Raw genomic sequence first — 56,023 nt, 5'->3', positions numbered from 1 at the left:
TCCGAACGGGCTAACCGGGCCGTAATGTTTCTCAAGGAACTTTTCCTTTCCGGAGAGTTGAAGCTCGAGCCCCAGGCCGAACTGGCCGAGGATCACGTGGTCATCAATCTCACCGGAGAGGATCGGGAAATCTTTACCCAAAACGGGGGTCTGGCCCTGGAGGCCTTGGAATTTCTGGTAAACAAAGTGGTAGCCCGGCGCCTGGGGATCGGCCCCAAGATTGTCATAGATGTCAACGGTTTTCGGGAGGAAAAGGAAAAAGAGATCCGGGAGATGGCCCTTAAGGCCGCCGAAAAGGCTAAAAAGACGGGCAAACCGGTAAGTCTTCCCCCGATGAGCGCCCGGGAACGCCGTCTGGTGCACATGGCCCTCAGGGGGCGCAAGGACGTGGAAACCCGTAGTGCCGGGCAGGGGGAGCGCCGGCATGTGGTGATCCATCCCGCTCGCCGCAAATGATCCCGGCCCACCTCCGGACCGAGGACACCATTGCGGCCATCGCTACTCCCCCGGGGCCGGGGGCCATCGGAGTCATCAAGATCAGCGGGCCGGAGGCCGAAGGCATCCTCCGCCGGGTCTTTCGCCCGGCCCGGCCCCGGGAACACTTTGAATCCCACCGGCTTTACTACGGACATATCGTGGACCCTGAAAGCGGGGAGCCGGTGGACGAAGTCCTGGTGGCCCTTATGCGGGCCCCCCGCAGCTACACCCGGGAGGATGTGCTCGAGATTTACGCCCATTCCGGCTACCGGGTCCTCACCCGCATCCTGGAGTTGGTGTTGCGGGCCGGGGCCCGGCCGGCCGAACCCGGAGAGTTCACCCGGCGGGCCTTCCTCAACGGCCGCCTCGACCTGGCCCAGGCCGAGGCCGTAGAAGAGATCATCCATGCTCGCTCCGATCAGGCCCTGCGCCTGGCCTTAAGACACCTTTCCGGAGGGCTTTCGGAACGCATCCAGGCCCTGCGGGACCGGATCCTGGATCTCTTAGCGGTTACCGAGGTGGCTGTTGACTTTCCGGAAGAAGACGTGGAGATCCTCTCCCCGGAAGAAATGCGCCGTAGGCTCTCCGAGGAAGTCCTTCCGGAGATCCGGCGTCTCCTAGCCTCGGCCGAAGAGGGGCGGGTCTTCCGAGAGGGAATCGCCGTAGTGCTGGCCGGGCGGCCCAATGTGGGCAAATCCAGCCTCCTTAACGCCCTCCTGCGAGAAGAACGGGCCATCGTGACCCCTGTCCCCGGGACCACCAGGGACGTGATCGAGGAGACGGCCCAGATTGCCGGACTTCCGGTGCGGCTCATCGATACGGCGGGGCTCCGGGAGGCCGCCGACGAGGTGGAGTCCATCGGGGTGCGCAAGGCCCGGGAGAAACTGGCCGCCGCAGACGTGGTGGTCTTTCTGGTGGACGGAAGCCAGAGCCCGACCGAAGAAGACCAGCGTCTTTACGAAGAGGTACGCTCCCGGCCGCACGTGGTAGCGGTAAACAAGATCGATATCGCTCCGGCGGAAAATCTCTCCCTCTGGCGCCGCCAGTTCCACCAAACCCCGGTCTTCATCTCCGCCAAGGAGGGCCGGGGACTTGAGGAACTTTCCCGGAGGATCTTCGAAGTGGCGGTAGGTCACGGTCCGGCCGAGCCCCCGGAAATCGCCCCCAATCTACGTCAAAAGGCCGCCCTCGAACGGGCGAAAAAGGCCCTGGAAAGGGCTCTGAGGCTTCTTGATCAACCCGCGCCCCTTCCGGAACTTCTGGCCGTGGAACTGCGAGAGGCCCTTTCAGCCCTTTCGGAGATCACCGGGGAGGTGACCACCGAAGATCTCTTAGATAGAATCTTCTCCAGTTTTTGTATAGGAAAGTAAGGGGGAGGCCTTGGAAGTCCTGGTCGTAGCCGGCTCAGATCCCTCGGGATGGGCCGGGTTTCAGATGGACCTGCGGGTGCTGGCCCTCCTTGGGGTTTCGGCCACCGCGGTTCCTTCGGCCTTCACCGTCCAGACCGCGGAGGAGGCCTTCTTCTGGGAACCCGTCCCCGAGGCCCTTTTTGAAAAGGCCCTGGTTGCAGCCCTTCCCGGGGTACGGGTGGTCAAGGTGGGGATGCTGGGGAAGGCCTCCCTGGTCCGGACCCTGGCCCGGGTGCTTGCGGACTTCCCCGGTCCTGTGGTCCTGGATCCGGTGCTTTCGGCCTCAAGTGGCCTTCCTCTGGCCGAGCCGGCCCTCGGGGAAGTGCTGAAGAAGGAACTCCTTCCCCGGGTGACCCTTCTTACCCCCAATCTCCCTGAGGCCGAGGCCCTTCTCGGACGAAGGATAGAACCCGGAGGAGAGGCCGAGGCCGCCAAGGCTCTGGGCGCCCTGGGGCCCCGAGCGGTCCTTCTCAAAGGAGGACATGGAGAGGGGCCGGAGGTGCGAGACTTCTTCTGGGACGGAAGGGAAACTAAGGTCTTCCGGCGGCCCCGTCTTTTGCGGAACTTCCGCGGCACCGGCTGCTTTTTGGCCAGCACCGTAGCCGGGCTCCTTTCCCAGGAGAAACCCCTCCCTCAAGCCGTAGCCCAGGCCGAAGATCTGCTTTCTCTAGCCCTGCAGGCCGCCTCCTACAGGGATCGTCCGGGGGCGGAGGCCGGAATCCTCTGGGAACGGCTTTCCGAAGGCCGCCAGGTGCTAGAGGCCCTCGCCGAGGCCGCCGAAGAGTTCTGTACGCATCCGGTGCGCCCCCTGATCCCGGAGGTCCAGACCAATCTGGCCTATGCCCTGCCCCTGGCCCGGGGCCCGGAGGAAGTGGCCGCCTTTCCCGGACGCATCGTGGGGTACGGAAAAACCGCCCGACCGGTAGGCTGTCCCGCCTTCGGGGCCTCCAGTCATGTAGCCCGCATCGTCCTGGCCGCCCTGCGTTTCGATCCCGAAAAACGGGCCGCCATGAATATCCGTTATGAAGAAGAGTTCCTAAAACGGGCCGAAGCTCTGGGCCTGCGGGTGGCCCACTTTTCCCGCACCGAGGAACCCGAGGAAATCAAGCGTCGCGAAGGGGGGACCCTCTCCTGGGCGGTGACCGCGGTCTGCCAGCGTCTGGGCTATGTCCCGGACCTCATCGCCGACCCGGGCGACCTGGGCAAGGAGCCCATGATCCGCATCCTGGCCCGCAGCCCCCAGGAGGCGGTCCGCCTGGCCCTGAAACTTCTGCCTTGATTCCTTGTTCCCTCCGCGGCTTTGTGTTAATTAAAAGGTAGAAAAAGATCTTTAAGAGAGGGGATTTTCTTATGGCCATCTCCAAAGAGGAAGTGCAACACGTAGCTCATCTAGCCCGTTTGGAATTTTCCGAAGAGGATCTGGAACGCTTCACCCGGGAACTCTCCAGCATCCTGGACTATGTAGCCAAGCTCTCGGAGGTGGACACCTCCGGAGTGGAGCCCACCTATAATGCCCTGCGGCTCACGAACCGCTTCCGGGAGGACCAGACCCGTTCTTCTTTCCCCCCGGAAGAAATTTTGGCCAATGCCCCGGAGCGGGAAGGGACTTCCTTCGTAGTCCCCCGGGTTATTCGGAGCTGAGGAGGAGCGGAAAGATGTCCTTTGAGTCCCTTCTGACCCTAAGAGAGCGCCTGAGAAGGCGTGAGATAAGTGCCGAAGAGCTTACGCGCTATTACCTGGAAAGGATTGAACGCCTGGATCCCCGCCTGCGGGCCTATATTACCGTTACCCCTGACCAAGCCCTTTCTGCAGCCCGAGAGGCTGATCGCCGGCTGGCCGCCGGAGAAGATCTTCCCCTTCTGGGTCTTCCGGTGGCCATAAAAGACAACATCTGCACCCGAGGGATCCGTACCACCTGTGCCTCGAAGATCCTCGAGAATTTTGTCCCCCCTTATGACGCCACGGTGGTGGAAAGGCTCAAAGCCGCGGGGGCGGTCCTCCTAGGGAAGACCAATCTCGACGAATTCGCCATGGGTTCTTCCACGGAAAATTCGACCTTCTTTCCCACCCGCAATCCCTGGGATCTCGAGCGGGTTCCAGGAGGGTCCTCCGGGGGTTCGGCTGCCGCCGTGGCCGCAGACCTCTGCGCGGCCTCTCTGGGCTCAGATACCGGAGGGTCCATCCGGCAGCCCGCCTCTTTCTGTGGGGTAGTAGGGTTTAAGCCCACCTACGGGCGGGTTTCCCGGTACGGGCTGGTGGCCTTCGCCTCTTCTTTGGATCAGATTGGTCCCCTTACCCGGACGGTGGCGGATGCGGCCCTTGTCCTTCAGGTGATCGGAGGCCCGGACGAAAGGGATTCCACCTCCTGGCCCGAACCCCAGCCCGACTACCTGGAGGCCCTGAAGGCCCCGGTGGAGGGAATGAAGCTGGGGCTGGTCCGGGAGGCCTTCGGAGAGGGTCTTTCCGAGGAGGTACGCTCCGTGGTGGAGGAGGCCTTCAGGGCCTTAAAAGATTTGGGTTGTGAGCTCCGGGAGGTCTCCCTTCCCCATATGGAATACGCCCTGGCGGCCTATTACATCATCGCCCCGGCGGAGGCCAGTTCCAATCTGGCCCGCTACGACGGAGTGAAATACGGCTTTCGGGCCGAAGGGCGAGACCTTCTGGAGATGTACAAAAAGACCCGCTCCGAGGGTTTTGGCCCGGAGGTCAAACGGCGGATCATGCTGGGGACCTATGCCCTTTCGGCCGGCTATTACGAGGCCTTTTACCGCAAGGCCTCCCAGGTGCGGACCCTTATCCGGCGCGATTTCGAGGTGGCCTTCCGGGAGGTGGACCTCCTTCTTCTTCCCGCAAGCCCAACCCCCGCCTTCCGTCTGGGAGAAAAGACCGACGATCCCCTTCAAATGTACCTTTCGGATATTTATACCATCCCGGTGAATCTAGCCGGGCTTCCGGGGCTGAGTCTCCCGGTGGGCTTGGCCGAAGGAAAGCTTCCGGTGGGTCTCCAAGTGATCGGCCCTCAGCTGGCCGACGATCGGGTCCTGGCCCTGGCCCATCATCTGGAAAGGGCCCTGGCCCTGGAGCTCAAACCTCCGCTGGAGTGAAATTTTGCAGAGGCTGCCCCTAAAGTATCTCAAGCCAGGGATGCGCACCGCCCAGGAGGTGCGGGACGAAAAGGGTCGGGTACTCTGTCCTGCGGGCACCACTCTTAGCCCCGAAATCCTCGAACGCTTTGCCAAGATGGGGGTAAGTTATGTCACCGTGGAGGGACATCCAGTAAACTTCCCCTGGGAAAAGACCCTGGCCGAAGAACTGGCCGCCCTAGAGAAGCGCTTTTCTCAGGCCCTCCATCCCTTCCTCCTGGAACTCAAGGAGGTCCTGCGCGAGGTCCTGGGAGAGCTTCATCGGGAGAGCGAGGATGCCTGACGACAAGCGCCGGGAGATCAAGAAAAAGCTGCGCACCCTTCAGGGGCTTCCCACCCTTCCGCCTATTGTCTCTCAACTCACCCGCATGATTGGGGACGAGACCGTCTCCGCCCCCCAGATTGCCGCGGTAATCGAAAAAGACCAGGTGCTCACCGGTAAAGTGTTGCGCCTGGTCAACTCTGCCTTTTACGGCTTTCCCCGGCGGATTTCCACCGTCTCTAACGCCATCGTCCTTCTGGGCTTCAACGTCATTCGCACTCTGGTCCTTACGGCCTCCATCTTCGAGATGATGCAGAGTCAGGATGTGGCCCTCTGGGAGCATTCTCTAGGGGTTGCGGTCACCAGCGGCCTTTTGGCCAAGCGATTTGAATTAGAAAACCCGGAGGAGGTGGCCACGGCCGGGCTCCTCCACGATCTGGGCAAGGTGGTTATCCGGGCCTCGCTTACCGAGGACTGGCCGGCCATCAAGGAAAAGATTGCCCAGGGGAAACCCCCTCGCGAGGCCGAACTTGAGGCCCTCCATATGGACCACGCAGAGATTGGGGGATATCTCCTTGACCGCTGGAATCTTCCGGAAAGGCTGGTGGAGCCCGTGGCCCACCATCATGAACCGAAAAAGGCCCGAAAATTTCCTAAAGAGACGGCCCTCGTGCATCTGGCGGATATTCTGGTCCGGGCCCGAGGATTTGGAGTAGAGGGAGACTGGTGGTTGCCGGAACCCTCCAAAAAGGCCCTGGCCGAAATCCCCCTCTCCCGGGAAGATTTAAAGGAAATTTTCCGAGAGATGGAAGAGAAATTTTATGAACTAAAATTTTTTACTGAGGATTTGCGGGAGGCCCTGAGTGCGGAAAATCCTTCTGGTAAGTGAAGAGAACCCTCCCTTTAAGGAATGGACCAGAGCCCTGCGCCAGAAGGGATACTGGACGGAGATCTTCCCCGAGATTCGAGAGGCTGCCGAAAGGGTCCTCTTCGACCTTCCAGACATGCTGATTCTTCAGGAGAGCCTTAGTCCGCATCTGGCCCGGGATCTGGTCTTCGCCCTAAAAGAGGATCTCAGCCTTTCCTCCCTTCCCATTCTCCTGGTGCTCAAGTCGGAAAGAATTTCCGAAATTGAGTGGGAAGATTACTTCATAGATGATTTTTTGACTGAAAATTCCCCGAAAGAGGAGGTCCTTTCCCGAGTACAGCTGGCCTTCATCCGCTCGCAGCGCTTGGCAGACAATAACCCCCTTACCGGCCTTCCGGGGAATACTTCCATTTTGCGAAAGATCGAAGAGGTGCTGGAAAGCCCCGGCCGCTGGGCCGTGGCCTATGTGGACCTGGACCACTTTAAACCCTATAACGACACCTACGGCTTTTCCCGGGGAGACGAGGTCATCCGCATGGTGGCCCGTCTCTTAGTAAACACGGTGGAAGCCCATGCCGGCCCCAAGGGTTTTGTAGGGCACATCGGAGGAGACGATTTCGTCTTCATTGTGCCTCTTGAAGTGGCTGAAGAGGTGGCCCGGGAGATCATCCAGAATTTCGACGAGCTCATCCTCAACTTCGTAAATGAAGAAGATCGTCGTCGAGGATGCCTGATCACCACCGACCGGCAGGGGGTCCTCTGTCGGCTTCCCTGGCCTTCGGTCTCCATTGCCATCGTACCGGTCTGGCCGGGACGCTTTCACCATTACGGGGAAGTGGCTGCGGTAGCCGCCCAGATCAAACACTATCTCAAGAAGATGCCCGGGAGCGCCTTTTTAATAGACCGTCGGAAAGAGAAAAAAAAGCGCGCCCCGGGGAAGAAAGAGCGTCGCCAGGGCTCCCAGGGCCAGAAAGGGCCCGAAGGGGAGGGCGGATCCTCCTGAAAGCCGCCGGCGGCCCAACAGAAAAAGAAAGAGGGCTGCCCCCAGCCCGCTTGCCGCAGCCAGAAAGACCACCGGAAAAAGGCGCCAGGGCCCGAGGAAGGCCCCTATGAGGGCCAGAAGCTTGTGGTCTCCCCCGCCCAGGCCCTCCCGGCCCCGCAACCAGGCGTAGAACTCTCCCAAGAGATAGAAGGCCCCGGCCCCGCAGAGGGCTCCCACCAGGGCCCTAAAAGGGGTCACCAGGGGGTTCCAGGGGGAAAGGGCCAGCCCCAGGAGGAGCCCTCCCAGGGTAATCTCGTCCGGAATGATGCGGTGTTCCAGATCGATAAAGGTGGCGGCCAAAAGGAGGAGGGAAAAGAGATAAAAAATGGCCCCGGCCGGCCAACCAAACCGCTCAAAAGTGAAAAGGATCAGAAGACCACTGGTCAGTTCCACCAGAGGATAACGCCAAGAGATAATCCCCCCACAGCTTCGACAGCGCCCCTTTTGTAAAAGATAAGAAAGCAAAGGTAGATTTTCGTACCAGCGCAGGCGATGCCCACAGTGGGGGCAAAAAGAGCCGGGAGTAGCCAGGGAAAGCCCGCGGGGTAAGCGGTAGATCACCACGTTGAGAAAACTCCCCAAAGCCAGACCCAGAAGAAAGAGAAAGAAGAGCTGGGGAGGATTCATCGTGAAGACATGATCTTGTCGTAAAGTTGCCGGGCTTCGTGGATAATCTGAAGAGCCTTGAGAAACTTGGCGTAGACGTGGTGAAGTTCTCCTTCAATTTCCAGAATGAGGACTCCCGCTCCTCGGGGCTCAAGCCCTCCCTGATGCATCACCAGGGCCCGTACGGGAATACGTCCTACCCCGGGAAGCTCCAACTCTAGGGGCAGAATAGTCCCCGGCGGAGGAGGATCCTCCATAGCGATAAAACAACCTTTGAGGGAGATATCCAACACATCGTAAGGTTTTTCCTTCCCCGGCAGATAGGCCCGAATGCAATCAAAATGTAAACGGGGATAGCGCCTCTTTTCTTTCACCTCGGGTTCCTTTAGAAATCGCTCTGTTTCTATGATATAGTAAATCTATATAAAAAGTCAAACTCGGAGGTAGATTTTGGAAAGGGAACGGACCATTGTAGAAGAGGCCATTTTCCGGCCTTCGGAGGCCGCGGAAAAGGCCCCGCCCCTTGAGGGGGTCCCTACAGGAGTGCCCGGTCTAGACGAACTCTTTTTCCGGGTGGAGTGGGAAAAGGGCCGTCCGGTGCGCCGACCGCTGGGAGGGATTCCTTTAGGGGCGGTGGTCAACCTCACCGGGATGCCGGATACCGGAAAAAGCCTCATGGCCGAACAATTTACCGTGCGCCAAGCGGCGGAGGGCCACCGGGTCTGTCTGGTGACCGTGGAGACCCCGGCCCCCTTTGTGGCCCGAGGGTTGGAAGAGCGGGCTCGGGCCATGGGGTTTGATTTTTCCAGCCTTGAAGAGAACATCGTTCTTCTTGATGCGGCAAGCCACCACCGGTTGCGGGAGGATCTACCCACCCTGCTCGACACCCTGGCCCATATCTATCGCACCTACAAGGTCACCCGCACGGTGGTGGACTCGGTAACCGGCCTTTACGAGGCCCGGGAGATGATGGCCCGTAGCGTGGTGCGGGCCCTTTATACCTTTTGTAAGAAATGGCACCAGACCGCGGTCTTTGTCTCCCAGAAAAGAAGTGCCCATGAAGAACTTTCGGCCGAAGCCGCCGGAGGTTACGCCGTGGGCCATATCGTAGACTGCACCATGGTGCTTTCCAAAGAACTCCTTCTTTCAGCCCGGGCGGCCTCGGCCTACGGTCTTTCCCCGGGGACCATCCTCCGGCTTTTCCGGATAGACGGCTGCCGCCTCTGCGGGCACGACACCTCGGTGCGCCTACTTGAAATTACCGAACTCGGTCTGGTAAAAGTGGGAAAACCCCTGGCGGAAATTCTCAAAAAATGAGTTTGAGCCCGCAAGACTATTTCGATCTTACCGCCCTTACTCGACACCGGATCCTCTTTGAAGACTGTGTCTACGTGTGGGAGGTCCTGAAAAGACTGGCCGAGTATCTTCGGGACCATATCCGTCCCCTTCCCCCGGAGGTTCCTCTCGCCGAACCCCTGAGGGAGGGTCTGGTCTTCTGGGGAGAAGAAATCTTCCCCTTCTCTGAAGTAAAGCTTTTTCGGGAACGGAAAGGATTCCGGGTCCTGCGCAAAGGGGAGGAACTCCCGGGAGCCGCTCTGGTCTTCCCGGGGGCGGTCTTTATGGATCGGGAGGTGGGGCTCTCTCCGGGGGTGCTGGTGGAACCCGGGGCTTTGATCTATGGCCCCACCCTTCTCGGCCCCAGGACCGAAGTTCGGCAGGGGGCCTACCTCCGGGGAGAGGTCCTTACCGGAGAGGGTTGCATCATTGGACACACCACGGAGGTCAAAAAGGCCGTATTCCTCGACGGAGCCAAGGCCGGCCATTTCGCTTATGTAGGCGATAGCCTCCTGGGCCGGGAGGTCAATCTGGGGGCGGGAACCAAGCTGGCCAATCTAAGGCTTGCCCGGGGGACCATTAGGGTGCGGAAGGAAGGTCAGGTGGTGGATACCGGGCTTCGTAAATTGGGAGCCGTATTGGGAGACGGGGTGCAGACTGGCTGTAACAGTGTGACCAATCCCGGGACCCTTCTCGGCCCCGGCTCCCTGGTTCTTCCCAACGTGACCGCCGGCCCCGGGATCTTTCCGGCCCGGAGTATCATTAAAAAGTAAAAAGGAGGGAGGCCATGCCCTGCGGAAGAAAGCGCTGCAAGAATTTCGGCCCGGAAGACATCAAAGGTTCCATTGTGGCCATCGTCACCCCCTTTAAAGAGGACGGGACCCTGGACGAGGAGGGCTTCCGGGAGCTGGTGCGCTGGCACCTCAAGGAAAAGACTCACGGCCTGGTGGTGGTGGGAACCACCGGGGAGTCAGCCACCCTTTCCAAGGAGGAAAAGGCCCGGGTCTTTGAGATCGCCCTGGAGGAGGCCAAGGGCAAGGTCCCGGTCATTCTGGGGACCGGCACCAACAATACTGCGGCCTCCATCGAGCTCACCAAGATGGCCCAGGAGATGGGGGCCGATGCCGTCCTCATGGTCACCCCTTACTACAATAAGCCCACCCAGGAAGGGCTTTTCCGGCATTACGAGGCGGTGGCCCGGGAGGTGAAGGTGCCCATTATCCTTTATAACGTGCCCGGGCGCACCTCGGTCAATCTGGCTCCGGAAACCGTGGCCCGGCTCTCTAAGATCCGCAACATTATTGGTATCAAAGAGGCCACGGGCTGCATGAAACAGGCTACGGAGATCTTTCGCCTCTGCGGGAACAAGTTTCGGGTCTTTTCCGGAGACGACTTTACGGCCTTCGGTCTCATGGCCCTGGGAGGACACGGAGTAATCTCGGTGGCCGCCAATGTGGTCCCCCGGGAGATGGCCCGTTTCATGGAGGCCTGCCTCAAGGGCAAGTGGGACCAGGCCCGGCGGATGCATTTCAAGCTCTACCCCTTGTTTAAGGCCCTTTTTCTGGAGACCAATCCTGTGCCGGCCAAGGCCGCCCTGGCCCTTATGGGAAAGATAGCCAGCCCCACGGTACGCCTTCCCCTGGCCCCCATGAGCGAGGCCAATCTCGAAAAGCTCCGGGAGGTCCTTAAGGACTACGGGTTAATCTAGCTTTGATTTTTGAAGATCCACGTTATCGAAACCGGATTCATGTATTTCGCGACCGGACGGAGGCCGGCCGCCGGTTGGCGGAAATGTTACGGCCGGCCTATGAAAAAGGCCCGCCGGGCTGGATCCTGGCCATTCCGGCCGGCGGGGTCCCGGTGGCGGTGGAGGTGGCCCGGGCCCTGAAGTGGCCCCTGGATCTCCTTCTGGTCAAAAAGCTCCCCCTCCCCTGGAATCCGGAGGCCGGCTTCGGGGCTTTGACTATAGAGGGAGATCTCCTGGTGAACCGGGAGGCCATGCGCTATTTCCGCCTCACGGAGGAGGATCTCGCCTGGGCCCGGGAGAGGGCCAGGGAGGAACTCCAAAAACGCAATCGGCTACTTCGCGGGGGGCGTCCTTATCCGGACCTTTCAGGGAAGACCGTCCTTCTCGTAGACGACGGGCTGGCCTCGGGTTTTACCATGCTGGCCGGGGTCCAGATGGTGCGCCGCAAGGGGGTCTCCAAAGTCATCGTGGCGGTCCCCACGGCCTCGGAAAGGAGTCTAGAGCTCCTAGAGCCCCAGGTGGACGAAATCTACTGTCCCAATGTCCGCTCCGGTCCCTATTTCGCGGTGGCCGACGCCTACCAGAACTGGTACGACTTAGATTATGAAGAGGTCCTGGACTTCCTGAAAAGTCTGGAAAAAAGCTCCACCCCTTGAGTCCCCTTAAATGCATTAGCTCAGACTTAATCTGACAGGTAGGCCTTCCCAAAGGGGGGTCTAACTCAACTTTGACACCCCGGGCAAAAAAATTCGCTTGTATCAACGGTTTCCGGGCATACTACCCCCGCGTTCCACAACATCCTCTCCTCCCACCTCAAGAACCCTCCCTGGTACCCTTATCCCCACCGCCTTGAATACCTCATAGGCCTTCCCCTCAAGTTCCGTCCTCACCAAGTAATTCCTCCCATCCACCGTAACCTCCACCGCCTTAAGCCGCTCAAGATCCGTCATCACCTCCTGATAACTTCCCTCGTAGCCAACCTCCCTCAGCCTCCTCATCAGCACCACCTCCAGCACAAAGGCCAAAAAACATACCATGATGTGCCCCCGAATCCGCTTCTCCGTCCAGTGATACACCGGCCTAAGATCCAGACCGCTTTTCATCTCCCGAAAGGCCCTCTCTACCTGCCAAAGTCCCCTATACGCCAAAGCCGCCTCCTCCACACTTAACCCCGCATTCGTCTCAAGCACATACTTCCCATCATATCTAGCCTCCTCCTCCAAAACCTCCCGATCAACAACCGCCGAACTCCCCTCCACCTTCAAATACCGACGATAACCCCGGTTCCCTATAAGCCCCTTAAGACCCCCGGCCTTGAGCTTCTCCTCAAGCTTCCCTACCATCTCCTCACGGGAAAGCCTCTCCCTCTCCGCCTCCTCCGGATTGAAACAAATCAGATAACGCCTCCCCTCATGCCAGACTTCCTTCACCTTAAGGTTACCCTTCACCTCCCGAAAACGCCCCCCTCTGCCCAGCACTTCCTTCATGGCCCTGAGCCTCCGCATCCTCACCCCCACCAAGTACTCAAGCCCCATAGCCTCTATCTCCTTTAACACCTCCCGACTCACCATCCCCCGGTCCGCCACAAGAATGACCCGCCTTATCCTGAACCGATTCTGTAAGTCTTTTAGCACCACCCGAAAGGTCTCTACGTCCGCCGTAGCCCCCGGAAATACCTCGTGGGCTATCGGTATCCCCTCCCGCGTCATAAGAAACCCCAATATCACCTGCACCCTGTCCGGACGATGATCCTTCGAAAATCCATACTCGCAAAACCCCTCCGCCCCTCTCCCCTCAAAATACACGCTCGCCGTGTCCCAAAACACCAAATCAAGCTCCAAATGAAATAGATCCCTTATCCTCTCAAAAAGCTTCTCCTCTATTTCCTCCTTATGATCGGCCAGAAAATCAAGAGCCCGGTAGAAATGGTGTAGCTTAAGCCTTTCAAACTCCGGCCGATAGACTGTCTCCTTCCATCCATAGGTTCCAGGTTCGAGTCCTGGGCGGCCCACCAAGCTTTCCCTTTGCGCTTATCCGCTTTCCTCGAGTTTGCCTCTCCTTAGAATGGGCCTAAGGAGGTCCTTGCATCGAAGGCTTTCCTCAAAGAGGGTAGAGGATTTCAAGAAATCCTTGGGGAAAACTTACAGAGGATTGGTGGAGATGGGGGGATTCGAACCCCCGACCTCCAGATTGCGATTCTGGCGCTCTCCCAACTGAGCTACATCCCCACCAGATTAAGCCTGACCGGAAAGAGCGGCCCGGCGCGCATTGAGCTTGGCCGCCAAACGCGAAATCTTACGGGCGGCCGTACGCCAGTGAAGGGTCCCTTTAGAGGCCGCCCGCTGAATAATGCTCTGGGCCTCCCGAAAGGCCTCTTCAGCCCGGGCCAGGTCTCCTTCCTCCAAAACCCGCAAAAACTTCTTGGTGGCCGTCTTTACCCTGGTCTTAATAGCCTTGTTACGCAGGCGCCTCTTTTCGCTCTGACGTAAAGCCTTGGCAGCGGATTTGTGCAGCGGCAAGACTAATCCCTCCTTCTGGTTTCTTGGTGCATAAAATCTATAATTTCCTTTGGGGAAGGTGTCAATATGGAGATCCGTATCGGGACTTCCGGTTGGAATTACCGGCACTGGCGGGGGGTCTTCTATCCCCGAGATCTTCTCCCCCGGCGCTGGCTGAGCTATTACGCACAATATTTTGATACCGTGGAAGTAAACGCCACCTTTTACGGCACCCTCAAACCTCAGACCTTAGCCCGTTGGGTGTCTGAAACCCCGGACGATTTTCTTTTTGCGGTTAAGGCCCACCGTTACCTCACCCACGTGAAAAGGCTGCGGGGGGTGGAGGAGGCCCTTGAGCGGTTTTACGAGACCTTGGCCCCCTTGCGGCCCAAGCTGGGCCCTATTCTTTTTCAGCTTCCCCCATCACTTTCCTATCAGCCGGAGGTGCTTGAGGCCTTTTTGGCGGCTCTTCCCCGGGATCTCCCGGTGGCTTTGGAGATCCGGCATGCCAGTTTTCATCAGGAGGACTTCTTGAAGAGATTGCGGCGCCACGGGGTGGCCCTTTGCCTTTCAGACACCGCCGGTCGTTATCCCTCCCTGCTTCTGGCCCTGACCGCCGACTGGACCTATATCCGTCTCCACGGCTCTCGGCGTCTTTATCGATCCTGTTACACTCCCGAAGAACTTAAGGCCTGGGCCGAAAGGATTCGCGCCTTTCCGGTTCAACGGGTGTATGTTTATTTTGATAACGATGCCCTGGGCTGGGCCCCGGAAAATGCCCTACGGCTTAAGGCCCTGTTGGGCCTTCCCGTGCGGCCGCTTCCGGAGGAGGCCTGGGCGGAACTCGCTAGGAGGCCGCTTGACTGATGGCACGGGTCTATCGTTTTATGGAGGTCTGTGGAACCCACACGGTTAATTTTTTCCGTTTTGGGCTCCGGAAGCTTCTCCCTCCGGAAGTCGAATTGGTTTCTGGTCCGGGATGTCCGGTGTGTGTCATGCCTCCCGAAGAGGTGGATTTTCTGGTAGAGGTGGCCCGCAAACCCGGGGTGGTGGTCTGCGCCTTTGGAGATCTTCTCAAAGTGCCAGGGAGCAAGGGCTCTCTGCGAGAAGTCCGGGCCCAAGGCGGTGGAGTGCGCCTGATCTATTCTCCTATGGAAGCCGTACACCTTGCGGCCTCCGAGCCCGAAAAGAAGATCGTTCTGGCCGGAGTGGGCTTCGAAACCACGGCTCCGGCTCATGCAGTGGCCCTACTGGAGGCCCGCAAGCGGAGGCTTAGGAACTTCTTTTTCTTTTCGGCCTTGAGGATCATGCCCCCGCCTTTGCGGGCCCTCCTTTCCGATCCGGAATTGGCTCTCGACGGGCTACTTCTTCCCGGACATGTAAGCGCAGTCATTGGCTCCCGTCCCTATACTTTCATCGCGGAGGAGTTCGGTCTCCCCGGGGTTATTACGGGCTTCGAGCCCCGGGACATGCTGGAAGGCCTGGCTCGGCTTCTGGAGTTGGCTCGATCCGGCCGGCCGACCATAGAGATCCAGTATCGGCGGGTGGTGACGCCGGAGGGCAATCCCTGGGGAAAACGCCTCCTTAAAGAGGTCTTTCGGCCGGTGGATGGTCGCTGGCGGGGTCTAGGCCTTATCCCCGGAAGCAAACTAGCCCTGGCCCCGGATTTTGAGGAATTTTCCGCAGAAAAGACCTTTTCCCTGGAACCTAAACCCCTTCCCGAGCCCCCGGGTTGTGCCTGTGGAAAGATCCTACGGGGACAAAAGCGTCCTCCGGAATGCCCCCTTTTCGGCAAACGTTGCACTCCAGAAACCCCCTATGGTCCCTGTATGGTTTCAAGTGAGGGGGCCTGTGCGGCCTACTTCCGGTTCGCGGAAAGCGAGAATCCTTGAGATCTCTCGCAGAAAGACCTCTGGAGGGATTTCCTGGAAAGGCTCGAGAGGAAGCAGCCCCTTCTGATCCAGATGGGCAAAAAGGGGTTTGGCAGGCGGGAGAAGGGGAAGAAGAGTTAGCCATTCTTCTGCAGGAAGCCCCAGGTCTATCCCCAAGGTCTCGGCCTCGAGAGGGCTTTCGAGAGGCTCTATCCCCAAGGCTTTGACCAGACGCCGGGCTTTTCTTAGAAGATGGGGTCTTCTGGCAAGAAAAATGCTGGACGGCCGCATCTCGAGAAGCTCTAAATAGCTCTGGAGGAGCCTTCTTACCCCCGGAAAAGAAAGAGGGGCTAGGGAAAGAAAGTTGGCTCCCAGGGCTAGAGAAATCCGGCCTTCAGAGCTGGCCCGATAAAAGAGTACAGGAAGTCTCAAAGAGGAGACTTTTCTGAGAAAGGTTGAGGCGGCAGGACCGGCTTCCCAAGGATCTAGGGCGAGGAGCTTTTCGTAAGGATCTTGGTGGAGATGTTGGTAAAGGAGGGCCAGCCCCGGGATTACTATGGGGCGTAGCCCTTCGGTGGCGAAAAGAAAAGCCACTCGCCAGGCCACTTCTGGCCGGTTTTCGGAAACAAGAATTTCTGGAGCAGGCCTTCTTTGAAGAAGAGTTTCCGAGAGGAAGACCACCAGGCGGGCCCCTTTAGTGGAGGGTAAGGAGAGAAGGGCCCCTCCGTGGGCTTCAATGAGATCTCGGGCTAAGGGAAGGCCCAGCCCCAGCCCTTGGGGTTTAGCGGTGTAAAGGCTTTTCCCCTGGAAAAAGGGCTCGAAGATCCGAAAGGTTAGTTCTGGAGGGATTCCCGGTCCTTCTTCCCGGACCTCTACCGAGATCCATTTCCGGCCTCGGAGATCCTCAAGGGGTTGTACCTGGAGATAAATATTTCCTCCGGGAGGGGAAAATTTTACCGCGTTGGAAAGAAGTTGATGGAAGGCTTCTTTGAGACGGACCGGATCTCCCCGCCCCTCCAGATTCTCGGGGGCTTCTACCACCACCTTGAGCCCTTTTTCCTGGATACGGGAACGAAAGCGGGCCAGGAGGCTTTCTAGCAAGGCTTTGAAGGAAAAAGGACTCTCCAGGAATTTTTCTCTGGTATAAGAAGCGGTCTTGCGCAGTTCTTCTATTATTAATCCGAGCAATTAATGTGTGACATTACATGGCATATCTGACTGCCGGAGCACGGAAGTAACTCTTCACTATCTCTGGCTGCCTTTGCGTGCTCATCAAATAGCTCCTCACGTTGCCCATCAATTCTTCTTTCGTCCGGGACCTCCTCCTTCCCACTGCGTTTGTCTTCACGTCTTGATTCAGATATTCATCCGGATTCAGCTCCGGACTGTATTTCGGTAAAAAGAAAATCTCTATCTCTTCTTTATGTCTACTCACCCACTTTGACACCTTCTTCGCATGATGTACCCTATGATTGTCAACTATCAGAAATATCTTTCTTTTTTCGTTGGATCTTATGAGTCTTCGTAAAAATTCGATAAATATCTCCGCATTAAACCGCTCCCCAAAAATCATGAATTTCATCTTCCCTCGGTTGCTTATGGCCGATATCATGTTGAACTGAAATCGCTTGCCGCTTACTTCCACCACCGGTGTTTCCCCCTTAGGGGCCCAACTCCTTCCTGCCTGATGGTCAGACCTGATCCCTGTCTCGTCTCCCCAGTAAATCTCCGCTCCTTCCTCTCGGGCCTTCTGCTTGATCCGTGGATATTCCTCCTCAAGCCACGCCTTTACTTCCTTAGGATTCTGCTCATAGGCCCGCTTCAAAGGCTTCTGCGGCGTAAAGCCCCACCGCCTCAAATACCGCCCTACCGTCCATACCGATAGCTTGATCCCAAACTTCCTCTCTATGAGCTGCCCCACAGCCTCTCTAGTCCAAAGAGCAAAGGGAAGCTTCATCTGGTCTGGACATCTGTCCCTTATGAGATTGCAAATCAGCGCCGCCTGCCAACCCTTAAGCTTTCCTCCCTTAGGTCGTCCGCGAGGTTTGGCCAAAAGGGCTTCTTCGCCTTTTTCCCGATAGATTTTGAGCCATCTTGAAATGGTCCCTCTGGCCACACCAAAAGTTTGAGCCACCTGGGTTTGAGACTGGCCATTGAGGACAGCTCGGACGGCTCTAAGTCTTATGGCTTCTTGAGCTTTTGGGGATAAATAGCGAGCGTCTTTCATAGGGGAAGACTACCACAAAAATTCTTTCATGTCATACATTTTCTGCACCTCTTAATATTTCCAGGAGCTGTCCCGAGCCTTCTGGATGTGGAGGAGCTTTTCTCGCTGTCGAGAATTCAGGGGTCCGGGGAGTTCTTCTAAGAGAAATTCGGTAAAACCAGCTATAGTAGCAAGGGGAGTGCGCAATTCATGGGCCAAAACAGCTAGCCAGCGTTGATGAAACTCTTCCAAGTAACGTATGCGGCTTTCCCGGAGATACAGACACTCTTCAAGACGCAGGCACTTTCTTTGGAGTTTTTCCAGGGCCAGCCGCTTTTTCTGTAAGGCTTCGAAGGTTTTTACGGCACAGCCCAGGACCTGAAGATAGGGGGTGAGTTGACGGAGGGTCCGGGAGGAAAAATGTTTGGGGCGAGTAGAATAAAGGTTGAGGGTCCCGCAGGGTTCTTCCCGAAAAATAGGGGAAGACAGGTCGTGGAACGAAATCCGTAAGCCAAGGCCTTCTGGCGCCAGGGAGCAAACCGAGGGGACCGGAGGATGTCACTTTCGGTCATTATATTTTTCTTGAGAAGGGCCTGGCCGGTAGGGCCTTGGGAGAGGAGGGGATCCCGAATATTAATCTGTAAACCCCTGAGGTAGCCGGCCTCTTTTCCGGAAAAGGCCCGGGGCTTCACCTCTCCCTGGGCATCCACTGTCCCAAACCATACCAAATCGGCCTCAAAGAGCTGGCGTATCCTCTCGCAGAGATGGTTATAGAAGATCCCCGGAGAGGCCTCTAAGCGCTGAAACAACTCTCCCAAGATTTCGCCTATTTGGGAGGCCCAAGAGGGTCTACCTTTGGTCACGGAGGCTTTTTACCAGCTGATAGAGTTTCGGGGGTTCCCGATCCTGGAACCTTTCCTGAATTAAGAGGATTTCTTCTCGGCTTTTGAGAAAGACCCGGGCCACCCGGGGGTCAAAATGGCTACCGGCACCTTCCTCGATGATGCGAAAGGCTTCCTCGTTGCTCATGGCCTTGCGGTAAGGACGGTCACTGGTTACGGCATCAAAGACATCGGCTACCGCTACAATCCTCGCCGCAAGGGGGATCTCGGGGCCCTTGAGGCCTTGGGGATAGCCGGTGCCGTCCCACCTTTCGTGATGATAGAGGGCCACCACCTCGCCCACCCTTACAAAACCGCTTCGGGTCCCCTTGAGGATCTCGGCCCCGATCTTGGTATGCTTTTTCATGATCTCCCATTCTTCCGGGGTGAGGGGGCCGGGCTTGAGGAGGATCTGGTCCGGGATACCGATCTTTCCGATATCGTGAAGGGGAGCGGCATAGAGGATGCTTTCCACCGCCTCTTCGTTGAGCCCCAATTTGCGGGCGATCATGGCCGAATAATGGGCTATCCGCAAGATGTGCTCTCCGGTATGCTCGTCGCGATATTCCGCGGCCCGAGAAAGCCGCACAATGACCTCTAGCGAAAGCTCCTTGATGCGGCGGTGGGCCTCCCGCAGGGCCTCGAAGGCCCGCTGGAGTTCCCGGGTCTTGCGGTCTACTTCTCTTTCTAGGGCGGCCTTGTGTTGTTTGAGGTGGTCCCGGTAGGCCTTAACCTCAAGGAGGGACTTTACCCGGGCCTTGAGCTCCGGGAGGGCCACCGGTTTGGTAAGGAAGTCGTCGGCCCCGGCCTCCAGCGCCCGGACCCGGTCTTCCACCTCGCCCAGGGCGGTGACCATGACTACCGGAATATCTGTGGTCTCCGGATCCCGTTTCAGTTCCCGACAGACCTCAAAACCCGACATCTCGGGCATCATTACATCCAGCAGGATGAGATCCGGAAGATGCTTCCGGGCCAACTCCAGCCCTTCGCGTCCGTTTCCGGCTCGAAGGACCCGGTAGCCCAGGGCTTCAAGATAATCCCCCAGGAGCTCTAAAATGGTGATATCGTCATCTACGCAGAGGATAAGGGGGGCCTTTTTTCCCGAAGCAGTGCTTCTATCCGTTTCAGATCCTCCTGGTAGTTTATGTTTAAGAAACTCCATCCTTCCGGATCCCAAGCATACCATTTTTCCGGAGGGATTCCAAGCAATTTTTCGGGAGAGAGCCCGGAGAGCCACTTTCGCACCGAACGCCCTCCGGCCTCAAGATAATTTTCAAGATCCTTCACTAAGTCCCCGCAATAAATCCCGGGAAAGGGCTCGTAGCCCTTAGTTCCCAGGAAGACCACCGCCGGAGCAGGGTCTTTTTCGAAGGTGGCCCGAAGTCCTTGGAGGAGGGTCGGCTGAATCAGGGGCTGATCGCAGGGGGCCACCAGCAGGGCCGCCTCCGGAGAAAGCCCCTTTAGGGCCGCAAGGAGTCCGGCCAGAGGGCCCGCTCCGGGCAGAGGGTCAAAGAAAATCCTCTTAAAATGGGGACCAAGAAGGGCTTCAGGCTGGTCCGGTTCTCTCAAGGAAAGCCAGATTTCCTCACAGAAGGGCTCTAAGGCCTCTTTTACCCAGAGGGCCAGGGGCCTTCCTTCAAGATGGGCCAAGGCCTTTTTTCCTCCGAAACGTCGGGCTTGTCCTCCTGCCAGAATAAGTCCAATCAAGTTTCTGCGCATGCAAAATTTTTAACCTATTTCTAAAAAATTGTCATAAGACCTTTTTTTCCGGACTTGACAGGAAAGGGCGCCCTGTTCTATAACTTCTCATGTCCTGTAGAGGGGCTATAGATTCTATTAAATTCTATTAAAAGTCTTGGAGAAGGAGGTGTGTGATGTCGCGTCTTTTGATCGAACGGCCTTTGCCGCACGGTGGGCGTCTGGTAGAAAGGGTTATTGAGGACAAAAGGGTAGCCCGCAAGCTCTGGAAGAGTTGTAACGCCACTTACGAGATCAAGCCCACCCTCCATTACGAGACCGGGGTGCCGGTGCGCAACGTGTACCGGGAGATTATGTCCATCTGCTACGGATTCTTTAGCCCGGTCGAAGGCTCCATGAAGCAGGCCGAGGTGGAGCGGGTCCTCAAGGAGCGCCGGCTTCTCAACGAGTGGATCTTTCCCTATCCCCTGGTCTTCGACATTAGCAAGGACGACCTCAACAAGCTGGGAGTAGAAGTTGGGGATCGGTTGGGATTGACTCTGAAGGGGAAGCCTTTTGCCATTCTGGACATCGAGGAGATCTACGAGATCGATCCCGAGGAGCTGGCCTACAAGACCTTTGGGGATCCGGAGGCCAATCCCGAGGTGGTGCGGGAAAAGTTTGACAAAAAGCACCCGGGATGGGTGATCTATCGCAGTCACCAGCCCTGGGTCCTTGCCGGAAAGTACACCATTATCAATCCGCCCAAGCTTAAGCCGCCTTTTGATCGGTTCTGGTTCCCGCCGCGCAAGAGCCGGGAGGAGTTTGAGAAGCGCGGCTGGCGTACGGTCATTAACCACCAGACCCGGAACGTGCCCCACGTAGGCCACGAGTTTCTGATGAAATGTGCGGCCTTTACCGGGGATGTGGAGCCCTGCCACGGCATTTTGGTCAACGCCGTGATCGGGGTGAAGCGCCGGGGGGACTATCCGGACGAGGCCATTGTGGAGGCCCATGAGGCGGTCAACAAGTATGGTTATATCAAGCCGGAGCGGCACCTGGTGAGCATCGTTCTCTGGGATATGCGCTACGGGAACCCCTTGGAGTCTCTGCTTCACGGAATCATTCGTCAGAACATGGGGTGCACCCACCACATGTTCGGGCGTGACCACGCGGCTGTGGGTGAGTACTACGATAAGTTTGCCACTCAGATCCTCTGGACCAAGGGTATTCCCAGCTTTGGCTTTCCCGCCCCGCCCACGGATGTGCCCTACGGGCTTCTCATTCGGCCGCAGAACATGCGCGAGTTCTCCTACTGCCCCACCTGTAAGGAGATGGCCTACTCGGAGACCTGCGGCCACAAACGGGAGAAGCTTTCGGGAAGCTTCCTGCGGGGCATGGTGGCCGAGGGGGTGCAGCCTCCGGCGATCATTATGCGTCCCGAAGTCTATAAAGTGGTGGTCAAGTGGTGGAAGAAGTTCGGGTATCCCTTCTGCAACGAAAAGTATGTGATCAATAAAGAGAAGGAGCTCGAGGTCGATCTGGAGGACCTCTAAACCGCAAAAATTTGGAAGGAGGGAGAAAAAATGGCCTACTTTATGGTGGTACTTTTGGACGATATGCGGATGAGCAAACTGCGGGGAACCGGTCTGGAGGAACACATCAAATATATGTTCGGAGGGGAGCTGCGGCTCCTGGAGGTGGAGGTAAATGAAGAGCTTAAGGACCGGATCCTCAAAGAGTTTGAGACTGCGCGTATCGACTCCCGGGGAGCCATTACCGATGTGCCGGTGGCCTTCATGCGCGAACTTTTCAATCAGGTGGTAGAAAAGAAGTCTCTGGGTCCGGAGGTGGTGGAGGGAGTGCTGGCCAAGATCGACGAGATCAAGGAGATGGCGGCCAAGGAGTCTGAATACCTTCCTCCCCCGGACATTGAAACCGAATAAAAGGGTGCGATTGGGGATGCTAGAAAAGAGGAAAATAGAAAGACTGGGTTTTAGGAAGGTAGATTTGCCTAAATCCTGTTTGATCTTCATGGGCGAATAAGATAAAGGAGGAAATAGCCCCGAAGAGGGGAGGCTAAAAATACGCAAAGGAGGTAGGGAGTATGCCGAGCTATGTAAATCCTGAAAAGTGTGACGGATGTAAGGGTGGTGACCGGACGGTTTGCATGTACATCTGCCCCAACGACCTCATGATCCTGGACACCGAGAACATGAAGGCCTACAACCAGGAGCCGGATCAGTGCTGGGAGTGCTATAGCTGTGTGAAGAGCTGTCCGCAGGGGGCCATTTCTGTACGGCACTATGCGGACTTCTCGCCGCTGGGGGCCTCCTGTCAGCCCATGCGGGGCACCACGGACATCATGTGGACCATCAAGTTCCGCAATGGGGTGGTCAAGCGCTTCAAGTTCCCCATCCGGACCACGCCCGAAGGTTCGGCTGATCCCACGGTGGGCAAGCCGGATCCGGACCTGAGCGCTCTGGGAGACAACCGGCTCTTTACCGAGATGGCCGACGGGGTAACCCCGGCCGTGCCGCAGAATCCGGTGGCCATCAAGTTTGCGGGGTAAGCAGAATTGATAACTTTTTCCAAAATTAAGAAAAAGGAGGGGTAATATGGGTAGGATTTGGGCTTACAATCCGGGCTTGGAGTGTGCCGAACCGGAAATCGTGGAGATGGAGACCGACATTCTTATTGTCGGTGGGGGTATGGCCGCCTGTGGGGCGGCGGTAGAGGCCGTGCGTTGGGCTAAGCAGGCCGGTCTCAAGATTGTGCTCTGCGACAAGGCGGCCCTCGAGCGTTCCGGGGCTGTGGCCATGGGTCTTTCGGCCATCAACACCTACATCGGCGAAAACACCCCGGACGACTACGTGCGCATGGTTCGTTGCGACCTCATGGGGATCATCCGGGAGGACCTTTCCTTCGATGTGGGCCGTCACGTAGACGACACCGTGCACTGCTTTGAGGAGTGGGGTCTTCCCATCTGGAAGAAGACCGAAGACGGCAAGACCCTGGACGGGGCCGAGGCCAAGGCCAAGGGGCTGACCTTAAAGGGTGGGGCCAAGCCGGTGCGTTCCGGACGCTGGCAGATCATGATCAACGGTGAGTCCTACAAGGTGATTGTGGCCGAGGCGGCCAAGAACGCCATGGACCAGATGGGCGAAAACGGAAAGATCCTGGAGCGGGTCTTTATTGTGCGGCCGCTTATGGACGCCAACGAGCCCAACCGCTGCTGCGGTGGGGTGGGCTTTTCCGTGCGGGAAAATAAGGTCTATGTCATTAAGGCCAACGCCACCTTAATCGCCACTGGGGGAGCGGTGAACATCTTCCGTCCCCGCTCTCAGGGTGAGGGTATGGGCCGGACCTGGTATCCGGTCTGGAACCCTGGCTCCGGTTACGCCATGGTCCTCATGAGCGGTGGCAAGTTGGTCCTTATGGAGAACCGTTTCGTTCCCGCCCGCTTCAAGGATGGTTATGGTCCGGTGGGGGCCTGGTTCCTCCTCTTCAAGGCCCGGGCCACCAACGCCTTCGATGAGGACTATATCGCCAAGCACAAGGGTGAGCTCGAGAAGTTCAAGCCCTACAGCGAGGCCTCGGTGGTGGGAACCTGTTTGCGGAACCACGCCATGCTCATCGAGATGAAAGAGGGCCGGGGGCCTATTTTCATGCACACCGAGTGGGCCCTGCAGGAGGCCATGAAGACCATGGACAAGAAGGAGTTCAAGAAGCTCGAGGCCGAGGCCTGGGAAGACTTCCTGGACATGTGTGTGACCCAGGCTGGACTCTGGGCCTGCCTGAACATCGAGCCGGAGAAGAAGCCTTCGGAGATCATGCCCACCGAGCCCTACTTCCTGGGTTCGCACGCCGGTTGTGCCGGGGCCTGGTGCTGCGGTCCGGACGAGGACTGGGTACCCGAGGAATACAAGAAACCCTGGGATGAGATCGGCCGTTACAACCGCATGACCACCGTAAAGGGCATGTTCTGCGCCGGAGACACGGTGGGGGCCTGCGGACACAAGTTCTCCTCCGGTTCGCACGTGGAGGGCCGGATTGCGGCCAAGGCCATGGTGAAGTTCTGTCTGGACCACAAGGACTTTAAGCCCACCCCGAGGCGCAGCCCCGAGGAGTATAAGAAGGAGATCTATGCTCCCTGGTACCGCTTCCAGGAGTTCAAGAACGCCACCACGGTCTACGAGATCAACCCCAACTACCTCCTGCCGCGGCAGATCCAGAACCGGCTCATGAAACTCATGGACGAGTATGTGGCCGGGACCTCCACCTACTATCAGACCAACAAGATCATGCTCGAGACCGGACTGGAGTTGCTCACTATGCTCAAGGAGGACATGCAGAAGGCTGCGGCCCGGGATCTGCACGAGCTCATGCGGGCCTGGGAGAACATCCACCGGGTATGGACCGCGGAGGCCCACCTGCGGCACATCCTCTTCCGTGAGGAGACCCGTTATCCCGGTTACTACTACCGGACCGACTTCCCCAATCTCGACGATGCCAGCTGGCGCTGCTTCACCCTCTCCAGCGTGGATCCGGAGACCGGCGAGTGGAAGATGGAGAAGTTCCCCTACATCCAGATCATCCCGGATCCGCTGGGACCGTAAGGTTGTAGTCTGTGAGGGGGGCCGGAAGGCCCCCCTCTTTTTTCCTTGGCTTGGACGAGGGGTTGGAAGGGCCCTTCGTCCAAGCCAAGGGTTTATCAAAACCTGGAGGAGGCGGTTATGGCTCAGGATAAGATTTTGGTGGTAGGAGGAGGGATAAGTGGCATTACGGCGGCCGTGGAAGCGGCCGAGATGGAATACGATGTCTATCTGGTGGAGAAGGAGCCCACTTTGGGAGGCCGGGTCCTTCAGTTGCGCTACTATTTCCCCAAGCTCTGTCCTCCCACCTGCGGTCTGGAGATGAACTATCGGCGTATCAAGACCAACCCCCGCATCACCGTTTACACCATGGCCACGGTGAAGGAGATCTCCGGGGGGCCGGGAAATTACAAGGTAAAGGTGGAGATCGCCCCCCGGTATGTGAACGAAAATTGCACGGCCTGTGGGGAATGTGAAAAGGTCTGCCAGGGGGAGCGGGTAAACGATTTCGATTTCGGGCTCTCCAAGACCAAGGCCATCTATCTTCCCCATCCCATGGCCTTTCCGGCCCGCTATGTGCTGGACAAGTCGGCCCTGGCCGAAGGGGATCTGGACCGGATTATGGCGGCCTGCAAGTACAACGCCATCGAGCCGGATATGCAGCCCCAGACGGTGGAATTGGAGGTGGGGGCCATTATCTGGGCCACGGGCTGGAAGCCTTATGATGCTTCCAAGCTCGACAACCTGGGCTGGGGGCGGTTTGCCAATGTGATTACCAATATGCAGATGGAGCGCTTGGCTTCGCCCACCGGACCTACCGGAGGCAAGATCCTCCGGCCCTCGGACCAGACCGAACCCAAGACGGTGGCCTTTGTCCAGTGTGCGGGCTCCCGAGATGAGAACCATCTTCCTTACTGTTCCTATATTTGCTGCCTGGCTTCCCTTAAGCAGAGTCTCTATCTGGCCGAGCAGAATCCGGAGACCGAAAGTTATATCTTTTACATTGATATCCGGACCCCGGGTCGTTATGAGAAGTTCCTCCGGCGGGCCCAGGAAGAGGCCCGGATCAACTTCATCAAGGGCAAGGTGGCCAAGATCGAGGAGGATCCGGAGACCAAGGATCTGATTGTGACCGCCGAGGATACGCTTTCCGGAAAGAAGGTCCAGCAGCGGGTAAATATGGTGGTGCTGGCGGTGGGTATGCAGCCTTCCCTGGCCGAGGGGGCGGTACCCGGGGTCTCGGTGGACGAAAACGGATTTGTGCGGGTCTCGGAGGGGATGTACGCCTGCGGGTGTGCGCGGCTTCCCTTGGATGTGATGACCTCGAATGAGACGGCTACGGCCGCGGCCCTTAAGGCCATTCAGACCATTGTAAGGGGGTAATTCCATGAAGATAGGAGCCTTCATCTGCACCTCTTGTAATATTGGGGAGAGGCTGGAGATCTCGGAACTGGAGGCGGCGGCCCAGGACCAGGGGGCCCAGTTCGTCGCCTCCCGGGAATTCCTCTGTAGCAAGGAAGGGGTTCAGGCCATCAATGAGGCCATTAAGAACGAGGGCCTGGAGGCGGTGGCCATCTGTGCCTGTTCTCCACGGGTAAACTGGGAGGTCTTTGACTTCGGCAAGGTGGCGGTAGAGCGGGTAAACCTCCGGGAGGGGGTGGTCTGGAGCCGCTTCCCGGTGCCCGGGGAGGGGGAGGAATCCGTGGACGACACCAAGGAGGTGGCCGAGGGGGTTACCTTCAAGGATGAACTCATGTCCCTGGCTAAGGATTATGTGCGTATGGGGGTGGCCAAGCTCCAGGCTTATAAATTCCCTGAACCGTATAAACCGGAAGAGGAGATTTCTAAGACCGTGCTGGTGATCGGGGGCGGAGTGGCCGGAATGACCGCGGCCCTTGAGGTGGCCAAGGCGGGGCATCCGGCCATCCTGGTGGAGAAGGAGAAGGAACTCGGGGGCTTTGCGGCCAAAATGAAGGCCCAGGTCAAGGCCGAGCCTCCCTTCGACGGGATCACCGAGCCCATTGTGGGAAGGCTCATCTCCGAGGTGCAGGGGAATGAAAAGATCACCGTATATACCGGGGCTCAGGTGACCAGCATCAAGGGGGCTCCGGGGCTCTTTACGGTGACCATCAAAAAGGGTGGAAGCGAGGAAGAGGTCAAGGTGGGAGCCATTGTGGTGGCTGCGGGCTGGAAGCCCTACGACGCCTCCAAGCTTGAGGAATTGGGCTACGGAAAGTTGGCCAATGTGGTCACCAATGTGGAATTCGAGGAAATGGCCGCCAAGGGGGAGATCAAGAAAAAGGACGGCTCCCCGGTCAAAAGCGTCCTTTTTGTCCAGTGTGCCGGACAGCGGGACGAGAATCACCTCCCTTACTGCTCCTCGGTCTGCTGTCTGGTCTCTCTCAAGCAGGCCAAGTATGTGCGGGAGCTCGATCCCGAGGCCAAGGCCTACATTATTTATAAAGACATGCGTACGGTGGGGATCTACGAGAACTTCTATCGGAATATGCAGGATGACCCCGGGATCTTTCTTACCAAGGGAGAGATCCAAGGGATTGCCGAAGAGGATGGGAAGCTAGTGGTCAAGGTGGATCAGACCCTTTTCGGGGAGGAGATGGAGATTCCTGTGGACATGGTGGTTCTGGCCACGGGTATGGTCCCGGCTACGGCCGAAGATCCCATCATTCCCCTCGAGTACCGCCAGGGGGCAGGCTTTCCGGAGTTGGAACTCTTTTATGGTTTTGCGGACTCTAATTACATCTGTTTCCCTTATGAGACCCGGCGTACCGGTATTTATGCCGCAGGGGCGGTGCATCAGCCCATGACCATCTTTCAGGCCATGGAGGATGCTACCGGGGCGGCCCTTAAGGCCCTGCAGTGTCTCAAGGCCATCGAGATGGGCCATGCCGTGCATCCCCGGACCTGGGACTTTGCCTATCCCGAATGGGACCTCAAGATGTGCACCCAGTGTAAGCGGTGTACGGAGGAGTGCCCCTTCGGGGCCCTGGACGAGACCGAGGATGGGACCCCCATGCCCAATCCCACGCGGTGCCGTCGGTGTGGGACCTGCTTCGGGGCCTGTCCGCAGCGGATCATCAATTTCAAGGACTACAGCATTGACATGGTCACCCAGATGATCAAGGCCTGCGAGATGCCGGAGCCGGACTATGGGCTCTACCGGGTGCTGGCCCTGGTCTGCGAAAATGACGCCTATCCCGCGCTGGACATGGCGGCCTATCGGCGGATCAATCTTCCGGTGGCCTTCCGGGTGATCCCGGTGCGCTGTCTGGGAGCGGTGAACGTCTCCTTCGTGAAGGACGCCATGAGCAAAGGTTTTGACGGGGTGCTCCTTCTGGGTTGCAAGTTCGGGGAGAATTATCAGTGCCATTTCATCAAAGGAAGTGAGCTGGCCAACCGGCGGATGGAAAACGTGGCCGAGACCCTGCAGCAGCTGGCCCTGGAGACCGAGCGGGTCACGATGGAGATTGTGGCCATCGATGAGGTGGAAAAACTCCCGCAGATCATGGGTAAATTTGTAGAGTTCCTCCAGGAATACGGAGAAAGTCCCTTTAAGGGATGGTAAGGAGGTAAGATATGGCCCGTATAGAGCCCGATGTCCAGACGGTAAAGGAGATCCAGGCCGCCGGAGGGGATACGGTCAAGAAGTGCTATCAGTGTGCCACCTGTACCTCGGTCTGTCCTCTGGCCACGGAGGAGGTGCCCTTTCCGCGGAAACAGATGCTCCTTGGGCAGTGGGGATTCAAGGAAAAGCTCCTTTCGGACCCGGCCCTCTGGCTCTGTCATCAGTGCGGGGACTGCACCCTTTATTGTCCCCGGGGGGCCCGGCCGGGGGACGTGTTGGGGGCCTTGCGGAACATGGCGGTCCGGGAGCTTACCGAATTCAAGTTCTTGTGGACCTTTTACAACAAACCCTGGGGGCTTCCCATCCTCATAGCTTTGTCCCTGATCACGGTCTGGCTTTCCCTTTCCATCTTTGCTGGAGGTGTTCCGGGATTTCCCACGCTACCTTATCTGCCGCACATGAGTGCCGAAGAAGTGCACATCCTCTTCCTTAAGTTAAGCCCTAGGGTGGTGGCGGTGGACGCGGTTTTCTTGCCCCTTGCCGCCTTTGTAGTCCTCATGGTGGCCATCGGGATCAACCGCATGTGGAACGGACTGGTGGAAAATGCCGGGATACCGGCGGCGTATCGTCTGGGTTTTTGGGCCTTGGTGACCACTTATCTGGGGGCGGCCCTTCGCGAGATCCTGGCACATAGCCGCTTTCTGGAGTGCGGGGCCAATCGCTGGCGTTTCAACGGCCACCGGATGCTCCTTTGGTCTTTCATTATTTTGGCCTTTGTCACTGCCGTGGTCTTCATCGCTGCGGATGTCTTCGGATTCCACACCCCGTGGCCCCTCTATAACCCCATTAAGATCTTGGCCAACATCGGGGCTATTCTTCTCCTCTACGGAGTGATCAGTGTCATCGTGAATCGCAGCCGCGCTGCAGCGGAGGGTAAACTGGCCAGCAGCTATCAGGATTGGTTCCTCATCTATCTTATCCTGGCGGTAGGATTGACCGGGGTGCTCACGGAGCTTCTGCGGATTGCCGGAAGCACCATCTATCCTGGAATGTACGCCCTGCATCTGGCCTCGGTCTTTATGCTCTTTTTGAGTGTGCCCTATTCCAAGTTTGCCCACCTGGTTTACCGCACTACGGCCTATGTCTTTGATCTATACAGCCGGGATGTGCGGGCCAGGATGGCCGCTCTGGAGGCCGCAAGCGCTCCGGCCTCCACCGAGGCTGCGGAAGAGGCTTCTTCCGGGGAGGGCGAAGGGTCCTCTGAGGAGGCCCAGGCCTAAATTCTTGACACGCCTCAAGCCTTGGTTATAATTCCAAAGCAGGTCTGAGGGACTCAGGCCTGCTTTTTTGATGGAGTTGGAGGGGTTCCCGAGCGGTCAAAGGGGTCGGGCTGTAAACCCGATGGCTCAGCCTTCGGAGGTTCGAATCCTCCCCCCTCCACCATTTTAGAATTTAAGGAGCGGGAGTAGCTCAAGTGGTAGAGCATCAGCCTTCCAAGCTGAGGGTTGCGGGTTCGAGTCCCGTCTCCCGCTCTAAAAAGATGAAGGAGCCCACGTAGCTCAGGAGGTAGAGCACTTCCTTGGTAAGGAAGAGGTCACCGGTTCGAATCCGGTCGTGGGCTCCATAAGGTTTGATCAAAAAGAGGAGGTAGGAGATGTCGAAGCCGAAGTTTGAGCGGAAGAAGCCGCATTTGAATGTAGGGACGATAGGGCATATTGACCATGGGAAGTCGACGTTGACGAGTGCGATTACCAAGGTGTTATCCACGAAGGGTTTGGCGGAGTATATTCCGTTTGAGAACATAGACAAGGCGCCGGAGGAGAGGCAGAGGGGGATCACGATTCAGCTGGCGCATGTGGAGTATGAGACGGAGAAGAGGCATTATGCGCATGTAGACTGTCCGGGTCATGCGGACTACATCAAGAACATGATTACGGGGGCGGCGCAGATGGACGGGGCGATATTGGTGGTGGCGGCCACGGATGGGCCGATGCCGCAGACCCGGGAGCACATATTGTTGGCGCGGCAGGTGAACGTGCCGGCGATTGTGGTGTTTATGAACAAGGTGGACATGGTGGACGATGAGGAGTTATTGGACTTGGTGGAGTTAGAGGTGAGGGAGTTGCTTTCGAAGTATGGGTATGATGGGGACAACACGCCGGTGATTAGGGGGAGTGCGTTGAAGGCGTTGGAGTGTGGGTGTGGGAAGGAGGATTGTCAGTGGTGTGGTCCGATATGGGAGTTGATGAGGGCGGTGGATGAGTACATACCGGAGCCGGTGAGGGAGGTAGACAAGCCGTTTTTGATGCCGATAGAGGATGTTTTTTCGATAAGTGGGCGAGGGACGGTGGTGACGGGGAAGGTAGAGAGGGGGGTGTTGAGGCCTGGGGATGAGGTAGAGATTGTGGGTTTGAGGCCGACGGTAAAGACGGTGGCCACCAGCGTGGAGATGTTTCGGAAGATCTTGGATGAGGCGTTACCTGGGGACAACATTGGGGTGTTGTTGAGGGGTATAGGCAAGGATGAGGTAGAGAGGGGGCAGGTGTTGGCGAAGCCTGGGAGCATAACGCCGCACAGGAAGTTCAAGGCGGAGGTATATGTATTGAAGAAGGAGGAGGGGGGGAGGCACACGCCGTTTTTCAATGGGTATAGGCCGCAGTTTTATTTTCGGACGACGGATGTGACGGGGGTGGTGAAGTTACCGGAGGGGGTGGAGATGGTGATGCCTGGGGACAATGTGGAGTTGGAGGTGGAGTTGATCAAGCCGGTGGCCATGGAGGAGGGATTGAGGTTTGCGATACGGGAGGGAGGCCGGACGGTAGGAGCCGGTGTGGTGACCAAGATCCTGGAATAAGGGGTGAGGAGAGATGGCCAAGAAGGGCGAGGCGCGGGTGATTATTCATCTTCAGTGTACGGAGTGTAAGCGGCGCAATTACACCACTACCAAGAATCGGCGTAACACTCCGGATCGTCTGGAGCTCCGGAAGTATTGTCCCTGGGACCGGAAACACACCCTCCACAGGGAGGTCAAGGGGAAGTAAAATTAATATAAGGCAGGCCAGTAGCTCGAACTGGTAGAGCACCGGACTCCAAATCCGGGGGTTGGGGGTTCGAATCCTCCCTGGCCTGCCATTTTTTTATAGGAGAGGGAGATGGCCAAGGCGGCGGGGGCGAAAAGGAAAGTGGCAAAGCCGGCTGAGGGAAAGGTGGCTTCGCTTAAAGAGTTGCGGGAGAGGGGGAAGCTGGCTCAGGCCGTGCAGTTCCTCAAGGAAGTGCGGGTGGAATTCAAGAAGATCACCTGGGCCAGCCGGAGGCAGACCCTGGCGACTACGGCCGCGGTCCTTTCCTTTACGCTCTTCGTGGCCTTTTATTTGGGACTGGTGGATCTAATCCTTTCCAAGATTGTGCAGTGGCTGGTGTATTGAGATGAGCTGGTATGTAGTTTACGTGTGGGCCGGAAGGGAGCGGGAGGTGGCCGAGGCCTTAAAGGCCCGGTTTGCGGAAGAGGGGCTGGCGGAGGTCCTGGAGCAGGTGGTGGTGCCTCCGGAGAAGATCATCGAGGTGGTCTTCAGTCCGGAAAAACACGTCTCCAGGCGCTTTTATTCCGGCTATATTCTGGTGAAGCTTCAGGACGGAGAGGGGGCCTTCGAGCTCTTGCGAAACGTGGAAGGTGTGGTAGGGATAATGGGCGATGGCAAGCCCCGGCCTCTTACGGAAGAGGAGGCCCGGAAGCTCTTGGAGCAGATTGCGGTAGAGGAGATCAAGCCCAAGCCCCGGTATCAGTTTATGCCCGGGGATCGGGTGCGGATTACCGAGGGGCCTTTTGCCAACTTTCACGGAGTGGTGGACGAGGTGAAACCCGACAAGGGCAAGGTCCGGGTGCTGGTGAGTATTTTTGGGCGAGAGACCCCGGTAGAAATTGAATTTGCCCACGTGCAGAAGATCTAAAGGGGTGAGGTGCGATGGCCAAGAAGGTAATCGGGATCATTAAGCTCCAGCTTCCAGCCGGTCAGGCTTCTCCGGCACCGCCGGTAGGGCCGGCTTTAGGACAGTACGGGGTAAATATCATGGAGTTCTGTAAGGCCTTCAATGCCAAGACCAAAGGGCAGGAAGGCCTGGTTATTCCGGCGGTCATTACGGTCTATGCCGACCGTTCCTTTACCTTCGAGCTCAAGACTCCACCGGCTTCGGTCCTTCTCAAAAAGGCCGCAGGGGTGGAAAAGGGGGCCCATAATCCCAAAAAGGAAATTGTAGGGCGGGTCACCCGCAAGCAGGTGGAAGAGATCGCCCGCACGAAGATGAAGGATCTTAATACTTTAGATCTTGAGGCCGCCATGCGCATGATCCAGGGGACGGCCAAGAGCATGGGGATCGAGATTGTGGACTGAGGTGAGGCGCTATGGCTAAAAGAGGCAAGAAGTATCGGGAGGCGCTTTCCAAGATCGATCGCACCAAGCGCTATACCTTCGAAGAAGCGGTGAAGCTCGCCCTGGAGAACGCCTACGCCAACTTTGACGAGACGGTGGATGTGGCGGTGGTGCTGGGGGTGGATCCCCGGCATGCGGACCAGATGGTGCGGGGCTCGGTAGTCCTTCCCCACGGCACGGGAAAGACCGCGCGGGTGGTGGTTTTTGCCAAGGGAGACAAGGCCAAAGAGGCGGAGGCCGCGGGGGCGGACTATGTAGGGGCGGAGGACCTCATCCAGAAGATCCAGGAGGGCTGGCTCGAGTTTGACAAGGCGGTAGCCACTCCGGATATGATGCCTCTGGTGGGGCGGATCGGAAAGATCCTGGGGCCGCGGGGGCTTATGCCCAGTGCCAAGACCGGGACGGTGACCTTTGATGTGGCCCGGGCGGTAAAGGAGATCAAGGCCGGAAAGGTGGACTTCAAGGTAGACCGGGCCGGGGTGGTGCATGCCCCGGTGGGTAAGGTCTCCTTCGGGCCGCAGAAGATTTTGGAGAATCTGGCGGCCTTTTTTGAGGCCCTTTTGCGGGCCAAACCCTCGGCGGCCAAAGGCCAGTATATAAAGAGTGTGACCATTTCCACCACTATGGGGCCGGGCATCAAGGTGGAGCCGGCGGATGTGCGCAACCTGGTGAAAGAGTACCAGGCGGAGTAAAGTCTCAGGACCCCTCCCCTTTGGGGGCGGCCCTGAGTCGGAGAGAGCAGGTAGCCCTAAAGGGCTTTAAACGGCGCAGGCCGGCCTGCGGAGGCGAAGGGAGGCCTTCGTCAAATTGCTTATTTCAAGGAGGGAAGCGTGCTTACGCGAGCCCAAAAGGAAGCTCTGGTAAAGAGTTTGCGGGAAAAGTTTGAAGAGGCCCAGGCAGTATTTGTGACTTCTTTCAAGGGCCTTACGGCCAACGAGAGCAACGAGCTGCGCAAGAAGGTGCGGGAGGCCGGAGGAGAGTATCGGGTGGTCAAGAATACTCTCCTGCGGATCGCCTCTTCCGGCACTCCGGCGGAGCCTTTGCAGCAGTTCATTGAGGGCCCTACCGGGATAGCCCTCGCCTATAAGGATCCGGTGGCCCTGGCCAAGGTACTTACGGAGTTTGCCAAGGAGCACGAAGCCCTCATTTTGCGCGGGGCGGCCCTTCAGGGCAAACCGGTGGAGGCCAAGGGGATTGAGGCCCTGGCCAAGCTTCCGCCGCGGGAAGTGCTTCTGGCCCAGCTCTTGGGTCTGCTCCAGGCCCCTCCGGCGCGCCTGGTGCAGCTCCTGGCCAATGTTTTACGCTCTTTCCTTTATGTGCTCAAGGCTATTGAAGAGAAAAAACGGGCCGAAGGTGGCCAGTAAACCTTAAAAATCCTGGAAGGAGGCAAGGATCATGGCGGTAACCAAGGAAGAGGTGATCGAGTTCATTGCCAACATGAGTGTGCTTGAGCTTTCGGAGTTCATCAAGGAGCTCGAGGAGAAGTTCGGGGTGAGTGCCGCGGCTCCGGTGGCTGCGGTGGCGGCGGCTCCCGGGGTAGCTCCGGGGGCGGAGGCGGCTCCGGCGGAGGAAAAGACGGAGTTTGATGTGATCCTGGCGGACGCCGGTGGCCAGAAGATCCAGGTCATCAAGGAGGTCCGGGCCATTACCGGTTTGGGCCTCAAGGAGGCCAAGGAGCTGGTGGAAAGCGCTCCTAAACCCATAAAGGAGGGAGTCTCCAAAGAGGAGGCCGAGGAGATCAAGAAGAAGCTCGAGGCGGTTGGCGCCAAGGTAGAAATCAAGTAAAATATCCCTTTGAAACCAGGGCTCAAAAAGAGGGCTTTTCCCTGCCATGGGGAGAAGCCCTTATTGTGTTTGAGAAACTTCTCAGAAGGAGGCGGTCCGCGGTATGGAAACTCCCATCATCTTACCGGCCAGGATAAGGAGAACCTTTGGAAAAGTCAAACCCATTATGGAGGTCCCCTACCTCATAGGGGTCCAGAGGGAATCTTACGAGCAGTTCCTTCAGAGGAATGTTCCCCCGGAAAGGCGCCAGGACAAGGGCATTCAGGGGGCCCTCAAGGAGGTCTTCCCCATTCGGGATTTTACGGGCACCGCGGAGCTGGAATTCGTGGACTACGAGATTTTACCTCCGGAGCTCTCTCCGGAGGAGTGCTGGGAGAAGGGTCTGACCTACGAGGCCCAGATGAAGCTGCGGGTGCGGCTCATCACCTATGATGTAGATCCAGACTCTGAGACCCGCAATATACGGGATATCAAGGAGCAGGAGATCTTTTTCGGCTCGGTGCCCCTCATGACCGACGACGGACGTTTCATCATCAACGGCACCGAGCGGGTGGTGGTGAGCCAGATCCAGCGTTCGGCTGGGGTCTTTTTCGATCACGACAAGGGCAAGGCCCATGCCGGAAAGATCGTCTATACCGCCCGCATCATCCCGGCCAAGGGCTCCTGGCTGGATTTCGAATACGACCACCGGGGACGGTTGCTGGTCCGTATCGATCGCCGCAAGAACTTTACGGCCACCACTTTTCTTAAAGCCATGGGGATGACCGAGGAGGAGATCCTCAACTACTTTTATCCCCGGGAGAAGTTCTATCTTTACGAGGACCGGATCGAAAAGGAGATCAACCCGGAAGTCTTCCTCACCCAGACGGTCTCGGTGGATATCGTCCATCCAGAGACCGGGGAAGTCCTTCTCAAAGCTGGCCGTCGGGTGACTAAGGCGGCCTTAAAGAGGATCCTTGAGGCCGGAGTGAAGACCGTCCCGGTTACGGAAAAGGAATTCCTGGGGCGAGTAGCGGCTAAAGATGTGGTGGATCCGGAGACCGGAGAGGTCCTGGTGCACTGTAACGAGGAGATTACCAAGGAGAAGCTGGCCCGGCTTCGGGAAGCGGGCATCAAGGAGGTGGAGTGCCTTTACATTGACGTCCATCGCTACACCCGGGCCTTGCGGGACACCCTTAAACTCGACAAGGCCAAGACCCGGGAGGAGTGCTTGATCGAGATCTACCGGAAGATGCGGCCATCCAGCCCGGCGACGCTGGAGGTGGCCGAGCCCTATTTCCGGTCCCTTTTCTTCGATCCGGCCACCTACAATCTTTCCGAGGTGGGCCGCTACAAAATCAATCTCCGGCTGGGGCTGGACATTCCTATTACCCAGACCACCCTTACCAAAGAAGATGTCCTGGCCATCCTCAAGGAGCTCATCCGCATGAAGGAGGCGGGAGAGGAGGGGGACGATATCGATCACCTGGGCAATCGGCGGGTGCGGGCCGTGGGAGAGTTGGCCGAGAACCAGTATCGGGTGGGGTTGGTGCGCCTGGAGCGGGCGGTCAAGGAACGGATGACCCTCCAGGATGTGGAGGCCATGATGCCCAATGATTTGATCAACCCCAAGCCGGTGACCGCGGCCCTGCGGGAGTTCTTCGCCCAGGGGCAGCTTTCGCAGTTCATGGATCAGACCAATCCTCTTTCCATGATCACCCACAAGCGCCGCCTTTCGGCTTTGGGCCCCGGCGGACTCACCCGGGAGCGGGCGGGATTTGAGGTGCGGGACGTCCATCCCTCCCACTACGGTCGGATTTGTCCTATTGAGACCCCAGAGGGTCCGAACATCGGGCTCATTGTCTCTATGGCCACTTACGCCCGGCCCAATCCATACGGGTTCCTGGAGACCCCTTATCGGCTGGTGAAAAAGGGCCGGGTGACCGATCAGGTGATCTACCTTAACGCCGCTGAAGAGAAGGATATGGTTATTGCCCAAGCCACCATCAATATCGATCAGGACGGGCGTATCCTGGATGAGGTGGTCCCGGCTCGGAAGGGCGGAGAATTTATCATGGCCCGGCGGGAGGAAGTGGATTTGGTGGACTTGGTACCGGCCCAGGTGGTAAGCGTCTCCTCTTCGCTCATCCCCTTCCTGGAGCACGACGACGCTAACCGGGCCCTCATGGGCTCCAACATGCAGCGCCAGGCCGTGCCCCTTATTCGCACCGAGGCCCCCCTGGTGGGCTCGGGAATGGAGCGGGTGGCCGCCCGGGACTCCGGCATGGTCATCCTGGCCGAAGAGGACGGGGTGGTGGAGGATGTGGACTCCACCCGGATCGTGGTGCGCTACGACTCCCGCAACGGAGGCTTTCCAGAGGTCAAGATCTACAATCTTATCAAATGGCGGCGTTCCAACCAGAACACAACCTTTACTCAGAAACCCCGGGTGCGTCCGGGCCAGAGGGTGCGCAAGGGCGAGGTCCTGGCCGACGGTCCCTCTACCGATGGAGGGGAGTTGGCCCTGGGTAAAAACGTGCTCGTGGCCTTCATGCCCTGGCGGGGCTACAACTTTGAGGACTCCATCGTCATCTCCGAGCGCCTGGTGCGGGACGATGTTTACACCTCCATCCATATCGAGGAGTTCGAGTGTGTGGCCCGGGAGACCAAGCTCGGCCGGGAGGAGATCACCCGAGATATCCCCAATGTGAGCGAGGAGGCCCTTTCCAACCTTGACGAAAGCGGGATCGTGAAGATCGGGGCCTACGTGCGCCCTGGGGACATCCTCGTGGGCAAAGTGACCCCCAAGGGGGAGGTCCAGCTCACTCCGGAGGAGAAGCTTCTCTGGGCCATCTTCGGGGAGAAGGCCAGCGACGTGAAGGACACCTCTCTGAGGGTTCCGGCGGGGATTGAAGGAATCGTGATCGATACCAAAGTCTTTACCCGCCGGGGAGTAGAAAAAGACGAACGGGCCTTGGCTAAAGAAGCGGAAAAGATTGCCCGTCTGGAAAAAAATCGGGCAGACTATCTGGAGATCTTGCGCCGCAGCACCCTTTTGGCCCTGGAGGAAATCCTTTCCGGGGCGGAGACGGCGGCGGCTTACATTGATGAGAAGGGCGAGGAGGTGGTCTCCCGCGGGGAGCCCTTTACGCGGGAGGTCCTCGAACGGGTACCCCTTAACAAGATTCGGGATCTGGCCCCCAAGAAGCTTCGGGGCAAGGTGGACGAGCTCCTCAAGAAATTCGAGGTCCGCAAGGCGGAGATTGTGCACGAATTCGACCAGCGTATCAAGCGGGTCACCAAGGGGGACGAGCTCCCTCCCGGGGTCCTCAAGGTGGTCAAGGTCTATGTAGCCATGAAGCGCAAGCTCCAGCCCGGGGACAAGATGGCCGGCCGCCACGGAAACAAGGGCGTAATCTCCAAGGTGGTCCCCATTGAGGACATGCCCTATCTCCCGGACGGGACCCCGGTGGACATGGTGCTTTCTCCCCTGGGGGTTCCCTCCCGGATGAATATCGGACAGATCCTCGAGACCCATCTGGGGTGGGCCTGTAAGGAGCTGGGGCGCAAGCTGGCCCGTCTGGCCGAGGAACACCAGGTAAAGGCGGTAAAGGATCTCCTGAAAAAGCTCTTTACCGAGGAGGAGTATCAGCGGCTTACCGAGGGCAAGAGCGAGGAGGAGATCCTGGACATGGCCCGGGCCTTTGCCGACGGGATTCCGGTGGCCACCCCGGTCTTCGACGGGGCCAAGGAGCCGGAGATCAAGGCCTGGTTGCGGGAGGCCGGACTTTCGGAGACCGGGCAGACTGTGCTCTATAACGGGCTTACCGGAGAGCCCTTCCGGGAGCCGGTCACCGTAGGCTACATGTACATGCTCAAGCTGCACCATCTGGTGGACGACAAGATCCACGCCCGTTCCACCGGACCCTACTCCCTCATTACCCAGCAGCCTCTGGGAGGTAAGGCCCAGTTCGGCGGACAGCGGCTGGGAGAGATGGAGGTCTGGGCCATGGAGGCCTACGGGGCGGCCTACGCCCTTCAGGAGTTTATTACGGTGAAAAGCGATGATGTGACTGGGCGGACCCGGATGTACGAGAAGATCGTCAAGGGGGAGAACTTCTTGGAGCCCGGTCTTCCGGAAAGCTTCAAGGTCCTGGTCAAGGAACTCCAGGGTCTCTGTCTGGATGTGGAAGTCATTGAGGAATAACCCTTTGAGGGTTAAGGAGGTGCAGAGAGATGGAGGAGCTTTTCTCCTACTTTACCAAGCCCAAGGACCCCATGGATATCAAGGCCATCCGGCTGGGGATCGCCTCTCCGGAGAGGATCCGGGAGTGGAGTCACGGAGAGGTCAAGAAGCCGGAGACCATCAATTACCGCACCCTCAAGCCCGAGCGGGACGGACTCTTCTGCGCCAAGATCTTCGGGCCGGTTAAGGATTACGAGTGTCTCTGTGGAAAGTACAAGCGGGCCAAGCACCGGGGGGTGATCTGCGAGAAGTGCGGGGTGGAGGTCATTCAGAGCAAGGTGCGCCGGGAACGCATGGGGCACATTGAGCTGGCGGCTCCGGTGGCCCATATCTGGTTCCTGCGTAGCGTGCCTAGCAAGATCGGGGCCCTTCTGGATCTCACCCTTAAAGAGCTGGAGTCTGTTCTTTACTTTGAAAAGTACATCGTGATCGAAAGCGAGGTCCCGGAGCTTTCGCCGCGCAAGGTGCTCACCGAGGAGCAGGTCCAGGCCTTCCGCCAGAAGTACGGCGAGAAGTTCCGGGTGGGCATGGGGGCGGAGGCCATCCGGGAGATCCTGCGCACCATTAATCTGGATGAGGAGGCGGAGAGGATCCGGGCGGAGATAGAAAAAACTTCCAGTGAGGCCCGGCGCAAGAAGCTGGGCAAGCGCCTACGGGTGGTGGAGGCCCTACGCCAGTCCGGGAATCGGCCGGAGTGGATGATCCTGGAGGTGGTTCCGGTAATTCCTCCGGAGTTGCGCCCCCTGGTGCCCCTTGAGGGAGGGCGTTTCGCCACCTCGGACCTCAACGACCTTTATCGTCGGGTGATCAACCGGAATAACCGTCTCAAGCGTCTGATGGAGCTCGACGCTCCGGAGGTCATTGTGCGCAACGAGATGCGCATGCTCCAGGAGGCGGTGGACACCCTCTTTGATAACGGGCGTCGGGGCCGGCCGGTGACCGGGCCCAACCGCCGGCCGCTTAAGAGCCTTTCGGACATGCTTCGGGGCAAGCAGGGCCGTTTTCGGCAGAACCTCCTGGGTAAGCGGGTGGACTTTTCCGGGCGTTCGGTGATCGTGGCCGGGCCGGAGCTGCGGATGCATCAGTGCGGACTGCCCAAGAAGATGGCTCTGGAGCTCTTCAAGCCTTTTATCTATCACTGGCTGGAAAAGAAGGGCTACGCCACCACGATCAAGACCGCCAAGCGCCTAGTGGAGGAGGAAGATCCCCTGGTCTGGGATGCCCTGGAGGAGATCGTCAAGGAATTCCCGGTGATGCTCAATCGGGCTCCCACCCTTCATCGGCTGGGGATCCAGGCTTTTGAGCCGGTGCTCATCGACTCCAAGGCCATTCAGCTCCATCCTCTGGTTTGCGTGGCCTATAATGCGGACTTCGACGGGGACCAGATGGCGGTCCACGTGCCCCTTTCGGTAGAGGCCCAGACCGAATGCCGGGTGCTCCTTCTTTCCACCAATAATATTTTGCTTCCGGCAAGCGGGGTTCCGGTGGTCTACCCCACGCAGGACATGGTTCTGGGACTCTTTTACATGACCATGGAGCGGCCCTTTGCCCGGGGAGAGGGCCGGGCCTTTCGCAATCGGGAAGAAGCCCTTCTGGCCTATCAAGAGGGGGCGGTGGACCTCCAGGCGCGGATCAAGGTGCGTCTAGACGGAAAGCTGGTGGAGACCACTCCGGGACGCCTGATCGTCTCCACCATTGTGCCGGAAGAGATTCCCTTTGAGGAGTACAACAAGCCTTTGCGCAAGAAAGAGCTCCAGCGTCTGATCGACCTCTCCTACCGGCGGGCCGGGGCCAAGAAGACGGTGATTTTTGCCGACCGCATCAAGGATCTGGGTTATCAGATGGCCACCGAGGCCGGACTTTCCATCTGTGTGGACTATCTGGTGATCCCCAAGAAGAAGGCCGAGATCCTGGCCGAGGCAGAAAAGAAGGTGGAGGAGATCCGGCGGCAGTACCAGGAGGGGCTCATTACCGACGGGGAGCGCTATAACAAGACGGTGGATATCTGGTCGGCGGCCACGGAGAAGGTCACCCAGGAGATGGTCAAGGAGATGGAGACGGCGGAGTACGTGGGGCCCAACGGGGAGAAGGTGGTAGGGCCCAGCATGAACCCGGTTTACATAATGGCCTACTCCGGGGCCCGGGGCTCCATCGACCAGATCCGCCAGCTGGCCGGGATGCGCGGCCTTATGGCCAAACCCTCGGGAGAGATCATCGAGACCCCCATTAAGAGCAACTTTCGGGAGGGCCTTTCCGTCCTGGAATACTTTGTCTCCACTCACGGAGCCCGGAAGGGGCTGGCCGACACGGCTCTCAAGACCGCCAATGCCGGGTATCTCACCCGTCGTCTGGTGGATGTGGCCCAGGATGTGACCATCGTGGAGGAAGACTGCGGGACCATCGACGGGATTGAAGTGGGGCACCTCATTGAGGCCGGAGAGATCATGGAGCCGGTGTGGGACCGGGTGTTGGGTCGGGTGGCCCTGGAGGACGTTGTGGACCCGGTGACCGGGGAGGTGCTGGTCAAGGCCAACGAGGAGATCGACGAGGAGGCGGTAAAACGTCTGCGGGAGGCCGGAATCGAGAAAGTGGCCATCCGTTCGGTCCTTACCTGTCAGAGCCGTTACGGAGTTTGCGCCAAGTGTTACGGAAGGGATCTAGCCACCGGGCGCATGGTGGAAATCGGGGAGGCCGTAGGGATCATCGCCGCGCAGTCCATTGGCGAGCCCGGGACCCAGCTCACCATGCGGACCTTCCACATCGGAGGTACGGCCAGCCGGGCCGTGGAGCAGAGTGAGCATCGGGCCCAGACCCAGGGTCAGGTGAAATTTATCAATCTGCGCACGGTGCGGGCCCGGGACGGCTCTCTGGTGGCCCTCAACCGTCAGGGAGAGATCGCCATTGTGGCCCCGGATGGACGGGAGAAGGAACGTTACCCGGTGGTTTACGGGGCCAAGATCCGGGTAAAAGAGGGACAGGAGGTCAAGCCCGGGGATCTCTTGGTGGAGTGGGATCCCTTTACTAATCCCATTATCACGGAGGTCTCCGGAAAGGTAAAATTCGGAGACATCATTGACGGGGTCACCGTGGACGAGCGCACCGACCCCATCACCGGCCGGGTGAGCATTATCGTGCGGGAGTATAAGCTCACCGACTATCGCCCGCGGATTTCCATTAAGGACGAGCGGGGGCGGACCAAAAAATTGCCCTCCGGCCGGGGGGAGGCCCGGTATCTCCTTCCGGTGGGGGCCATCCTTACCGTGCAGGAGGGCGACTATGTGGAGGCTGGAGACGTGATCGCCAAGATCCCGCGGGAGACGGTGAAGACCAAGGACATCACCGGTGGTCTTCCCCGGGTGGCCGAGCTCTTTGAGGCCCGAAAGCCCAAGGACTACGCGGTGATCAGCGAGATCGACGGCGAGGTCCTCTTTGACAAGGAGCTCAAGGGCAAGCGCAAGATCGTGGTCAAGCCGGAGGTGGGGGAACCCAAGGAGTATCTCATTCCCAAGGGGAAATATCTGGCGGTGCAGGAGGGGGATTACATTCGGGCCGGAGACCCCCTGATCGAGGGCTCCCCCAATCCTCACGACATTCTGCGGGTCAAGGGGGTCAAGGAGCTGGCCAAATTCCTGGTGGAGGAGATCCAGGAGGTCTATCGGCTCCAGGGGGTGCGGATCAACGACAAACACTTTGAGGTCATCGTGCGCCAGATGCTCAAGAAGGTGAAGATCAAAGAGGTGGGGGACACGCGTTTTATGATCGGGGAGCTGGTGGACCGCCACGTTTTTGAGGAGGAAAACGAGCGCGTCCTGCGGCAGGGAGGGCGTCCGGCGGTGGCCGAACCGGTGGTCCTGGGAATTACCAAGGCCGCCCTCTACACCGAGAGCTGGCTGTCTGCGGCCTCCTTCCAGGAGACCACCCGAGTGCTTACGGACGCTGCGCTGGCGGGTAAGGTGGACTACCTGCGGGGCCTCAAGGAGAACATGATCATCGGGCGTCTCATTCCCGCAGGCACCGGCCGGGTCTATTACGACATGCGGGCCGAACAAAAGGCCCTGGAAAAGGAAAAGAAGGCCGAACTGGAGCTACCCTTCTAAGAAGATTTTTCCCTGGCCGAGAAGAAGGCCGCCCGAGAGGGCGGCCTTTTCTTTTTAAAAGCTTTTTTGTTTTTTAATTATCACCATAAATGAATTTTAATTAAGAATAAAAACATCTTGACAACTCGCTATGAGATTTGTTATACGGAATTCCAAAAAACAAATCCAAAAAAACAAAAGGAGGGGAGCGATGAGAAGAGGGCATAGTGTTTCGTCAACTGTGTCCGCAGGATAAAAGGCCTTCCTCCATAAGATCCTCAAAACCTCTCAGTTTTCGCGAACGGTATTTCTCCTCTAGACCCCTAAGCACCAGATAGACTACCTTGTAAAGTGCCCCAGGCTCACAGAAAACCTCTATCACCTTGGTCCTGCGCTTGACCTCTTTAATCAGCCTTTCAAGCTGATTCGTGGTGTAAATATAATTCCGAATAGGCTCCGGATATTCCAGAAAAACCAAGAGATCCTCGAGGTTCTCCTCCCAGTGCTTCACTACTTCCGGATACTTCCCTTGCCACCGGGCCTTGAAAGCCCTGAAGGCCTCCAGGGCCTCGGACCTCCTCCCAGCCCGATAAATTTTCCTCAAATCCTGAGCCAGCGCCTCTCGGTGAGACCTCCGAACCTTCCTCAGGCTATACTTGAGACTGTGAAGAACGCATCTCTGAAACCTGGCCCCAGGATAAACCCTGAGAACCGCCTCCTTCAAGCCTGATAGCCCGTCCCCTATGACCACCTCAATCCTCTTGAGACCTCTTTCGCGCAGTTCGTTGAAAATTTCCTGATAAACCAGAGCGCTCTCACCTTCCCCTCCACTGGTCCAAAAGCCCACAATCTCTCTGGTCCCATCTCGCCTTATCCCCAAAGCCAGATACACCGGCTCCCTGGCCACAGTTCCTCTCCTCACCGGCAGAAAAGTAGCATCCAGATAAAGGGCAAAGTATTCCTCCGAAAGCCTTCGCTTTCTCCAGGACTCAATTTGGTCCTCGGCTACCTCCGTTAGTCTGCTTATACTGGCTGGCGAATAGTAAGCCCCGTAAATGGTCTCGATAAATCTTGAAACCGCCCTGGTACTGGCTCCCGAAGCGTACAAGGCCAATACAGCTTCTCCCAAGTCGAGACCGGCTCTTCTCCTTGGAGGAGGTAGAATCTGAGCTCTAAAGTTTCCATCTCGAGTTCTGGGAACCATAAGGCCTTCAATAGGCCCGTATTTGGTGAGAAGGGAGCGAGAGTAGAAACCATTGCCTTTGGTTTCAGGGTGTTCCTCAAGGTAAAGGCTTCTTTCCTCAATAGCCAGTCGCTCAATCACGCTTTTAATGGCCTCCTTGATGAGGTCCTCCAGCTTTTCTATAATTTCTCTGTCCTGCATGGCCTTCCTCCTTCCCTTTGGTTTGACTCCCACTTATTATCGCAAGGAGGAAGGCCTCTTTATTTACCCCCTCGGACACAATTTGTGAAACACTACCGAAGAGGGAGCTATTTGTATTTATGTTTGTGGATCGTTTTGGCTTTTGTTCTTTCTGGATGTGCTACGATCCTTAGTGGGAAAACTCAAAAAATCAATGTTACTTCTACCGGAAAAACAGGTGTCAAATTTGAAATTGATGGACAAACTTACTCTACTCCTGCTATTGTTACATTAGAAAGAGAGAATAAAGATAAAATTATAAAAATTTTGGATCCTGAATGTACTCAAAAGCAGTATTTATTGAATAAGAAGATTAATCCTGTTTTCTTTGTTAACCTTTTAAGTGGAGGAGTTTTTGGTTCTACTACGGATTATGTTTCTAATGCTATGTGGCAATACGATTCTAATGTAAATATCCAATGTAAATAATTTTTGCTGTTGGCCCGGGAAACCCCGAGCCAACTTTGTTTTCATTAGGATTGTATAAATTTTCTGTTTCCATAAGTTTAATAATTATATGTATTGGATATTCTCTGTCATGTTGTGCGCAAAGGCTTCCTAAAGAGATCATTTATTTAGCTTTACATAAAAAGCTTTATCTTTCTCCTACATGGAAAGTTCTTCTTCATATTGATCCTTATAGTAAAAGACCTTATATTAAAGATCCTTCCTTTATTCTTAGTTATTCTCATTTTTCTTTAGCTGAGGAAATGAAAAAAACTATAGAATCCTTTTTTTTGCCTCCAGGTATTTTTTCTGATTCTAATGCTCATCCTATATGTCGTTTTCCTGCGCGGAAATTGTTTATTGAACATGAGTTAAATCTTTCTGAAAATATATTTCCTCAGGTAGAATGTAAAGATTTTAATTATTATCTTAAAAAGGCTCCAGCAGATAATATTTATTTGGTGTTTGCTTCAGAAAATATTAAAAATCCTGCGAGTATGATGGGCCATCTATTTCTTAAATTAGAAGGCATTAATGATGAAGGAAGGCAAGTTGCTCATGCTGTTTCGTTTTTTGCTGTGATAAATACTTATAATCCTTTGAAACTTGGTTTAGAAAGTTTGTTTACTGGTATGAGAGGTATTTTTTCTTTAATGCCTTATTATTATCAGGTTGCAAAATATTTAGAGAAAGAAGAGAGAAATATATGGGAATACAAATTGAATTTATCTTCTTACCAAAAAAAGTTACTTTATTTTCATATATGGGAGTTAAAAGATGTTAAAATGGAATATTATTTTCAGGGGTATAATTGTGCTACAGTAATATATTATCTTTTGTCGTTAGCAAATCCTGAAATATTCAATAAGAAAGCTCATTGGATTTCACCATTAGATGTTGTTAAGTTAGCTAAACAGTATGGTTTGATAAATGATGTGCGATTGTTGCCTTCTGATCAATGGTTGATCAGAATGTTAGAAGAAAGATTAAATTTTTGGGATATCCTTCTTTTAAAATTTTCCGTAGAAAAAGGAAATGAAAAATATTTTTCTTCTTTAGATCCCCAGAATGTCAAAGATTTTTATCGATTAAAGTTGGGAGAAGTTTATGGATATTATTCTTGGAAACATGGAATAATTTCAAAAAAAGTGTGGAAAAATTTAGAGAAAATTTTTAGAAAACAGCTTTCAAATAGTCCTTATGGATTTGATATTTCCAAGTATAAATCTCCATTTAAGATTCCTCAAGAGACGCATTTTGAAACTGGTATTACATATTTTGGAAAAGAGAAATTCTTAAAAGTAGATTTTTTGGCTGCTTCTCACACTCTCGAAGATGATAATCGTGAATATTTTTCAGAAAGTGCATTAGAGGTGGGAAGATTTAGTTTTTTAGTTAATAAATGTTCTTTTAAATTGGAAAATTTTAAGTTATATTATATGAGATCTTTGATTCCTTTTGATCTTCTTACTAAAGGCATTTCAAGTCAATTTGGAATAGAGATGTCGCCTAGATACTTAGATAATTCAAAATATTTTTATTCGTTTAATATTAGTGGGGGTATCGGTCTAACTTTTAGGTTTTTTTCAGATATATTCGTATACATTTTAGGAAACCTAGAAAATGGATATGGAAATAAAATATATTTGACTTACAATCCCCAAATTGGGTTAATTATTTATGAAGTTTTTCATATGAAAACGTGGATAAATTATTCTTATTGGGGAAGGCCGTTAAATTATTCTTTAATAAGTTTTTCTCAAAGCATTTTTTTGTCTAAAAATTTTAGAATTTCTTTTAAAATAAATTTAGTAGAAGGAAAAACAGAAAGCTATGGAATCTTTTTGAATTTTTCTTTTTAAATTAGAAAAGAGTAGCGGCAAAATTTGAAATGAAAATAGAGCAATGAAATAGAATGTTAAATAAGAAGCTTTATTGTATAATGTTTTTGAGTATAGCTGTGTTGGGTTTCTAGAGATCAAAAAGCTTTAGTCTTTAAGCTTATCCTTCGCGGAAGATCTTGCGGAAGAACCATTCCGAGGGGCAGAAGTTTACGATTCCGGAAAGAATGCTCATCAGGGCCACGAACCAGAAGATATATTTGGCGCAGGGTTTTCCCTTGTAGAGCAAGAAAATTCCCACCAGAAGAATTACTCCCATCAGGATCCTTTGGGCCCGAATAGCCTTCATCATTGCCCTCCAGCGATATTTTGAAGACCTTTTATAAGGCTAGAGCAATTTTCGGCGGTGAGCAAGGGGGCGAGGAGGGCCTTTTTCCCCGGAAGGCCTTTGAAAAGCTGCGCCAGGAGGCCTTTGATCTTCTTGCAGGCCGTCTCCGGGCGAAAGACCTGGAACATTTCTTCCAGAAGTTCCAGGGCCAAGCGGGCCCGGAGGGAGGGCGGTTTTTCCAGAAGGCGGTTTTCCTTATATTCTTTGAAGATCCAGGGATTGCGTAGGGCGGCGCGCCCCACCATCACCGCCTGACAGCCGGTTTCCTTGAACATACGCTTAATGTCCTCCGGGGCCTTTATGTCGCCGTTTCCGATCACAAAAAGGCCCTCCGGGGCCGCCAGTTGTACCAGGTCCCGGAGGCGAGGCCAGCGGGCCTGGCCGGAGAAGCCCTCCACCGCCAAGCGCGCATGGAGCACCAGGGCCGAAATTCCGGTGTGAAGGAGCCTTTCTACGAGTTCCTCCAGGCGGTCTTTATCCCAACCGAGACGCATTTTGACCGAGGCGGGAAGACCCGCGCGGCGGGCGGCTTCGGCCAGGGCCTGGGCACAGGCCGCTAGGCGCTCGGGGTCCTTGAGAAGGGCGGCCCCGGCCCCCCGGGAGACCACCTTGCGCACCGGACAGCCGGCGTTGAGGTCCAGGGCGTCCGGTCGAAGTTCTCGGGCTACCCGCTCTGCGGCCCGGAAGATCTTTTCCGGATCGGCCCCAAAGAGCTGAAAGACCAGGGGGCGCTCGGCCTCCGTAAAGTAACAGAGGGGATCCTCGAGGCCCTTCTGGAGGATCATCTCCGCGCTGACCAGTTCGGTCCAAGTGCGGTCGGCTCCGAGCCTGCGGAGGAGCCGCCGAAAGGGGGAGTGGGTGTAGCCCGCAAGCGGGGCCAGAATGACCTCTCCGGTCTGAAAGGCCACCTCAGCCGACAACCACTTTGAGAAAACGTTTCTTGCCTACCCGGAGGTAGGTCTCCCCCGGAGAAAAGGCATATTCTTCGGGAAGGGCCACCCCTTCCAGGGTCTTAATCGCTCCCTGGGCCACCAAACGTTTGCCCTCGGAGGTGCTTTTGACCAGACCGGCCTCCTTGAGGAGCCCCGGGAGCCAGATCCGGCCCGGGGCCACCCGGATCTCCGGGGCCTCCTTAGGGATCTCCTTTCGGGTAAAGACCCGTTCGAACTCTTCGGCGGCCTCCCGGGCCGCAGCCTCGGAGTGAAACTGGGTCACAATCATCATGGCCAGGCGTTTCTTGACCTCCTTCGGATGTTCCCGCCCTGCGGCCACCGCCTGCTTGAGGGCCTCGATCTCCGGGAGGGGAAGATCGGTAAGAAGCTCGTAATAGCGCCACATGAGGTCGTCGGAGATGGACATGAGCTTTCCGAACATCTCCTGGGGGGGTTCGGTGATGCCCACATAGTTTCCCAGGCTCTTGGACATCTTCTGGACGCCGTCCAGGCCCTCCAGAATAGGCACGGTGAGGATCACCTGGGGCTCCTGGCCGTATTCCCGCTGGATCTCCCGGCCCACCAAAAGATTGAAGAGTTGATCCGTTCCTCCCAGTTCCACATCGGTCTCTAGGGCCACAGAGTCGTAGGCCTGGATCAGGGGATAGATGATCTCGTGGATGTAGATGGCCCGGCCAGTCTCGAAGCGTTTTTTGAAATCATCCCGTTCAAGCATCCGGGCCACGGTGTATTTGGCGCAGAGCCGGATGAAATCCTCGGCGGTCATCCGGCTCATCCACTGGCTATTGAAGACCACCTGGGTCCTTTCCGGATCCAGGATCTTAAAGACTTGGTCGGCATAGGTCCGGGCGTTCTCCTGGATCTCTTCCCTGGTGAGAGGGGGGCGGGTCTCGGAGCGGCCCGAGGGATCTCCGATCATGGCCGTGAAGTCCCCGATGAGGAAGTAGACCATGTGCCCTAGATCCTGGAAATGACGCATCTTGCGCAGGAGCACGGTGTGGCCCAGGTGAAGATCCGGGGCCGTGGGGTCAAAACCGGCTTTTACGCGCAGGGGCCGGCCGGTCTCCGCCGAACGCCGAAGTTTGGCCAGCAATTCCTCCTCTTCGATGATATCCACCGTTCCCCTTTTGAGATACTCCAGGGCCTCTTCCGGCTCGAGGTTCTTCATAAGCCCTCTCCCTATCTTTTTCCGGGGTTTTTAATCCTACTTGGAGATCCCTTCAAGGGTTAGCAGATGCGGGGGAGGGGCTCTCCGGTAAGGACGGGGAGGATCCTTTCTCCGCCTACCCGGGTGCGGAGCACCACCAGGGGGCGGCTTGCGGCCTCCCGAACCTCTCCGATGAGGGCGGCCCCTTCTCCTCCCGCCAGGCCCCGGAGAAGATCTAGGGCCTCGGCCGCCCGAGAGGCGGACACCACCGCCACAAAGCGTCCTTCACAGGCCAGATAAAGGGGGTCGAGCCCCAAAATCTCGGCTCCGCCCCGGACCTCCGGACGCACGGGAATGGCCGCCTCGTCCAGATAGATCAGGGTACCCGACTCCTCGGCCAGCTCGTTTATGGTGGTGGCCAGTCCTCCGCGGGTGGGGTCCCGCAGGGCGTGGAGGTCCTCTCCCAGGACCTCAAGCAGGGGTTTTACCAGGGGCCAGACCGGGGCGGAATCACTCCGAAGCCCCTTGAGGGGGAGCCCCTCCCGAGCGGCCAGCACCGCCAGACCGTGATCTCCCACCGGGCCGGAGACCAGGACCCGGTCCCCGGGACGAATGCGGGAGGGATGAGGGGCCGGAGACCTCAGGAGACGGCCGAGCCCGGCGGTATTGAGGTAAAGGCCGTCCCCCTTGCCCCGGGGGACGACCTTGGTGTCGCCGCAGACGATATGTATCCCCAGGGCCCGGGCGGCCTCGGCCATGGAGCGGACCACCTTGCGCAGGTCCCTCAGAGAGAACCCTTCTTCCAGGATGAAACCGCAGGAGAGAAAAAGGGGCTCCGCCCCCACCATGGCTAGATCGTTGGCCGTGCCGTGAACCGCAAGGGATCCGATGTCTCCTCCGGGGAAAAAGAGGGGGGAGACCACAAAGCTGTCGGTGGTAAAGGCCAGAGGGCCCTGCAGATCCTCAAGGAGGGCCGCATCCAGAAGCTCTGGAGATCTCTCAAAGGCCTCAAAAAAGACCTCCCGGAGAAGCTGGTGGGTGGCCCGACCGCCGCTTCCGTGGTCGAGAAGGACTATCCCCTCAGCTCCAGAGGCCATCTATCTTCGCTCCGCAGTGAGGACAGGTGCCCTCGGGAGGGATTTCCTTCTTGAGGATGCGGAAGCCGAAGCGTTCGATAAGGAGCCTTCCGCAAGCCCAGCAGTAGGTATTTTCTCCGGCCTCTCCGGGGACGTTTCCGGTGTAAACATAGCGCAGACCTTCTTCTTTTCCGATCTCGTAGGCCCGCTTCAGGGTCTCTACCGGGGTGGGCGGACGGGTAAGGAGGCGGTAGGTGGGATAAAACCGGGTCACATGCCAGGGGGTCTCCGGGCCCAATTCATCCCGAAGAAACCGGGCGATCTCCCGCAATTCCTCGGGGTCGTCGTTTTCGCCGGGAATGATCAGGGTGGTGACTTCCAGCCACACTCCCTGGCGCTTGAGATATTTCAGGGTCTCCAGCACCGGTTTCAGGCGGGCTTTACAGTGCCGTTTATAGAAGTCTTCCCGAAAGGCCTTGAGGTCAATATTGGCCCCGTGGAGGTGGGGATAGATGGTGTCCAGGGCCTCCGGGGTCATGTAACCGTTGGAGACAAAGACGTTTTTGAGTCCGGCTTCCGAGGCCAGGCGGGCGCAATCCAGAGCGAACTCAAAATAGACCGTGGGCTCGGTGTAGGTGTAGGAGATGGAGAGGCAACCTGTGCGCCGGGCCTCCTCCACCACCTCCTCCGGGCGCATCTCTTCTCCGGTCACATAGCCGTAGTGATGCGGAAACTGGGAGATTTCAAAATTCTGACAGAAATCGCAGCGGAAATTACAGCCTACGGTAGCGATGGAATAACTCAGGCTTCCGGGTAAAAAATGGAAGAGGGGCTTTTTCTCGATGGGATCCAGGTGATGGGCGATAACCTTTCCGTAGACCAGGCTATAAAGGACCCCTTCTTCGTTTTTACGCACCCCGCAAAGTCCGGTCTTTCCCGGAGGAATGCGGCAGCGGTGATGGCAAAGCCGGCAGCGGACCTCGCCACCTTCAAGTCGGTCGTAAAGGAGAGCCTCCCGCATACGCTCCTCCTCCTTTCAACCATAAGACCGAAAGGCCGAAGGTGCAATTCCGGGGATTGCTTCGGGAAAGGATTTGAGCTATTCAAGAAGAAAGGCCGGAGAGGAGGGAGGAGATGGCCGAGTGCATCTTCTGTAAGATCCTTGCCGGGGAGATCCCCTCTAAGAAGGTCTATGAAGATGATCTGGCCTATGCCTTTCACGACATCAATCCCGTAGCCCCCACCCATATTTTGATCATTCCCCGGAAGCACCTTTCCGGAATCCAGGAGATGACCGAGGAGGATCGGGAGCTGGTGGGGCATCTCTTCTGGGTAGCGCGCAAGATCGCCGAGGATCTGGGGCTCTCTCCTCTGGGGGATCCTACCCGGGGTTATCGCCTGGTGATCAATGCCGGACCTATGGCCGGGCAGACGGTCTTTCATCTCCATCTTCATCTTCTCGGGGGCCGGGAGATGGGCTGGCCTCCGGGTTAGGGCCCTTTTCGTAGGGCTCCAGGTGGACCACCACGTCCATTATCCGTCGGTGGCGGGCCATGAGGAAGCGTTTGACCCGTTCGGAGATGCGGTGGCCCTCCCGAACGGAAAGGTGCGGATCCACCTGAATGTGAAGATCCACCAGGGTACGGCCGGCGTGTTTGCGGGCCCGCACCCGATGGGCGTCCTTTACTCCTTTGACCTTGAGGACCTCTTCCCGGATGCGTTGGGCCTCTTCCACATCTATGCCGTCACAGAGTTCGGTGACCCCGGGCTGGACGATGCGCCAGGCGCAACGCAGGATAAAGCCGGAGACCAGAAGCGAGCCCAGGGGATCCAGGAAATGGAGGCCCGGGTGCAGAGCCGCCCCTCCGGCCCCCACCAGGGCCGGAAGGGAACTTAAGGCGTCGGAACGGTGGTGATGGGCGTTGGCGATCACCACCGGAGAGCCGAGCTCCTTTCCGATCCTCAAAGTGAGGCGGAAGAGACCCTCTTTGAGGAGGAGGGAGAGGGCCGGGGGCAGGAGCACCCAGAGGGGTAGGGTCTCCGGGGGCCGGGAGTGCAGGGAGGTCAGGGCCCGGAAGGCCAGGCCCAGCCCGGTGGCCCCCAGCAAGACCCCTACGGTGACCGCCAGCAGGGTCTCGATCCTTCGGTGCCCGTATGGGTGGTCCTCGTCCGGCGGGGCCGCTCCGTATTTGAGCCCCAAAAGGGTAAGAAGGTCGGTGGCCAGATCCGAAAGGCTGTGCACTCCGTCGGCCAGAACCGCCTGGCTGTGTCCCCACCAGCCGGCCAGAATCTTGAGGAGGGCCAGAGCCAGGTTGACCCCCGCTCCCAGGATGGTGATGCGGTAAAGGCTGATCATAAAGGTACCAGTTCCACCGCCGGTCCCACCGCCCCCAGGTCCTTCCCCAGAATACAGACCACTCCCAGGAGGCCCGGGAGGTCCCGGGCTGCGGAAAGGATTCGGCGAAGGCTCTTTTTTCCCTTGGCCAGATTCCCCAGGGCCGTGGCTGCGGCATCGGCTAGCGCGGCCTCCGGGGCGATTACGGTTACGGCCTCGGCCTGTCCCAGGGAGAGGCTGTGGCCGATCTTCCCGGAAGAGGTGCAGACCCCGCAGGGCTGAAAATCCGGGGCGATCCGGAGCCCCACTTTTCCGGAAAGGGGGGAATCTCCGGCATAAAGGGCTACGGTAGCCGCTCGCCCCAGGGCCAGAAAGATGTCGCCTCCGTTTTCCACCACCACCTTTCGGGTCAAGCCTTCCGCCAGAAGCCTTCGGCCCACCGCCTCGGCAATGGCCCCGGCCACCGCGGCCATGGGCCCCACCCCCACAGCCCTACCGGCGGCAAGCATCCTCTTTACGATCTCCGGAGCTCCGGGGTCCTCCGGGAGGGGTTTGAGGGAGGAAAGGAATTCCGGGTGTTCCTTGAGGTACTCTTCAAGAGGGGCTCGGATCTCCTGGACCAGTTGCAGGACTTCCAGCGAAAGATCCCTTTCGGCCAGGACCGCCAGATCCGTCTCCCGATAAACCACCCGGAAGGCGCAGAGATCTCCTTCCGGGCGGAACCAGGTGCGGTAGTGCCGGATCTCACCGCAGGCTACGGGCACGCCGCCTTACCTCCTCGTAGTAATCGCCTCCGGTGGGGGGGTTGATGACGATGGCCGGAAAGTCCTCCACCTCCAGTTCAAAAAGGGCCTCCGGGCCCAGTTCCGGAAAGGCCAGCACCCGGGCGGCCCGGATCTTTTGGGAAAGATAGGCTCCGGCTCCGCCAAAGGTGGCCAGATACACGGCCCCGTAGCGCACTATGGCCTCCCGCACCTCCGCCCCTCGAGGGCCCTTGCCGATGGTGGCCGCAAGCCCCAGGGCCAGAAGCCTCGGGGTGTAGGCGTCCATGCGGTAAGCCGTGGTGGGCCCGGCGGAGCCGATGACCCTTCCCGGAGGAGCCGGGCTGGGCCCCACATAATAGAAGGCCTGGCCCTCAAGGTCCACCGGGAGGGGCTCTCCTCTTTCCAGAAGTTCGATGATCCTCCGATGGGTGGCGTCTCGGGCGGCGAGCAACCTTCCAGAAAGGGAAAGCAATTCCCCGGGCCGAAGATCTCGCAAGAGATGGCGATCCTGAAGGGGAAAGACCAATTTTCGCTTATCCATCCCTAACTCCTTCGGCTTTCGGAAATCCTCAACTCCGGATCTTCCCACAATTTTGAAAAGCTTTGCTATAATTCTATCTGAAAAAATTATGGGGAGGAGAGCGATGGGTTTTGTGGAAAGAGTGGATCGATCCCTTAAGATGTGGCAGAAGCTTGCGGTGGTGGCCTTTTGTGTGGTGGTTCTGGTGGTGGTAAATACGGCGGTGCTTCTGGTGATGCAAAAGAGGACCGAAAGACTCCAGAGGGAGGCCCATAGGGCCACCCAGGCCATGGATACTCTGGATGCCCTGCTTGCGGAACACCTCCGCTGGAAGGTCAATCTCCTTACCGGGCTTCTCAATGAGAGCCCACCCGAGATCCTGGTGGACCCCGACCGCTGTCCCCTTCAGAAGTTTCTGGCCAGCTGGCGGGCCGAAGCCCCGGAGGAAAAGGAGCTTGTGGCCCGGATCCGGGAGGTGGACCGCAAGCTCCATCTGGCCGGAGGGGAGATCTCTAAACTCCTTTCGGAAGAGGCCGACTTCGAGGAGGTGGTTGCGGTCTACAACGAAAGGGCTAACCCCCTCTCCAAGGAACTTCTCTTTAAGCTCCTTCCCCGTTTAGAGGATCTATTGGGAAAGAGGATGGATCAACTTCAAGGGGAGGCCCGTCGGAGTCTCGATCTGGTGAAAAAGGTCTCGCTTTTTCTCAACCTCTGGTTAGTGGTGGGTACCCTTCTGGTCTTTGCCTTTATGGCCTATCGGCTCGGGCGTAAGGTGCGCCAAGTCCTTTCCGCGGTGGACCGCATGGCCGGAGGAGACTTTTCCTTTAGGACCCGGGCTTCCGGGCGGGACGAAATGGCCCAGATCCTTGCCCACCTGGATCGCATGGCCGACCATCTCCAGCCCCTCATTAGGGATACCGCGGAGGTCTCCCGCAAGGGGGAGACCCTTTCCGAGGAGGTAAGGGAGAGGTTGGAGGCGGCCGCCCGGGAGGCCGAGGCCGCGGGCGAGCGGGCCACGCGCATGAAGGAGGAGGCCGGGGCCATCCTGCAGAGTGTGGAGGAGGAATCCCGGTCCATTAACGAGATCTCCACCGCCATCCAGGAGATCAGTCAGAACACCACCCGGGCTAGCATGATCACCAAGGAGGCGGTGGAAAAGGCCCAGAGGGCTCAGGAGATTATGCACCGGGTGGGGGCGGCCTCGCAGGAGATCGAGGGGGTGATCCAGCTTATTACGGGTATCGCCGAGCAGACCAAGTTTCTGGCCCTGAACGCCACCATCGAGGCTGCCCGGGCCGGAGAGGCCGGAAAGGGTTTTGCCGTGGTGGCGGGCGAGGTCAAGGAGCTGGCCCGACAGACCGCCGAGGCCACCGGGGAGATCACCGAAAAGATCCGGACCATGCAGGCCGAAAGTGAAGAGGCCCTTCGGGCCGCAGACGAAATCGCCGGGGTCATTCAGGAGATCGACCAGATTGCCTCCGCCATTGCCGCGGCGGCGGAGGAGCAGACCGCGGTGATCGCGGATATCGCTCAGAAGGTGGAAAAGCAGAAGGCCGGCGCCGGGCAGTTTGCCCGGGAGGCCGAGGAGGCCTATACCGCGGCCCAGAAGACCCTTTCCGGGGTAAAAGAGAATCTCCAGGCCATGCACCAGCTGGTGGAGGTGGTCAAGGAGCTTGCCCGGTCGGTTTCCCGGTTTAAAGTTTAGGACATGAGATATCTCAGTACCCGGGGAGGGATTTCCCCCCTCCCTTTTACCGCCACGGTTCTGGAGGGGCTGGCCCCGGACGGGGGCCTTATTGTGCCTGAAAAGATCCCGGAGCTTTCGGAGGCGGACCTGCGCCGCCTTCGAGGGCTTTCTTACCAGGATCTGGCCTACGAGGTCTTCCGGCTCTTCGCCGACGACCTCCCGGAAAGCGAACTGCGCCTTCTGGTGGACCGCTCCTATGCCACTTTTACCCATCCGGATATTACTCCGGTGGTGAAAAAGGGGCGGGTCTGGATCCTGGAGCTCTTTCACGGGCCCACCCTGGCCTTTAAGGACGTGGCCCTCCAGTTTCTGGGAAACCTTTTCGAATATCTGCTTCTTACGCGCGGAGAATATATGAATATTTTGGGAGCCACCTCGGGGGATACCGGCTCGGCGGCCATCTACGGGGTGCGGGGGAAGCGGAATCTGGCCATCTTCATCCTTCATCCCCACGGGCGGGTCTCCCCGGTACAGGCCCTGCAGATGACCACGGTGACCGACCCCAATGTCTTCAATCTGGCCCTTGAGGGGACCTTCGACGACTGTCAGGCCATCGTTAAGCAACTTTTTGGGGATCTGGAATTCAAAAGGCGCTATCGGCTCGGGGCGGTGAACTCCATCAACTGGGCCCGGGTGATGGCCCAGATCGTTTATTATCTCTGGGCCTAC

At 57.3% G+C, this 56,023-nt stretch carries 54 protein-coding genes, 5 tRNA genes and 1 pseudogene (2 of these 60 running past the window's edge); 40 read left to right on the top strand and 20 right to left on the bottom strand.

What is annotated here, in order from left to right:
* The 8 genes from jag to FVE67_RS03175 form a co-directional block, all read left to right on the top strand.
* Nucleotides 1-456: the 3' portion of an RNA-binding cell elongation regulator Jag/EloR gene (gene jag / locus FVE67_RS03210; RefSeq protein WP_168719218.1), read on the top strand. Its footprint begins 186 nt before the window's first position; the window shows 456 of its 642 coding nt (coding positions 187-642); its start codon lies off the left edge, out of view; the stop codon is at nucleotides 454-456.
* The gene (mnmE, locus tag FVE67_RS03205; RefSeq protein WP_168719217.1) at nucleotides 453-1,847 is read left to right on the top strand and encodes a tRNA uridine-5-carboxymethylaminomethyl(34) synthesis GTPase MnmE; all 1,395 of its coding nucleotides are present in this window, start codon (nucleotides 453-455) and stop codon (nucleotides 1,845-1,847) included. Before jag ends, mnmE begins: the two co-directional genes overlap by 4 nt.
* A 10-nt stretch (nucleotides 1,848-1,857) precedes the next feature.
* Nucleotides 1,858-3,165: a thiamine-phosphate synthase family protein gene (locus FVE67_RS03200; protein WP_168719216.1), complete on the top strand. Its 1,308-nt coding sequence runs from the start codon at nucleotides 1,858-1,860 to the stop codon at nucleotides 3,163-3,165.
* 71 nt (nucleotides 3,166-3,236) lie between these two features.
* The gene (gatC, locus tag FVE67_RS03195; protein WP_168719215.1) at nucleotides 3,237-3,527 is read left to right on the top strand and encodes an Asp-tRNA(Asn)/Glu-tRNA(Gln) amidotransferase subunit GatC; all 291 of its coding nucleotides are present in this window, start codon (nucleotides 3,237-3,239) and stop codon (nucleotides 3,525-3,527) included.
* Between the two features lie 14 nt (nucleotides 3,528-3,541).
* Nucleotides 3,542-4,990, top strand: coding sequence for an Asp-tRNA(Asn)/Glu-tRNA(Gln) amidotransferase subunit GatA (gatA, locus tag FVE67_RS03190; protein ID WP_168719214.1), 1,449 nt, complete (start codon nucleotides 3,542-3,544; stop codon nucleotides 4,988-4,990).
* 40 nt (nucleotides 4,991-5,030) lie between these two features.
* A complete protein-coding gene (locus tag FVE67_RS03185) occupies nucleotides 5,031-5,312 on the top strand; it encodes a hypothetical protein (protein ID WP_246167919.1) in 282 nt (93 codons plus the stop codon).
* A complete protein-coding gene (locus tag FVE67_RS03180; RefSeq protein WP_168719212.1) occupies nucleotides 5,305-6,180 on the top strand; it encodes an HDOD domain-containing protein in 876 nt (291 codons plus the stop codon). The genes FVE67_RS03185 and FVE67_RS03180 overlap by 8 nt, the downstream gene beginning before the upstream one ends.
* Nucleotides 6,155-7,162 (top strand): GGDEF domain-containing protein, encoded by a 1,008-nt coding sequence (locus FVE67_RS03175; protein WP_168719211.1) that lies wholly within the window; start codon nucleotides 6,155-6,157, stop codon nucleotides 7,160-7,162. The genes FVE67_RS03180 and FVE67_RS03175 overlap by 26 nt, the downstream gene beginning before the upstream one ends.
* Here the strand turns inward: FVE67_RS03175 and FVE67_RS03170 are convergent.
* Nucleotides 7,055-7,828 carry a prepilin peptidase gene (locus tag FVE67_RS03170; protein WP_168719210.1) on the bottom strand — a complete coding sequence of 258 codons (774 nt, stop codon included), beginning with the start codon at nucleotides 7,826-7,828 and terminating at the stop codon, nucleotides 7,055-7,057. The two genes, FVE67_RS03175 and FVE67_RS03170, sit on opposite strands and share 108 nt — an antisense overlap.
* A complete protein-coding gene (locus FVE67_RS03165) occupies nucleotides 7,825-8,181 on the bottom strand; it encodes a PilZ domain-containing protein (RefSeq protein WP_168719209.1) in 357 nt (118 codons plus the stop codon). The genes FVE67_RS03170 and FVE67_RS03165 overlap by 4 nt, the downstream gene beginning before the upstream one ends.
* Nucleotides 8,182-8,254: 73 nt before the next feature.
* Between FVE67_RS03165 and FVE67_RS03160 the strand changes: the two genes are divergently transcribed.
* Genes FVE67_RS03160 through FVE67_RS03145 form a run of 4 tightly spaced genes read left to right on the top strand, consistent with a single transcriptional unit; the run spans nucleotide 8,255 to nucleotide 11,545 of the window.
* Nucleotides 8,255-9,124: a KaiC domain-containing protein gene (locus tag FVE67_RS03160; protein WP_168720324.1), complete on the top strand. Its 870-nt coding sequence runs from the start codon at nucleotides 8,255-8,257 to the stop codon at nucleotides 9,122-9,124.
* A gap of 2 nt (nucleotides 9,125-9,126) precedes the next feature.
* Entirely contained in the window at nucleotides 9,127-9,915 is a 789-nt protein-coding gene (locus tag FVE67_RS03155; RefSeq protein ID WP_210534645.1) for an LbetaH domain-containing protein, read from the top strand.
* Nucleotides 9,916-9,929: 14 nt separating this feature from the next.
* Nucleotides 9,930-10,850, top strand: a complete 921-nt coding sequence (gene dapA, locus FVE67_RS03150; RefSeq protein WP_168719207.1) for a 4-hydroxy-tetrahydrodipicolinate synthase — start codon at nucleotides 9,930-9,932, stop codon at nucleotides 10,848-10,850.
* Between the two features lie 2 nt (nucleotides 10,851-10,852).
* Entirely contained in the window at nucleotides 10,853-11,545 is a 693-nt protein-coding gene (locus tag FVE67_RS03145; protein ID WP_210534644.1) for a phosphoribosyltransferase, read from the top strand.
* Nucleotides 11,546-11,647: 102 nt separating this feature from the next.
* Here the strand turns inward: FVE67_RS03145 and FVE67_RS03140 are convergent.
* The 3 genes and pseudogenes from FVE67_RS03140 to rpsT form a co-directional block, all read right to left on the bottom strand.
* A pseudogene (locus FVE67_RS03140) lies at nucleotides 11,648-12,883 on the bottom strand (IS1634 family transposase); the annotation flags it as partial.
* 158 nt (nucleotides 12,884-13,041) lie between these two features.
* Nucleotides 13,042-13,117 (bottom strand) — tRNA-Ala (locus FVE67_RS03135).
* Nucleotides 13,118-13,123: 6 nt separating this feature from the next.
* A complete protein-coding gene (gene rpsT / locus FVE67_RS03130; protein ID WP_168719205.1) occupies nucleotides 13,124-13,408 on the bottom strand; it encodes a 30S ribosomal protein S20 in 285 nt (94 codons plus the stop codon).
* Between the two features lie 66 nt (nucleotides 13,409-13,474).
* On the opposite strand from rpsT, the gene FVE67_RS03125 reads away from it, so the two are divergent.
* Both FVE67_RS03125 and hypD read left to right on the top strand, forming a co-directional pair.
* A complete protein-coding gene (locus tag FVE67_RS03125) occupies nucleotides 13,475-14,254 on the top strand; it encodes a DUF72 domain-containing protein (protein WP_168719204.1) in 780 nt (259 codons plus the stop codon).
* Nucleotides 14,254-15,279, top strand: coding sequence for a hydrogenase formation protein HypD (gene hypD, locus FVE67_RS03120; protein WP_168719203.1), 1,026 nt, complete (start codon nucleotides 14,254-14,256; stop codon nucleotides 15,277-15,279). The genes FVE67_RS03125 and hypD overlap by 1 nt, the downstream gene beginning before the upstream one ends.
* Here hypD and FVE67_RS03115 read toward each other — a convergent pair.
* From FVE67_RS03115 to mobA, 6 genes are all read right to left on the bottom strand, one after another.
* Complete coding sequence (locus FVE67_RS03115) at nucleotides 15,223-16,446, bottom strand: sensor histidine kinase (protein ID WP_168719202.1); 1,224 nt, start codon at nucleotides 16,444-16,446, stop codon at nucleotides 15,223-15,225. The genes hypD and FVE67_RS03115 overlap by 57 nt on opposite strands.
* Nucleotides 16,447-16,459: 13 nt before the next feature.
* A complete protein-coding gene (locus FVE67_RS03110) occupies nucleotides 16,460-17,485 on the bottom strand; it encodes an IS630 family transposase (RefSeq protein WP_168719201.1) in 1,026 nt (341 codons plus the stop codon).
* Nucleotides 17,486-17,536: 51 nt separating this feature from the next.
* A complete protein-coding gene (locus FVE67_RS09540) occupies nucleotides 17,537-17,716 on the bottom strand; it encodes a histidine kinase dimerization/phospho-acceptor domain-containing protein (protein ID WP_210534643.1) in 180 nt (59 codons plus the stop codon).
* A 107-nt stretch (nucleotides 17,717-17,823) separates the two neighbouring features.
* The gene (locus FVE67_RS09585) at nucleotides 17,824-18,327 is read right to left on the bottom strand and encodes a GAF domain-containing protein (protein ID WP_425505371.1); all 504 of its coding nucleotides are present in this window, start codon (nucleotides 18,325-18,327) and stop codon (nucleotides 17,824-17,826) included.
* Entirely contained in the window at nucleotides 18,314-19,507 is a 1,194-nt protein-coding gene (locus tag FVE67_RS03100) for a response regulator (protein WP_168719200.1), read from the bottom strand. The genes FVE67_RS09585 and FVE67_RS03100 overlap by 14 nt, the downstream gene beginning before the upstream one ends.
* Nucleotides 19,417-20,064 carry a molybdenum cofactor guanylyltransferase gene (mobA, locus tag FVE67_RS03095; protein WP_168719199.1) on the bottom strand — a complete coding sequence of 216 codons (648 nt, stop codon included), beginning with the start codon at nucleotides 20,062-20,064 and terminating at the stop codon, nucleotides 19,417-19,419. Before mobA ends, FVE67_RS03100 begins: the two co-directional genes overlap by 91 nt.
* Nucleotides 20,065-20,219: 155 nt before the next feature.
* Between mobA and sat the strand changes: the two genes are divergently transcribed.
* The 21 genes from sat to rpoC all read left to right on the top strand — a co-directional run bounded on the left by sat (nucleotide 20,220) and on the right by rpoC (nucleotide 42,734).
* The gene (sat, locus tag FVE67_RS03090; RefSeq protein WP_168719198.1) at nucleotides 20,220-21,578 is read left to right on the top strand and encodes a sulfate adenylyltransferase; all 1,359 of its coding nucleotides are present in this window, start codon (nucleotides 20,220-20,222) and stop codon (nucleotides 21,576-21,578) included.
* Between the two features lie 30 nt (nucleotides 21,579-21,608).
* Nucleotides 21,609-21,968 carry a DUF6955 family protein gene (locus tag FVE67_RS03085; RefSeq protein WP_168719197.1) on the top strand — a complete coding sequence of 120 codons (360 nt, stop codon included), beginning with the start codon at nucleotides 21,609-21,611 and terminating at the stop codon, nucleotides 21,966-21,968.
* Between the two features lie 161 nt (nucleotides 21,969-22,129).
* Nucleotides 22,130-22,594: an adenylyl-sulfate reductase subunit beta gene (aprB, locus tag FVE67_RS03080; protein WP_168719196.1), complete on the top strand. Its 465-nt coding sequence runs from the start codon at nucleotides 22,130-22,132 to the stop codon at nucleotides 22,592-22,594.
* Between the two features lie 46 nt (nucleotides 22,595-22,640).
* On the top strand, nucleotides 22,641-24,641 hold the full coding sequence (aprA, locus tag FVE67_RS03075) for an adenylyl-sulfate reductase subunit alpha (protein WP_168719195.1): 2,001 nt from the start codon (nucleotides 22,641-22,643) through the stop codon (nucleotides 24,639-24,641).
* A 117-nt stretch (nucleotides 24,642-24,758) separates the two neighbouring features.
* On the top strand, nucleotides 24,759-26,000 hold the full coding sequence (locus FVE67_RS03070) for a CoB--CoM heterodisulfide reductase iron-sulfur subunit A family protein (RefSeq protein ID WP_168719194.1): 1,242 nt from the start codon (nucleotides 24,759-24,761) through the stop codon (nucleotides 25,998-26,000).
* A gap of 4 nt (nucleotides 26,001-26,004) precedes the next feature.
* Nucleotides 26,005-28,200: a hydrogenase iron-sulfur subunit gene (locus tag FVE67_RS03065; protein ID WP_168719193.1), complete on the top strand. Its 2,196-nt coding sequence runs from the start codon at nucleotides 26,005-26,007 to the stop codon at nucleotides 28,198-28,200.
* 11 nt (nucleotides 28,201-28,211) lie between these two features.
* The gene (qmoC, locus tag FVE67_RS03060; protein WP_168719192.1) at nucleotides 28,212-29,480 is read left to right on the top strand and encodes a quinone-interacting membrane-bound oxidoreductase complex subunit QmoC; all 1,269 of its coding nucleotides are present in this window, start codon (nucleotides 28,212-28,214) and stop codon (nucleotides 29,478-29,480) included.
* Nucleotides 29,481-29,558: 78 nt separating this feature from the next.
* Nucleotides 29,559-29,643 (top strand) — tRNA-Tyr (locus FVE67_RS03055).
* A 16-nt stretch (nucleotides 29,644-29,659) separates the two neighbouring features.
* Nucleotides 29,660-29,732, top strand: a tRNA-Gly gene (locus FVE67_RS03050).
* A gap of 16 nt (nucleotides 29,733-29,748) precedes the next feature.
* Nucleotides 29,749-29,824, top strand: a tRNA-Thr gene (locus FVE67_RS03045).
* A gap of 30 nt (nucleotides 29,825-29,854) precedes the next feature.
* Nucleotides 29,855-31,054, top strand: a complete 1,200-nt coding sequence (gene tuf, locus FVE67_RS03040) for an elongation factor Tu (RefSeq protein WP_168719102.1) — start codon at nucleotides 29,855-29,857, stop codon at nucleotides 31,052-31,054.
* A gap of 13 nt (nucleotides 31,055-31,067) precedes the next feature.
* Nucleotides 31,068-31,241, top strand: coding sequence for a 50S ribosomal protein L33 (rpmG, locus tag FVE67_RS03035; protein WP_168719191.1), 174 nt, complete (start codon nucleotides 31,068-31,070; stop codon nucleotides 31,239-31,241).
* A 14-nt stretch (nucleotides 31,242-31,255) separates the two neighbouring features.
* Nucleotides 31,256-31,332 (top strand) — tRNA-Trp (locus tag FVE67_RS03030).
* 74 nt (nucleotides 31,333-31,406) lie between these two features.
* On the top strand, nucleotides 31,407-31,625 hold the full coding sequence (gene secE / locus FVE67_RS03025; RefSeq protein WP_168719190.1) for a preprotein translocase subunit SecE: 219 nt from the start codon (nucleotides 31,407-31,409) through the stop codon (nucleotides 31,623-31,625).
* Nucleotide 31,626: 1 nt separating this feature from the next.
* Entirely contained in the window at nucleotides 31,627-32,148 is a 522-nt protein-coding gene (nusG, locus tag FVE67_RS03020; RefSeq protein WP_246167917.1) for a transcription termination/antitermination protein NusG, read from the top strand.
* Nucleotides 32,149-32,162: 14 nt separating this feature from the next.
* Nucleotides 32,163-32,588, top strand: coding sequence for a 50S ribosomal protein L11 (gene rplK / locus FVE67_RS03015; RefSeq protein WP_168719189.1), 426 nt, complete (start codon nucleotides 32,163-32,165; stop codon nucleotides 32,586-32,588).
* Nucleotides 32,589-32,599: 11 nt separating this feature from the next.
* Nucleotides 32,600-33,319, top strand: a complete 720-nt coding sequence (gene rplA / locus FVE67_RS03010; protein WP_168719188.1) for a 50S ribosomal protein L1 — start codon at nucleotides 32,600-32,602, stop codon at nucleotides 33,317-33,319.
* Between the two features lie 138 nt (nucleotides 33,320-33,457).
* On the top strand, nucleotides 33,458-33,991 hold the full coding sequence (gene rplJ, locus FVE67_RS03005) for a 50S ribosomal protein L10 (protein ID WP_168719187.1): 534 nt from the start codon (nucleotides 33,458-33,460) through the stop codon (nucleotides 33,989-33,991).
* Nucleotides 33,992-34,022: 31 nt separating this feature from the next.
* Nucleotides 34,023-34,412: a 50S ribosomal protein L7/L12 gene (gene rplL, locus FVE67_RS03000; RefSeq protein WP_168719186.1), complete on the top strand. Its 390-nt coding sequence runs from the start codon at nucleotides 34,023-34,025 to the stop codon at nucleotides 34,410-34,412.
* 103 nt (nucleotides 34,413-34,515) lie between these two features.
* The gene (rpoB, locus tag FVE67_RS02995) at nucleotides 34,516-38,598 is read left to right on the top strand and encodes a DNA-directed RNA polymerase subunit beta (protein ID WP_168719185.1); all 4,083 of its coding nucleotides are present in this window, start codon (nucleotides 34,516-34,518) and stop codon (nucleotides 38,596-38,598) included.
* Between the two features lie 29 nt (nucleotides 38,599-38,627).
* Nucleotides 38,628-42,734, top strand: coding sequence for a DNA-directed RNA polymerase subunit beta' (rpoC, locus tag FVE67_RS02990; RefSeq protein ID WP_168719184.1), 4,107 nt, complete (start codon nucleotides 38,628-38,630; stop codon nucleotides 42,732-42,734).
* Nucleotides 42,735-42,948: 214 nt separating this feature from the next.
* On the opposite strand, the gene FVE67_RS02985 is transcribed toward rpoC, so the two are convergent.
* The gene (locus FVE67_RS02985; RefSeq protein ID WP_425505381.1) at nucleotides 42,949-44,097 is read right to left on the bottom strand and encodes an IS256 family transposase; all 1,149 of its coding nucleotides are present in this window, start codon (nucleotides 44,095-44,097) and stop codon (nucleotides 42,949-42,951) included.
* A gap of 123 nt (nucleotides 44,098-44,220) precedes the next feature.
* Here FVE67_RS02985 and FVE67_RS02980 point away from each other — a divergent pair, with 123 nt between their 5' ends.
* Nucleotides 44,221-44,565, top strand: coding sequence for a hypothetical protein (locus FVE67_RS02980; protein ID WP_210534641.1), 345 nt, complete (start codon nucleotides 44,221-44,223; stop codon nucleotides 44,563-44,565).
* Nucleotides 44,566-44,615: 50 nt separating this feature from the next.
* Nucleotides 44,616-46,445 carry an Lnb N-terminal periplasmic domain-containing protein gene (locus FVE67_RS02975; RefSeq protein WP_168719182.1) on the top strand — a complete coding sequence of 610 codons (1,830 nt, stop codon included), beginning with the start codon at nucleotides 44,616-44,618 and terminating at the stop codon, nucleotides 46,443-46,445.
* Nucleotides 46,446-46,584: 139 nt separating this feature from the next.
* Here the strand turns inward: FVE67_RS02975 and FVE67_RS02970 are convergent, their stop codons facing one another.
* The 5 genes from FVE67_RS02970 to amrS are packed head-to-tail and all read right to left on the bottom strand — an operon-like array spanning nucleotide 46,585 to nucleotide 51,009.
* Nucleotides 46,585-46,773 carry a YgaP-like transmembrane domain gene (locus FVE67_RS02970; RefSeq protein ID WP_168719181.1) on the bottom strand — a complete coding sequence of 63 codons (189 nt, stop codon included), beginning with the start codon at nucleotides 46,771-46,773 and terminating at the stop codon, nucleotides 46,585-46,587.
* Nucleotides 46,773-47,720 (bottom strand): tRNA dihydrouridine synthase, encoded by a 948-nt coding sequence (locus FVE67_RS02965; RefSeq protein ID WP_210534640.1) that lies wholly within the window; start codon nucleotides 47,718-47,720, stop codon nucleotides 46,773-46,775. The genes FVE67_RS02970 and FVE67_RS02965 overlap by 1 nt, the downstream gene beginning before the upstream one ends.
* A 1-nt stretch (nucleotide 47,721) precedes the next feature.
* Complete coding sequence (gene tyrS / locus FVE67_RS02960; RefSeq protein WP_168719179.1) at nucleotides 47,722-48,933, bottom strand: tyrosine--tRNA ligase; 1,212 nt, start codon at nucleotides 48,931-48,933, stop codon at nucleotides 47,722-47,724.
* A gap of 59 nt (nucleotides 48,934-48,992) precedes the next feature.
* Nucleotides 48,993-50,009: a hydrogenase expression/formation protein HypE gene (gene hypE / locus FVE67_RS02955; protein WP_168719178.1), complete on the bottom strand. Its 1,017-nt coding sequence runs from the start codon at nucleotides 50,007-50,009 to the stop codon at nucleotides 48,993-48,995.
* On the bottom strand, nucleotides 49,993-51,009 hold the full coding sequence (gene amrS / locus FVE67_RS02950) for an AmmeMemoRadiSam system radical SAM enzyme (RefSeq protein ID WP_168719177.1): 1,017 nt from the start codon (nucleotides 51,007-51,009) through the stop codon (nucleotides 49,993-49,995). Before amrS ends, hypE begins: the two co-directional genes overlap by 17 nt.
* A gap of 113 nt (nucleotides 51,010-51,122) precedes the next feature.
* Between amrS and FVE67_RS02945 the strand changes: the two genes are divergently transcribed.
* Entirely contained in the window at nucleotides 51,123-51,482 is a 360-nt protein-coding gene (locus FVE67_RS02945; protein WP_168719176.1) for a histidine triad nucleotide-binding protein, read from the top strand.
* On the opposite strand, the gene FVE67_RS02940 is transcribed toward FVE67_RS02945, so the two are convergent.
* The 3 genes from FVE67_RS02940 to FVE67_RS02930 are packed head-to-tail and all read right to left on the bottom strand — an operon-like array spanning nucleotide 51,406 to nucleotide 53,628.
* Nucleotides 51,406-52,344, bottom strand: a complete 939-nt coding sequence (locus FVE67_RS02940) for a cation diffusion facilitator family transporter (RefSeq protein ID WP_168719175.1) — start codon at nucleotides 52,342-52,344, stop codon at nucleotides 51,406-51,408. The two genes, FVE67_RS02945 and FVE67_RS02940, sit on opposite strands and share 77 nt — an antisense overlap.
* A complete protein-coding gene (locus tag FVE67_RS02935; RefSeq protein WP_210534639.1) occupies nucleotides 52,341-53,087 on the bottom strand; it encodes a UPF0280 family protein in 747 nt (248 codons plus the stop codon). Before FVE67_RS02935 ends, FVE67_RS02940 begins: the two co-directional genes overlap by 4 nt.
* Complete coding sequence (locus FVE67_RS02930; protein ID WP_168719174.1) at nucleotides 53,068-53,628, bottom strand: FumA C-terminus/TtdB family hydratase beta subunit; 561 nt, start codon at nucleotides 53,626-53,628, stop codon at nucleotides 53,068-53,070. Before FVE67_RS02930 ends, FVE67_RS02935 begins: the two co-directional genes overlap by 20 nt.
* Before the next feature lie 88 nt (nucleotides 53,629-53,716).
* Between FVE67_RS02930 and FVE67_RS02925 the strand changes: the two genes are divergently transcribed.
* Both FVE67_RS02925 and thrC read left to right on the top strand, forming a co-directional pair.
* Nucleotides 53,717-55,312 (top strand): methyl-accepting chemotaxis protein, encoded by a 1,596-nt coding sequence (locus FVE67_RS02925; RefSeq protein ID WP_168719173.1) that lies wholly within the window; start codon nucleotides 53,717-53,719, stop codon nucleotides 55,310-55,312.
* A gap of 3 nt (nucleotides 55,313-55,315) precedes the next feature.
* Nucleotides 55,316-56,023 carry the 5' portion of a threonine synthase gene (gene thrC, locus FVE67_RS02920; protein ID WP_168719172.1) on the top strand. It continues 690 nt past the right edge of the window, so 708 of the gene's 1,398 nt are visible here — the first part of the coding sequence; it begins with the start codon at nucleotides 55,316-55,318; its stop codon lies off the right edge, out of view.

This window comes from Thermosulfurimonas marina (assembly GCF_012317585.1).
GTDB classification, from domain to species: Bacteria; Desulfobacterota; Thermodesulfobacteria; order Thermodesulfobacteriales; family Thermodesulfobacteriaceae; genus Thermosulfurimonas_A; species Thermosulfurimonas_A marina.
Note: the sequence above shows the minus strand (reverse complement) of the source record. Positions and strands in the feature narration are given on the sequence as shown.

Excerpts from the sequence above, each read along its gene's own strand:
- mnmE (WP_168719217.1), top strand. The coding sequence starts at position 453 with ATGATCCCGGCCCACCTCCGGACCGAGGACACCATTGCGGCCATCGCT.
- gatC (WP_168719215.1), top strand. The coding sequence starts at position 3,237 with ATGGCCATCTCCAAAGAGGAAGTGCAACACGTAGCTCATCTAGCCCGT.
- gatA (WP_168719214.1), top strand. The coding sequence starts at position 3,542 with ATGTCCTTTGAGTCCCTTCTGACCCTAAGAGAGCGCCTGAGAAGGCGT.
- FVE67_RS03185 (WP_246167919.1), top strand. The coding sequence starts at position 5,031 with ATGCGCACCGCCCAGGAGGTGCGGGACGAAAAGGGTCGGGTACTCTGT.
- FVE67_RS03180 (WP_168719212.1), top strand. The coding sequence starts at position 5,305 with ATGCCTGACGACAAGCGCCGGGAGATCAAGAAAAAGCTGCGCACCCTT.
- FVE67_RS03170 (WP_168719210.1), bottom strand. The coding sequence starts at position 7,828 with ATGAATCCTCCCCAGCTCTTCTTTCTCTTTCTTCTGGGTCTGGCTTTG.
- dapA (WP_168719207.1), top strand. The coding sequence starts at position 9,930 with ATGCCCTGCGGAAGAAAGCGCTGCAAGAATTTCGGCCCGGAAGACATC.
- FVE67_RS03125 (WP_168719204.1), top strand. The coding sequence starts at position 13,475 with ATGGAGATCCGTATCGGGACTTCCGGTTGGAATTACCGGCACTGGCGG.
- hypD (WP_168719203.1), top strand. The coding sequence starts at position 14,254 with ATGGCACGGGTCTATCGTTTTATGGAGGTCTGTGGAACCCACACGGTT.
- FVE67_RS03110 (WP_168719201.1), bottom strand. The coding sequence starts at position 17,485 with ATGAAAGACGCTCGCTATTTATCCCCAAAAGCTCAAGAAGCCATAAGA.
- FVE67_RS03100 (WP_168719200.1), bottom strand. The coding sequence starts at position 19,507 with ATGGAGTTTCTTAAACATAAACTACCAGGAGGATCTGAAACGGATAGA.
- mobA (WP_168719199.1), bottom strand. The coding sequence starts at position 20,064 with ATGCGCAGAAACTTGATTGGACTTATTCTGGCAGGAGGACAAGCCCGA.
- sat (WP_168719198.1), top strand. The coding sequence starts at position 20,220 with ATGTCGCGTCTTTTGATCGAACGGCCTTTGCCGCACGGTGGGCGTCTG.
- FVE67_RS03085 (WP_168719197.1), top strand. The coding sequence starts at position 21,609 with ATGGCCTACTTTATGGTGGTACTTTTGGACGATATGCGGATGAGCAAA.
- aprB (WP_168719196.1), top strand. The coding sequence starts at position 22,130 with ATGCCGAGCTATGTAAATCCTGAAAAGTGTGACGGATGTAAGGGTGGT.
- aprA (WP_168719195.1), top strand. The coding sequence starts at position 22,641 with ATGGGTAGGATTTGGGCTTACAATCCGGGCTTGGAGTGTGCCGAACCG.
- FVE67_RS03070 (WP_168719194.1), top strand. The coding sequence starts at position 24,759 with ATGGCTCAGGATAAGATTTTGGTGGTAGGAGGAGGGATAAGTGGCATT.
- FVE67_RS03065 (WP_168719193.1), top strand. The coding sequence starts at position 26,005 with ATGAAGATAGGAGCCTTCATCTGCACCTCTTGTAATATTGGGGAGAGG.
- qmoC (WP_168719192.1), top strand. The coding sequence starts at position 28,212 with ATGGCCCGTATAGAGCCCGATGTCCAGACGGTAAAGGAGATCCAGGCC.
- tuf (WP_168719102.1), top strand. The coding sequence starts at position 29,855 with ATGTCGAAGCCGAAGTTTGAGCGGAAGAAGCCGCATTTGAATGTAGGG.
- rpmG (WP_168719191.1), top strand. The coding sequence starts at position 31,068 with ATGGCCAAGAAGGGCGAGGCGCGGGTGATTATTCATCTTCAGTGTACG.
- nusG (WP_246167917.1), top strand. The coding sequence starts at position 31,627 with ATGAGCTGGTATGTAGTTTACGTGTGGGCCGGAAGGGAGCGGGAGGTG.
- rplK (WP_168719189.1), top strand. The coding sequence starts at position 32,163 with ATGGCCAAGAAGGTAATCGGGATCATTAAGCTCCAGCTTCCAGCCGGT.
- rplA (WP_168719188.1), top strand. The coding sequence starts at position 32,600 with ATGGCTAAAAGAGGCAAGAAGTATCGGGAGGCGCTTTCCAAGATCGAT.
- rplL (WP_168719186.1), top strand. The coding sequence starts at position 34,023 with ATGGCGGTAACCAAGGAAGAGGTGATCGAGTTCATTGCCAACATGAGT.
- rpoB (WP_168719185.1), top strand. The coding sequence starts at position 34,516 with ATGGAAACTCCCATCATCTTACCGGCCAGGATAAGGAGAACCTTTGGA.
- rpoC (WP_168719184.1), top strand. The coding sequence starts at position 38,628 with ATGGAGGAGCTTTTCTCCTACTTTACCAAGCCCAAGGACCCCATGGAT.
- FVE67_RS02985 (WP_425505381.1), bottom strand. The coding sequence starts at position 44,097 with ATGCAGGACAGAGAAATTATAGAAAAGCTGGAGGACCTCATCAAGGAG.
- FVE67_RS02970 (WP_168719181.1), bottom strand. The coding sequence starts at position 46,773 with ATGAAGGCTATTCGGGCCCAAAGGATCCTGATGGGAGTAATTCTTCTG.
- tyrS (WP_168719179.1), bottom strand. The coding sequence starts at position 48,933 with ATGAAGAACCTCGAGCCGGAAGAGGCCCTGGAGTATCTCAAAAGGGGA.
- hypE (WP_168719178.1), bottom strand. The coding sequence starts at position 50,009 with ATGGCCTCTGGAGCTGAGGGGATAGTCCTTCTCGACCACGGAAGCGGC.
- amrS (WP_168719177.1), bottom strand. The coding sequence starts at position 51,009 with ATGCGGGAGGCTCTCCTTTACGACCGACTTGAAGGTGGCGAGGTCCGC.
- FVE67_RS02945 (WP_168719176.1), top strand. The coding sequence starts at position 51,123 with ATGGCCGAGTGCATCTTCTGTAAGATCCTTGCCGGGGAGATCCCCTCT.
- FVE67_RS02940 (WP_168719175.1), bottom strand. The coding sequence starts at position 52,344 with ATGATCAGCCTTTACCGCATCACCATCCTGGGAGCGGGGGTCAACCTG.
- FVE67_RS02930 (WP_168719174.1), bottom strand. The coding sequence starts at position 53,628 with ATGGATAAGCGAAAATTGGTCTTTCCCCTTCAGGATCGCCATCTCTTG.
- FVE67_RS02925 (WP_168719173.1), top strand. The coding sequence starts at position 53,717 with ATGGGGAGGAGAGCGATGGGTTTTGTGGAAAGAGTGGATCGATCCCTT.